The organism is Moorena sp. SIO3E8, from assembly GCF_010692445.1.
Classification (GTDB): domain Bacteria; phylum Cyanobacteriota; class Cyanobacteriia; order Cyanobacteriales; family Coleofasciculaceae; genus Moorena; species Moorena bouillonii.
The window spans coordinates 57672-98510 of record NZ_JAAHHM010000026.1; the positions used below are offsets into that span (position 1 = coordinate 57672).

39 protein-coding genes and 1 tRNA gene (1 of these 40 cut by a window edge) are annotated in these 40839 nt (G+C 42.3%); 21 read left to right on the forward strand and 19 right to left on the reverse strand.

What is annotated here, in order from left to right:
• Positions 1 to 711, reverse strand: partial view of an Rpn family recombination-promoting nuclease/putative transposase gene (locus F6K46_RS14185; RefSeq protein ID WP_293056782.1) — the 5' portion only. It extends 144 nt beyond the left edge of the window; 711 of the gene's 855 nt are visible here — the first part of the coding sequence; its start codon is at positions 709 to 711; its stop codon lies off the left edge, out of view.
• 268 nt (positions 712 to 979) lie between these two features.
• Positions 980 to 1387 carry a hypothetical protein gene (locus F6K46_RS14190; RefSeq protein ID WP_293056785.1) on the reverse strand — a complete coding sequence of 136 codons (408 nt, stop codon included), beginning with the start codon at positions 1385 to 1387 and terminating at the stop codon, positions 980 to 982.
• Positions 1388 to 1602: 215 nt separating this feature from the next.
• Here F6K46_RS14190 and F6K46_RS14195 point away from each other — a divergent pair, with 215 nt between their 5' ends.
• On the forward strand, positions 1603 to 1752 hold the full coding sequence (locus F6K46_RS14195) for a hypothetical protein (protein WP_293056788.1): 150 nt from the start codon (positions 1603 to 1605) through the stop codon (positions 1750 to 1752).
• 24 nt (positions 1753 to 1776) lie between these two features.
• On the opposite strand, the gene F6K46_RS14200 is transcribed toward F6K46_RS14195, so the two are convergent.
• The 6 genes from F6K46_RS14200 to F6K46_RS14225 form a co-directional block, all read right to left on the reverse strand.
• Positions 1777 to 2697, reverse strand: a complete 921-nt coding sequence (locus tag F6K46_RS14200) for a Uma2 family endonuclease (protein WP_293056798.1) — start codon at positions 2695 to 2697, stop codon at positions 1777 to 1779.
• A 39-nt stretch (positions 2698 to 2736) separates the two neighbouring features.
• Complete coding sequence (locus tag F6K46_RS14205) at positions 2737 to 2892, reverse strand: hypothetical protein (protein WP_293056811.1); 156 nt, start codon at positions 2890 to 2892, stop codon at positions 2737 to 2739.
• A 165-nt stretch (positions 2893 to 3057) separates the two neighbouring features.
• Positions 3058 to 5685: a chloride channel protein gene (locus tag F6K46_RS14210; protein WP_293056826.1), complete on the reverse strand. Its 2628-nt coding sequence runs from the start codon at positions 5683 to 5685 to the stop codon at positions 3058 to 3060.
• Positions 5686 to 5797: 112 nt separating this feature from the next.
• Positions 5798 to 7132 (reverse strand): TldD/PmbA family protein, encoded by a 1335-nt coding sequence (locus F6K46_RS14215; RefSeq protein WP_293056839.1) that lies wholly within the window; start codon positions 7130 to 7132, stop codon positions 5798 to 5800.
• A complete protein-coding gene (locus F6K46_RS14220; RefSeq protein WP_293056842.1) occupies positions 7129 to 7326 on the reverse strand; it encodes a hypothetical protein in 198 nt (65 codons plus the stop codon). Before F6K46_RS14220 ends, F6K46_RS14215 begins: the two co-directional genes overlap by 4 nt.
• Positions 7311 to 8174 carry a Tab2/Atab2 family RNA-binding protein gene (locus tag F6K46_RS14225; protein WP_293056855.1) on the reverse strand — a complete coding sequence of 288 codons (864 nt, stop codon included), beginning with the start codon at positions 8172 to 8174 and terminating at the stop codon, positions 7311 to 7313. The genes F6K46_RS14220 and F6K46_RS14225 overlap by 16 nt, the downstream gene beginning before the upstream one ends.
• Before the next feature lie 342 nt (positions 8175 to 8516).
• Here F6K46_RS14225 and F6K46_RS14230 point away from each other — a divergent pair, with 342 nt between their 5' ends.
• Positions 8517 to 8906, forward strand: a complete 390-nt coding sequence (locus tag F6K46_RS14230; RefSeq protein ID WP_293056867.1) for a nuclear transport factor 2 family protein — start codon at positions 8517 to 8519, stop codon at positions 8904 to 8906.
• Between the two features lie 686 nt (positions 8907 to 9592).
• Here the strand turns inward: F6K46_RS14230 and F6K46_RS14235 are convergent.
• Positions 9593 to 10150: a (2Fe-2S) ferredoxin domain-containing protein gene (locus F6K46_RS14235; RefSeq protein ID WP_293056878.1), complete on the reverse strand. Its 558-nt coding sequence runs from the start codon at positions 10148 to 10150 to the stop codon at positions 9593 to 9595.
• A gap of 314 nt (positions 10151 to 10464) precedes the next feature.
• Between F6K46_RS14235 and F6K46_RS14240 the strand changes: the two genes are divergently transcribed.
• Positions 10465 to 11019, forward strand: coding sequence for a Dps family protein (locus tag F6K46_RS14240; protein WP_293056880.1), 555 nt, complete (start codon positions 10465 to 10467; stop codon positions 11017 to 11019).
• Between the two features lie 123 nt (positions 11020 to 11142).
• Here F6K46_RS14240 and F6K46_RS14245 read toward each other — a convergent pair.
• Together F6K46_RS14245 and F6K46_RS14250 are read right to left on the reverse strand one after the other, a co-directional pair.
• Positions 11143 to 11227, reverse strand: a tRNA-Ser gene (locus tag F6K46_RS14245).
• 81 nt (positions 11228 to 11308) lie between these two features.
• A complete protein-coding gene (locus F6K46_RS14250) occupies positions 11309 to 12226 on the reverse strand; it encodes a TIGR04168 family protein (protein WP_293056882.1) in 918 nt (305 codons plus the stop codon).
• A 489-nt stretch (positions 12227 to 12715) separates the two neighbouring features.
• Here F6K46_RS14250 and F6K46_RS14255 point away from each other — a divergent pair, with 489 nt between their 5' ends.
• Positions 12716 to 14608 carry a serine/threonine-protein kinase gene (locus F6K46_RS14255; RefSeq protein ID WP_293056884.1) on the forward strand — a complete coding sequence of 631 codons (1893 nt, stop codon included), beginning with the start codon at positions 12716 to 12718 and terminating at the stop codon, positions 14606 to 14608.
• Positions 14609 to 14713: 105 nt separating this feature from the next.
• Here F6K46_RS14255 and F6K46_RS40140 read toward each other — a convergent pair whose 3' ends face one another.
• Both F6K46_RS40140 and trxA read right to left on the reverse strand, forming a co-directional pair.
• Complete coding sequence (locus F6K46_RS40140; protein WP_364305466.1) at positions 14714 to 15040, reverse strand: hypothetical protein; 327 nt, start codon at positions 15038 to 15040, stop codon at positions 14714 to 14716.
• Positions 15041 to 15141: 101 nt separating this feature from the next.
• Complete coding sequence (trxA, locus tag F6K46_RS14265; RefSeq protein ID WP_293056886.1) at positions 15142 to 15462, reverse strand: thioredoxin; 321 nt, start codon at positions 15460 to 15462, stop codon at positions 15142 to 15144.
• Positions 15463 to 15671: 209 nt separating this feature from the next.
• Here trxA and F6K46_RS14270 point away from each other — a divergent pair, with 209 nt between their 5' ends.
• Together F6K46_RS14270 and F6K46_RS14275 are read left to right on the forward strand one after the other, a co-directional pair.
• On the forward strand, positions 15672 to 16037 hold the full coding sequence (locus F6K46_RS14270) for a recombinase family protein (RefSeq protein WP_293056894.1): 366 nt from the start codon (positions 15672 to 15674) through the stop codon (positions 16035 to 16037).
• Between the two features lie 425 nt (positions 16038 to 16462).
• Positions 16463 to 17857 carry a CBS domain-containing protein gene (locus F6K46_RS14275; protein WP_293056917.1) on the forward strand — a complete coding sequence of 465 codons (1395 nt, stop codon included), beginning with the start codon at positions 16463 to 16465 and terminating at the stop codon, positions 17855 to 17857.
• Positions 17858 to 17940: 83 nt separating this feature from the next.
• Here the strand turns inward: F6K46_RS14275 and F6K46_RS14280 are convergent, their stop codons facing one another.
• The 3 genes from F6K46_RS14280 to F6K46_RS14290 are packed head-to-tail and all read right to left on the reverse strand — an operon-like array spanning position 17941 to position 19222.
• Complete coding sequence (locus tag F6K46_RS14280) at positions 17941 to 18405, reverse strand: nitrate reductase associated protein (RefSeq protein ID WP_293056935.1); 465 nt, start codon at positions 18403 to 18405, stop codon at positions 17941 to 17943.
• A gap of 20 nt (positions 18406 to 18425) precedes the next feature.
• Positions 18426 to 18893 carry a phosphate-starvation-inducible PsiE family protein gene (locus tag F6K46_RS14285; RefSeq protein WP_075895661.1) on the reverse strand — a complete coding sequence of 156 codons (468 nt, stop codon included), beginning with the start codon at positions 18891 to 18893 and terminating at the stop codon, positions 18426 to 18428.
• A 56-nt stretch (positions 18894 to 18949) separates the two neighbouring features.
• Positions 18950 to 19222, reverse strand: a complete 273-nt coding sequence (locus F6K46_RS14290) for a hypothetical protein (protein ID WP_293056953.1) — start codon at positions 19220 to 19222, stop codon at positions 18950 to 18952.
• Between the two features lie 1095 nt (positions 19223 to 20317).
• On the opposite strand from F6K46_RS14290, the gene F6K46_RS14295 reads away from it, so the two are divergent.
• From F6K46_RS14295 to F6K46_RS14365, 15 genes are all read left to right on the forward strand, one after another.
• Entirely contained in the window at positions 20318 to 20677 is a 360-nt protein-coding gene (locus F6K46_RS14295; protein ID WP_293056963.1) for a hypothetical protein, read from the forward strand.
• A 294-nt stretch (positions 20678 to 20971) separates the two neighbouring features.
• Positions 20972 to 21277, forward strand: a complete 306-nt coding sequence (locus tag F6K46_RS14300; protein ID WP_293056970.1) for a HetP family heterocyst commitment protein — start codon at positions 20972 to 20974, stop codon at positions 21275 to 21277.
• A 441-nt stretch (positions 21278 to 21718) separates the two neighbouring features.
• Positions 21719 to 24946 carry a peptide cleavage/export ABC transporter gene (locus tag F6K46_RS14305; RefSeq protein WP_293056984.1) on the forward strand — a complete coding sequence of 1076 codons (3228 nt, stop codon included), beginning with the start codon at positions 21719 to 21721 and terminating at the stop codon, positions 24944 to 24946.
• An 804-nt stretch (positions 24947 to 25750) separates the two neighbouring features.
• Positions 25751 to 27352, forward strand: a complete 1602-nt coding sequence (locus F6K46_RS14310) for an HlyD family efflux transporter periplasmic adaptor subunit (RefSeq protein WP_293056987.1) — start codon at positions 25751 to 25753, stop codon at positions 27350 to 27352.
• 172 nt (positions 27353 to 27524) lie between these two features.
• Positions 27525 to 27959, forward strand: a complete 435-nt coding sequence (locus F6K46_RS14315) for a HetP family heterocyst commitment protein (RefSeq protein WP_070390639.1) — start codon at positions 27525 to 27527, stop codon at positions 27957 to 27959.
• A 383-nt stretch (positions 27960 to 28342) separates the two neighbouring features.
• Complete coding sequence (locus F6K46_RS14320; RefSeq protein WP_293057004.1) at positions 28343 to 28543, forward strand: hypothetical protein; 201 nt, start codon at positions 28343 to 28345, stop codon at positions 28541 to 28543.
• Positions 28544 to 29226: 683 nt separating this feature from the next.
• Positions 29227 to 29544, forward strand: a complete 318-nt coding sequence (locus F6K46_RS14325; RefSeq protein WP_293057007.1) for a hypothetical protein — start codon at positions 29227 to 29229, stop codon at positions 29542 to 29544.
• A 197-nt stretch (positions 29545 to 29741) separates the two neighbouring features.
• A complete protein-coding gene (locus F6K46_RS14330) occupies positions 29742 to 30059 on the forward strand; it encodes a hypothetical protein (RefSeq protein ID WP_293057019.1) in 318 nt (105 codons plus the stop codon).
• A 197-nt stretch (positions 30060 to 30256) separates the two neighbouring features.
• Positions 30257 to 30574 (forward strand): hypothetical protein, encoded by a 318-nt coding sequence (locus tag F6K46_RS14335; RefSeq protein ID WP_075895643.1) that lies wholly within the window; start codon positions 30257 to 30259, stop codon positions 30572 to 30574.
• Between the two features lie 289 nt (positions 30575 to 30863).
• Positions 30864 to 31136, forward strand: coding sequence for a hypothetical protein (locus F6K46_RS14340; protein ID WP_293057041.1), 273 nt, complete (start codon positions 30864 to 30866; stop codon positions 31134 to 31136).
• 410 nt (positions 31137 to 31546) lie between these two features.
• The gene (locus F6K46_RS14345; RefSeq protein WP_075895639.1) at positions 31547 to 31819 is read left to right on the forward strand and encodes a hypothetical protein; all 273 of its coding nucleotides are present in this window, start codon (positions 31547 to 31549) and stop codon (positions 31817 to 31819) included.
• A gap of 268 nt (positions 31820 to 32087) precedes the next feature.
• Positions 32088 to 32375: a hypothetical protein gene (locus tag F6K46_RS14350; protein ID WP_075895637.1), complete on the forward strand. Its 288-nt coding sequence runs from the start codon at positions 32088 to 32090 to the stop codon at positions 32373 to 32375.
• A 302-nt stretch (positions 32376 to 32677) separates the two neighbouring features.
• Complete coding sequence (locus F6K46_RS14355) at positions 32678 to 32920, forward strand: hypothetical protein (RefSeq protein WP_143727404.1); 243 nt, start codon at positions 32678 to 32680, stop codon at positions 32918 to 32920.
• A 250-nt stretch (positions 32921 to 33170) separates the two neighbouring features.
• Positions 33171 to 33929: a peptidylprolyl isomerase gene (locus tag F6K46_RS14360; protein WP_293057053.1), complete on the forward strand. Its 759-nt coding sequence runs from the start codon at positions 33171 to 33173 to the stop codon at positions 33927 to 33929.
• Between the two features lie 204 nt (positions 33930 to 34133).
• Positions 34134 to 34325 carry a hypothetical protein gene (locus F6K46_RS14365; RefSeq protein ID WP_149030716.1) on the forward strand — a complete coding sequence of 64 codons (192 nt, stop codon included), beginning with the start codon at positions 34134 to 34136 and terminating at the stop codon, positions 34323 to 34325.
• Between the two features lie 298 nt (positions 34326 to 34623).
• Here the strand turns inward: F6K46_RS14365 and F6K46_RS14370 are convergent, their stop codons facing one another.
• The 3 genes from F6K46_RS14370 to F6K46_RS14380 form a co-directional block, all read right to left on the reverse strand.
• A complete protein-coding gene (locus F6K46_RS14370; RefSeq protein ID WP_293057059.1) occupies positions 34624 to 36462 on the reverse strand; it encodes a lectin-like protein in 1839 nt (612 codons plus the stop codon).
• A 433-nt stretch (positions 36463 to 36895) separates the two neighbouring features.
• The gene (locus F6K46_RS14375) at positions 36896 to 38122 is read right to left on the reverse strand and encodes a calcium-binding protein (protein WP_293057061.1); all 1227 of its coding nucleotides are present in this window, start codon (positions 38120 to 38122) and stop codon (positions 36896 to 36898) included.
• A 650-nt stretch (positions 38123 to 38772) separates the two neighbouring features.
• A complete protein-coding gene (locus F6K46_RS14380; RefSeq protein ID WP_293057063.1) occupies positions 38773 to 40056 on the reverse strand; it encodes a calcium-binding protein in 1284 nt (427 codons plus the stop codon).
• Between the last annotated feature and the right edge of the window lie 783 nt (positions 40057 to 40839).

Here is a 40839-nt window from a genome sequence, read left to right on the forward strand (position 1 = left end):
TTGGGTAACACTATACATATCCCGATAGACCTTGAGGCTATCCTGATACAGGGCTTGCTCTTCAGAAGAAAAGTTGGCAATCTCGGCCACTTCAAACAGCTGGGCAAACACATCCTCTTGCAAGGGTTCAGGGGGAGCATTACATTGGGCAAGATGCCTGAATAAAAATAACCACTTGTCAAAATGGGTTTCTAGTTGATCAACTGATTTAGTAAATTTCGGTAGTTCCACATAGATGAATTTCAATTTATCGTAGAACACTTCACACCGCTGGTTTTTTAGCTCTACCACATGCAACAGTTCTGAATCGTGCTTATGGTCATTAAAAATAAAATCCAGAATACTGACGCTATAGACTGCGGTTAGCTGATCATTCCAATCTCTCTGTTGCACCTTTTCTTGCATAGGGAAAGTGGCATAGTAAACACTGCGGTCTTTGAAGAAATTTTGTTTTGCCTTTTGCATTTCCACAATAAAGCGTTCACCGGTTGTGCTCTGACAATAAATATCAAAAATCGCTCTTCTCTCCACTAAAGTGTTACCTAAAAACTCGGGATTCTTAATGGTGACATCCTGAATTTGATGGTGGGGAGGTAACAGCGTATTCAAGAAATCGATCAACAGTGCCTTGTTGGGCTCAGTTCCAAAGACGCGCTTAAAGCCGAAATCCGTGAGCAGGTCAATGTATTTATCTGGCAAGGGGAAAAGCATATTTTAGAATGAAGAATGGAGAATGAAGAATGAAGAATGGAGAATGAAGAATGAAGAATTGGGAATGAAGAATGAAGAATGAAGAATGAAGAATGAAGAATTGAGAATTTGTTAGCAGGTATACAAAATTGATTACACATTTCACAAAACTCCAAACCTGACAATGTAAGGATTACCGAGATTGAGAGTAAGTAATTAATTCTGTGTAGGTGTGAAATTCTAAATTCTAAATTCTAAATTCTAAATTCTAAATTCTTCATTCTAAATTCTAAATTCTGACCTCCTTCGAGCACAATCGCTCCAATAAGGGTTTCGGAATTGTTTCAAAATCTTCAAGCAAGAAATCCATGATGGCCAGATGGCGCAAGTGACCAGCAGTGGGAGGGTAACAGCGACGACTGGTGCTAAACCAGCCGTTAACGGTTTGAACGGAACAGGAGCAGATCAAGGCTATATCTTCCCTCGTCAAGTCCCACTTCTGGTAGAACTGTTGCGGTGTCATGCCCAATTGGCAGTAACTGTACAGTCGGATTAGGATTTGCTCGCGCTCGGTGATGGGATAGGGATAGGAATTTTCCTCCTGAGACTCCCTCTGTTCAAGCTGTGCAAGCTGCTCAAGACGCTCTATCGCTTCGTGGTAATCGATGGGAAGATAAACAAATCGTTTTTTTCGCATTATTATAGAATTACCTCAATTGTAATTGGGTAGAAAGCCGCGCTTGGCGCTTGCTCGGCAGAAAGCGCGGCTTTTTTTTCATGATTATAGTATAACCATTGGGTACTTTTATTGTCAACCTAAAACAAAAAAAAGTCAAGGCAATTTGTAAATTTTGTAATAATTAGTTACAATTAAAGGGTTAGCATGGTTACTGGTTTAATTGATAGCTGAAATTGGAACATAGAATTATAAAATGTCAGTTTTTAGTGGTCAGTGGTCAGCGGTCAGCGGTCAGCAATCAGCGAACAGCCATCAGCCGTCAGCCTTTAGCTGATAGCACCTCAAGTAGCGTGCGCGTAGCGCTAATCGCTGTTCGCTTATAGCTTTCAGAAAAACTGAGACAGGGGTTAAATGTCATCGGGATTAATACCCATCTGTCGTAACCGTTCTGCTAATTGTTCAGCTCGTTGTTGAGCTAGTTCCTTCTGTTGGCGTTCAATTTCAGCTCGTTGACTTTCCTGTTGAGCTTGTTGTTGAGCCAGTTCTTTCTGTTGGCGTTCAAGTTCAGCTCGTTGACTTTCCTGTTGAGCTTGTTGTTGAGCTAGTTCCTTCTGTTGGCGTTCAATTTCAGCTCGTTGGTATTCAAGTTCAGCTTGTTCTGCGTTAGTGGGAATCCAATTTCCCTGTTGATCATACCAACGTAGCCACAACCGATTTAAGCCCCGATATCCCCCACGCCATAGACCTAAACCCAATTGCAACTCAGGCATCCAAAATTTAGAATTGTCTATGGTTTGGAGTTGATAGCTGCCGCCATCTAACTGAAAAATTCGCAATTCATTGCTGAGTCTATCAAAGGTAACATAGTAGGGAATTGCTAAAATTCGCTCGTACACTTCCCATTTGGTCGGTGCTTCTCCCGTTCGTTCACTGTAACCAAGGTCTTGATCTTTGGTACTGAAAGAAAGCAATTCTATGGCCACAATTGGTCTGACCTCTTCTTGCCAGATCACATAACTCATTCTCAGCTGTTGTCCCTGGTATAATCGGGAAATCCCTACTACGGCAAACCAATCCGGTCGTTTGTACCAAGCGGTATGGTTGGGGTCATAATATAAATTTAAATCACTGGCGACAAACACTCTTTCGCTCTCATAGTTGGGAGGGCGAAATGTTTCACTACACAGTTGTGGTTGCCAAAGATGAAATTCGTCAGGCAAACCGGGCTCCTCTGGCTCTTCACTGGGTAAATCATACATGGTGGGCAGGGTGTCTTTGGCCGGATGAGGGAGAATAACTTTTTTAAATGAGGGTTTGGCAAGTGACATGAGATTACCTCAATTTTTGTCGGAATGATGAGTTTGATTTTAACAACTGTCGGTAAGCATTAAGCCGTCAGCTGTCAGCCAGTAGGGAGTAGGGAGTAGGGAGTAGGGAGTAGGGAGTAGGGAGTAGGGAGTAGGTAACTTCGGATCAGGAAGCAGTATAAAAGAAATCCGAATAGTTTTTGATGTTATGATCAATCAGCAAGATTGTTCATTCTATATTTAGAATTGCTATAAAACTCAATCCCAATTTGTGATAATATCAGAAACTACTCGCAGCTATTTCCTGCTGAAAGCTGACAGCTGACAGCTGAATGCTTACCCCGACTCCCGACTCCCGACTCCCGACTCCCGATTCCCTAATTAATGAAGCGCTTCCCTAACCAAAATCACAGTACTATCAACACCCCGTGCGATCGCTTCTGGAATATTGCCATGGATCGCCTGCTCCAATAATCCCTCTCGACTAGCTCCGATCACCACTACATCATACTTGTGAGCCTTGGCTAAACGAATCAAAGCATCAGAAACAGAATAGGAACGGATTGGAATTGATACCACATTACTAATACCTTTGAGTTGTTGACGGAGGAAATAGGTAGCTTTTTCCAAGCTAGTCATTACAGGTTCCCCAGCTTGAGGGTTAAAAACCTGAGTTACTACGATTTGCTCTGCTTTAGCAAGGGTTGCTAGTATCGGGATTAATTGTAGGGCACGTCTAGAATTCGGTCCACCAGCAATGGGGATTAACCAACGCTTCCAGGTCTTAGCTAGTGAACCGTACTTAGAAGATTTAACATCTTCTATTACTTCCTTGCCTTGGGGTAATTTCAGCAATACTAAATCACAGGGAGCTTGTCGAATCAAGGTATCGATAATATTACCAAAAATCTGATTAGGACTATTAGATGGTGCTCCTTTCCATCCCATCAAAATTAGATTAATATGTCGTTGTTTAATGGTTTCTAGAATGGCTTGAGCGGTATCGTGGGATATCCGGATTTGGGTGTGAACTGGCATTTCCCACCGTCGCCCTAGCCTTTCCGCTTGCCTTAGCAATCTGCGACTTTTAGTAGTATCAACTGCTGTCTGAGCAGGACTACTGCTGCGAGAGATGGGTATTACCTGCAAACACTCAAGTTCATAGTCGCGATCGCGGCCAATAGCAGTAGCTATTTCTAACAATACTGGTGCTGATTGCGGATTAGCTAAGGGAACCAACATCCGTCCACTACCGGTAGCTGGAGCGCGAGTATAATAGACACCATAGGAGGGATCAGGACTTGGTCCTAGTTGCTCTTTTTCCCCACTAAGTTGGTTAGCTTCGGCACGAATAATATCACTAAAGGTAATGATTCCGACTAACTTTCTGCTTTCTATAACAGGTAACCGATTGAGTTGATAACGATTAAGAATGTAGAGAACGTGGCTTAAGGTATCATTGTGTCTAACTGTTATCGGTTGTGGAGTCATCATCTCTTTTATAGGGGTGTTTCCAGGCAGTTGGTCTCGATTTTTGGCAATATCTTCTTGAGTAATAATCCCGACCAATTTCCCCTGAGCAACTACTGGAAAGCCGCGATGACTAGAATTACTAAAGGTCTGAATGGCTTGATCTAAGGTCATCTGACTCCCTAGGGTTTCTACCCGGCGCTGCATAATGTCAGATGCTTTCAAACCAACTAAAGTTCTTTTGTCCACCTTTACTTGAGGCAAGCTGTAGCCTTTCCTCTCCAACAAACGTTGATAGAGAGACCCTTTGGCTAATTGATCGGCAACTAGGTAGGAAACCACACAGGTGATCATTAACGGTAGGACTAGATTAAAGTCCGTTGTCATCTCAAACACGATCACAATGGCGGTGATGGGTACCTTGGAAACAGCACTAAAAAATGCTCCCATCCCTGCCAAGGCGTAGGTAATCGGAACACCTAATCCGAGCAGATGATACTCACCGATGCCGACTAAATAGCCTAATGCGGAACCCAATACTAGGGAGGGATGAAACAACCCCCCTGGTGCTCCAGAACCATAGGCAATTATGGTCAGTAAGAAGTAGACCAGAAAAGCAAGACAGGTAAATTTCCAGCCGACATTACCACTGAGCAACAACTCCCGCAAACCACTGTTGTTATGGAACTGCTTCGGTAGCAGTGCTACAATACACCCACTAAGCATCCCAGCTATACCAATCCGCAATGGCAAGCTCAGCTTAAGGCGGTCGTAAAAATTCAGACTGGCCAGAATTCCCTGATTAAACAAAGCTGCTAGCAATCCAGCTAACACCCCCAACAACAAATAGAAGGGAATCTCAAGAGCGGAAAAGGTGCTGGAAAAGTTGCTTAGTTCCCGATTAAGATCTAGGGTCCCTCCACCCAATAGCCGGGAAACCACGGCACCAATAAAAGATGCTAGAATAGCAGTACCGAGGGTTATATTAGATAAATCTGGTAACAGTTCCTCAAAGATAAAGGCTACACTAGCCAGGGGAGCATTAAACCCAGCGGCTAATCCAGCCCCAGCCCCAGCGGCGATCATTTGACGTCGGTGATCAGGAGAGGTGGGTACCCAGCGAGTCAATTGAGCTGCCAAAGCTGCCCCAATATGAACGGTTGGGCCTTGCCGTCCCATAGTCATTCCCGCCGCCAGAGATAGGATAGTGCTGACCAACTTGACCGCAGCAACTAGTAAATTCATCGCGATGGGAAACCGGGCAAGGGCACCTTTGATCTGAGGTACGCCACTACCAGTTGCCTCTGATGCTAGAAACTCAATCAGGAATCCGCACAGTAATCCTAAGCAGAGTCCAAAAGCGGGTAGGGCAAAGCTAGGGGGTAGGATCAGAGATGCTTGAAGCCGCCAACTCCCTAACCAGCCAATACTTTGTTTGAGTAATACTGCTGAGAGTCCTGAGACCAATCCAATCAGACAGGCTTCGGCAAGGGCAAGACTTCTTTTGGGGATCAGCCATTGGGTAATGGGATTGATCATTGATTGATCATTAGTTAATTTTCATTAGTGATTATTCGTGGCTGCTTTGTAAATACCAGGATAATTTCTATAGTTACAAAAAAATAAGCACCAAGCACCGAGCACTAACCCACTAATGACTAGAGGTTACCGATAGTCCTTCCACAATTAGAGAGGGTGTATAGATGCTATCCTGCCAGTCAGCATCATCACCCAGTACTACTAACTGTTTAAGGGTGTTGTAGACATTCCCAGCTACCATGGTGTCTTTGACTCGACCAATAATATTTCCTTGTTGCACCCGATAACCTAACTCAACATTGACGGAAAAGTCACCAGAGATGCCAGCACTACCGCCAAGAATCTGGTCTATGACTAATCCTTCGTCTAATTGCCCAATTAAGTCATTGAGTGACCCTTGGCCTGGTTTAATCAGTAAGTTGACTAGATCAGGGGTTGGGTAGCTGCCTAGGCTAGGGCGAAATCCATTGCCAGTGGTGCCAGTTCCCAGTAAGCGACCGGTAGTGCGATCGCAATAAAACTGTTGCAATTGCCCTTCACTGATGAATACGAGGGATTGGGTAGGGGTGCCTTCATCATCAAAGGGGCAACTGTAGGGAAATTCAGGATTGGGTTCTTGAAACAGGGTCAGGTTTTTTGAGGTAACCACCTGACCTAGACTATCACTCCAGGGGGTGGCTTTTTCAAGTACCCGTTTTCCATTTAAGGCTGCTTCCACAGTGCCCCATAGCAAATCCGCTGCTTTAGAGGTCAACAAAATTGGCACACGACCACTGGGAGTAGAGACATTTTCCGTTGCCCAGTTGAGCCGTTGTAAAATTTGCTCTAGGACTTTGTTAGTGTTTAGGCTTTCCTTGGTTGAAGATGGGCTTAATCGAATTTCTGTACTATCACCGACACTTAAAAAGTCTTCACCCCTGACCCATTCAACCCCAAGGAAATAACTGAGGGTTGTGTCAGTGTAAGAGCAATGTAATCCTTCAGAGTTAATTAGGCTAGTGGTTTCTGACTCCCATTCCGACTCAGCGCTACACAATACTTCTGGGTAGGCATCGCGAATTAATGCGATCGCATCGGAGCCCATTGCTACTAATTCTTCTATCGGTATAGTTTCTGGTGAGTCGGAATAGTTAGCGCTCGGACCATCAGCCAGTTCTATAGATTCTGGTTCATTGAGTGCAGTCATGGCCATTGCCCGGTCTACTAAATCTTGGGCTGCCACTGCTCCATAGCCCACTGCTAGTCCCGGACGTCCGTCTCGCCATAACCGTAGCGCTGTCCCTTCCGATTGACTACTTTCGATTTGTTTGAGCCGATTAGCTTCAAAAAACACAGGACGAGAAAGCGACCGCGACTGATAAACCTCTGCACTAGTCGCTCCTGATTTAGCTGCTAAGTCTAACAGTTGTTCAGCTTGCAGCTCTTGCGGTATAGTTTCAGCACTCATATTGCAAAGGGAGTAGGGAGTAGGGAGTAGGGAGTAGGGAGTAGGGAGTCGGGAGTCGGGAGTCGGGAGTCGGGAGTCGGGAGTAGGGAAGAAAAATTCTCACAATTTATTTTTACCTTCTGCCTGTTGCCTGTTGCCTGTTGCCTGTTGCCTGTTGCCTTTTGCCTTTTGCCTTGTCTTATAACTCCCGGCATAGCCAAAATCCAGCAAACCGTTCTGAGGTTGGACTCGATTGTACGGCCAGAAAATGGACAAGATTAGCGTTCTGCTTTGCTTCTTCAAAGCTTTTTGCCTCTGCCAGAATTTGGGATTTGGTCAGGTTAGCGAGAATCCAGCTTTCATTGGCACCAGTTTCCAGTAACAACTTTGGCTTATCATCAGTAGTGTCAAGTCTCACAAAGGATAGCTCTAAACCTGACATCCATGCCGCTAGGGGTTTAGCTCGTTGGGAAAATATAATCAGACCGGGAATGGGGGTTTCTGGGGCAATGTCCATGATCGAGACCGGGAAGGCTTCACCAAAGTCAATATCCCACTCGTTCATTTCCTCAAAGGCAGCGGCTTGTAGACTTACAACTGCCCACTTCTGTCCCTGCAAGGCATCGGGTAGTGGTTTAGGGATGGGGGATTGATAACGGACAAATGAGGAAGCAGCGGCGGCGGGGTCATAGCCTGGTTGATTGGGATAAAAGTCCTGTATCCTTTGTTTTAGCCATCGCTCCAAAGCATAGGTGCGACGGCTGGGTTGAGCTGGAATATTCAGCTCATTACAGGCTTTGGTAATCATATTGTTCATCTGACGCCGAAAGAAGCGAATCTTGGTTGGTGGCTGTTGAGCTTTTGCGATCGCATCTGACAAAGCCTGCCCCAACCAAATTGAATTCACCTGCTGGTTGGGACACCAACTAGCGTATTGAAACAGTGTCTCAGGTGAGAGGTTGATGTCCAAAGGACTCTCGCAAATTAAGACTTCCCAAAGTTTCTTCTGATTTTCGTCCAAAATTGGGCGGGAGTAAAAATCGAGTTCCCAAATTGTTTCCATGCCACCATTAAGATAATCTCACCCATATTTATGATACGGCTCCAAGAGCGCAATCCGTAAGCATTCAGCATTCAGCTTTCAGCAATCTGCTACCAGTTATCAGTTATCAGCTATCAGCTTATGGGTTACATCACAGGCTAGAAGCCTGTGCCACACTACTTGAGGTGCTTTTGAATAAAATCAGCTGACCACTGACTACTGACCACTGACCGCTGACTGCTGACTGCTGACTGCTGACCACTGACTGCTGACCACTGACTGCTGAATGCTTAAGATGTGATTAATTCTATTTAACTATATATAATTAAATATATTCACAATTGTGAAAGTCAACAAAAAACTATGAGTAGCGATCGCACAGACGTATTAGCCGCCAACACAGCGTTTTATCGAGCTTTTGAGAAAAAGGACATTGAAGCCATGAGTAAGGTCTGGTCTCAAGGCACTGGTAGTCTTTGTATTCACCCTGGACGTGATGTAATCAAAGGTTGGCGGCAGATTCGCTCATCTTGGGAACTGATATTCAAGAATACCCAATACCTGGAAATTGAACCAGAGATTATTGCTACTGAAGTCAGGGACACTCTTGCCTACGTTGTTGTGCTAGAAAAAGTGTTGCAAGTTAGCAAGGGTAGAAGGATTGAGGCAGAATCCATAGCAACCAATATGTTTGAGCTTATGGCTGGCTCTTGGTATTTGGTGCATCATCACGGCAGTCCACTAATGGGCTAACTTCAGATAAAACCTGGTTTGAAGGCCCAGTTTGGGACATTCCCCCTAAAAACGTAAATTTCTAATTTCCCGACTTTTGGGAAGGGTTCTGTTGGCTATCCGGATTGTTTTTATCATCCATCATCGATAACTCAACGTTTGCTTATTAATAATATTTAGGAATAAATTTCCAGCAAAACCGAATCCCCTATAGGGTTCAGGAAGAGGTAATTGGGGAAGAGTTTATTCTCTTTAACCCCGAATTACCGAGTTTCTGGTGTTTACCACTAGAGATATAGAGTATCGTCTTTAAAGAGTAGATTATCACATAAACAAAAAAAATTATCAATTAATTTTGGATACAGTTGAAAACTACCCATAGCAAGTTATGCTCCTGTTGGCGAATCACCTCAATGCTAGGGAAATCGATAGGGTGATGGAGTGATGGGGTGATTGGGGTGATGGGGTGATGGGGTGATGGGGTGATGGGGTGATGGGAAGAAAGTGCTAGGTACTAAGGTCACTTGGTATTAATCAGAGGGGAGAAGAGAGGGAAAGCAAAGTTTATGTCCGTGTCGAGTATAAAGGGAAGATTTCGTCACCTAGGTGGACTTCGCTTGTGTAACCCCAGGCTTTAGCGTGAGGGCATGCTGAGGAGAATCAAACCATCCTGTCGATCTCCCCATGATTAATACTAGAGCAATGTTTTAGACAAAGTGTCGTTCGATCAGGGTGGGAATTTGCTGGGGAGCCACTTGGCTGTAGCGAGCTTTGTCTGGCATCATCACTAGGTTAGGGCCATGTTTGCACTGTTTGAGGCAGCCAGTTTCTTTAATCTTGACTTGGTCTTCTAAACCATGGTCCTTTAAACTCGATGCGATCGCATTACACACCGCTTGACCCCCCCGTTTCCGACAACTGGATTTCTGACAAACTAAAATACTCGCTTTCCGGCTGGGAGTTTTGGGAACCAAAACAGTTGTTGGCTGCTGGTGGGGGGGAGCAGCAAGGCTCACCTCATAGGCTTTAAGTATAAGTTTTCGAGTTTTGCGCTTTAGTTTGCTGGTGCCACTCACCTCAATCCACGCCCCAGGGATAATCGCTGGATCCAAGCTCTTTCTGAGAGGTTTAGATAACTTAATCCAATATTCGACATCTGAAACAGTAATTCTTAAGTACTTGATTTTATAGCCATCCTTAATGACAAAGTCTAATAACTGTCCTATTACACTAAACTCTGAGACTGGCTCTTTCAACTTAGACATAGTTATTTACCTCTAGGAAAACTGTTTTTCTTTAATCAACCTTAAAAATTGCCATCCTTATGCACTCAATCTTTATAATGTGCTGGATTTAAGCAGATTTTACCAAGACAAATCCCGTTCACGGAGTCGTGACTAATCAAAAATCTCTCTCAACTAATCTATCACAAATAATCGTCAATAGAGCTTCTGGAAAAGTTAAAAATTGTGTTATTAGCGACATTTGGGAGTCTAGATTAAATAAGATTAGATGTGTTAGCCTACTTAATAGCCTGGCAATAAGGCACACTTAATGAAAACAAGAGGTGAACACTATTATGTCTACAACTCAGGGTCTACTACGCTCCTTTGGTGAAATTGCTGACAATCCAATTTTGCTGGAAAAAAACGTTACCACCCCTGTTTGTGAAGGATTAAACATAGCTTTAGCCAGTTTCCAAGGGTTGTACTTGCAATATCAAAAACACCACTTTGTTGTGGAAGGAGCAGAGTTTTACTCCTTGCATAAATTCTTTGAAGAAAGCTACGAGGATGCTCAAGATCATGTCCATGACTTAGGAGAGCGTTTGAATGGACTAGGAGGAATTCCAGCTACTAGTTTTGCCAAATTAGCTGAATTGTGCTGCTTCACTCCTGAATCTGATGGAGTTTACAACTCTCGCCAGATGGTAGAACATGACTTAGCAGCTGAGCAGTCAATCATTCAGTTAGTACGCAGTCAAGCTGCTCAAACAGAAAGCCTGGGCGATCGAGCCACCCGCTATCTTTATGAGAAAATCTTGCTCAAGACTGAAGAACGGGCTTATCATTTGAGTCATTTCCTGGCTCCGGACAGCCTAGTAATGGGATTTATGGGCAATGGAGCAAACTAAACCAACTTCAACCTAATTTCCCACTCCTTACTGCATCAAGAAAAACAGCATCAAGAAAGTTAAGACATGAGGGTTGACGGTCAACCCTCATGTCTTAACTTTGAACCAATATGAAATATAAAACGGAGAGGGGGAGATTCGAACTCCCGGAGCCTTTCGGCTCGCTCGATTTCAAGTCGAGTGCAATCGACCACTCTGCCACCTCTCCAGGCAAATCTATATTAACAATCCGTGGCCAGGATGGCGACCATCTCTACAAAGTTATAAAATTTTGTTTTATAACTTTGTTTTATACCAGCAACGCTTCAGAAGCCTGGTAAAGTAATTCTTCAGATACCACCGAGTAATCCTTACCCACCCAGACCAGGGATACTTGATCCACTATACCGCCTTTGAGAGACACTATCGAAAAATTCCGCAATCGGTCTGTATCGGTTTCGAGAATTCGAGGCACACTGGCTGCATTTAAGTATACAGTCCCTTCCGGACTAGTAACAATCCTGGTTCGTAGTCGGTCTTTGGTGTGCTTGAGGATGTGGTGCATATGACCAAAGGTGACTAAGGGAATGTTTTTACCCAAGGAATAGGTTTTTGCGATCGCATCTTCCAAATCCGGGTCCCCATGATCACCACCAGTAGGATACCAGTCTTTACCACAGGGAGCTTCTGCTTGCTCACCTAGTCCCGTCGGACCATTATGACCGATCAAGATTACCGTTTCGTAAGCCGCACTACGCACTGCTGCTAGAATGCGCTCAACGGATTCAGAAAAGCTATTAATGCCATACTGTTCCCTGTAAAACTTCTTATTGCGCCAAGTCTGCCCACCCCAACTGTAAGGGCGAGCACCAACTACAGAGAGATTCAAATCTGGGAAGTCAAGGTAACCATAACCCACATGGGTTGACCCCAATAGATCCAACTGTTGCTGTACCCTATCTTCTACTTCATGGTCATAAGGACACTTTTTCCTTCCCCATTCCGAAGCAGTATACCAAGCATCATGGTTTCCCATAATCACCGCCTTGGGTAGGTCAATCGCAGCAATCATCTGGACTATATCCACCGCCTCATTGCCGAAATCCCCGACAAATAAGACCAGATCCACACCCAACTGCTCAAGAGCTATAGCATCTTCCGGTTCCCACAGTTGATGAATGTCTCCAACAACGGCAATTTGGATTGATTGTTTTTGATGAATCGTCATGCTTGTGTAACTATCGCCCCTTCTCCAGGATAAAGGCAAAAGGGCAAACAGCAATATAACATCGAAAAAAGAATACTACATATCACCCCATTATCCCATTAATCCATTATCCCATCAGCCCTTTGCACAGAGGTTGTTTCTGAGCATCCGGATCGAGCAGCTGATAGCTGAAGAATACATTAAGTGTGACTTTTCTTGAGGAGTCTCTAACGGATCTGAGGCATTCGTGATGGCTGATCTGAAACTATTGGCAAATTCTACCGTCTCTACTCTGTGTCCCCCCCTAGGGCTGTTTAATCTGCTCAATAGTATCTAGTCTGACGGGCAGATACCGGAGATAGCTCAGATCACGGAGATCAGAAATACTTTATTCTTCCATTCTTCCATTCTTCGGCACCTTCGGCACCTTCGGCCTATTGCTCTCCTTGCTCTGAAGCACCATCAACACTTTCACAGGAAACATCAACGTAAGCGGTTAGTAAGAAGCGTATGTCTAGATTAGCGTTTAGCCCAGGAGCAGGACCAGAACAGTTAATCAATGGACGTTATCAAGTTATTGACATCCTTAACCGTGTGAGCTGGGGTCAAACTTGTATTGCGTTAGACACTTACCGACCCGGAAATCCCGAATGTATTGTTAGACAATTCCGTCCTGTTACTGATGACCCTGACTCCTGGCAAGCTGCAAAAGATATATTTCATCGTGAAACTAAAATTTTGGAGATTATCTGTCAGCATGACCAAGTTGCCAAAATTTTAGATTGCCTAGAAATTGACCATAGCTTCTACATAGTTCAAGATTTCATCCCTGGACGACCCCTGAGTGAGGAACTCAATCAACCCTGGAGTGAAAGCAGAGTAATCAATCTGCTACAAGAGGTTTTAGAGATTTTGGCATTTGTGCATCGCCAAGGGGTGATTCATGGTGATATCAAGCCAGACAATCTGATCAGACGATCAGACGATAGCAAATTAGTTTTAACTGACTTTAGCGGTATTAAGCAGGTACGGACACCATTAGTTGGTGTTCAATTTAGTGCCATAGCGGCTTTGGGGGCATTCGGGTATATACCAACAGAGCAAATTCTCGGTAAACCTCGTCCCTGTAGTGACCTATATGCTGTAGGGATGATTGCCATTGAGGCACTCACAGGACTCAAACCCTTACACCTAGAAGAAGACCCATTAACCGGAGAAGCCCTTTGGCAGGACTACGCCACAGTCACTAAAGATTTCGCTGGCATTATTCAGCAGATGGTGCGCTATTACTTCAAAGACCGTTACCAGTCTGCTGATCAGGTTTTGGAGGCACTCCATTCCTTAACTAGTTCTAAACCATCTATAAACTTACCAATGTCTTCAGCACCACCAACATCCCCAAACCCCTACAAACAAAAAACTGACGATAATCTGGGTGAGCCAATTGAACCAGAGACTCTTGAAACAGAGGAAACAGAGGAAACAGAGGAAACAGAGGAAACAGAGGAAACAGAAGACATTTATTATCCCTCTGTGCCTACTATTCCTACCAGAAGGTCTAGTGGACTTAATCTCACCGCCATGGGAGTTTCCGCATCTGTAGCCTTGTTAGTAGTAGCTGGAGGCTTCTTGTTCTCATCGGGTGGCAACCAGGCAGAAACTAAGCTAGCACAGGCTGAGGAAAAGTACCAGCAAGGGGATTTAGACGCAGCGCTGAAGCTGGTAAAATCGATACCGGAAGATAGTGAAAACTATCAAGATGCTCAAAATGCGATCGCTCAGTGGAAAAAAGATTGGCAAGATGCCAAAGCCCTATTTCCCCAGATAAAAACTGCCTTTGAGCAACAGAAATGGGTAGAGGTAATTGAGCAAGCTAGTCAGATTCCTAATATTGTCTTCTGGCAACAGCAAATAGAACCTATGGTCAGCCAATCTCAAGCTAATCTTGAGAAGGAAGCTTACCAGTTACTACAGCAGGCTTACAACCAGGCTATCGAGAGAGACTTTACTGGTGCACTCAACACATTTAAACAAATCCCAAAGGGAACAAAAGCCTACGCTACAATTCAACAAAAAATTCCGGAGTACACTCAAAAGCGAAACATAAAAGCAAACTTCCTTCTTCAGCAGGCTTACAATCGAGCTGCTCAGAAAGACTTTACCAATGCATTGGTATATTTGAAAAAAATTCCTCAAAATACCGATGCCTATCCTAAGGCTCAGGAAAAAATTGTTGACTATACCGCTAAGCAAGAAATTCGGGCTAAGTATCTCTCAAAGATGGCTTATAACCAAGCTGTTTTAAAGAACTACACTAAGGCTTTGGATTATTTGAAACAAATTCCTAAAGGTACCTCCGTCTATGCCAGTGCTCAAGCCACAATTCAGCAGTATGCTCGATAAGCTATTGTGCCGTTAAACTGTCTATTATTGAAATCAAATAAAAAAGATATATCCCAGTGCCCTTTTGCCGTAAGCTATCAGCTATTAGCTGATAGCTTACTTGTTTTACCCTACAGGAGTTAATTGATATTTACTACTAGCAACTAACCTGGGATTGCGATTCATTGCTACTTCTATAAAAGCAGGACTTTCTTTGTGCACTACTTCGGGAAATTTGCCCGAATTAGCCATAACTTTTCTACCTGGTGCGTAAGCTTCGATCACATTACCGCTCACAGAACACATTACCATTAAATAGTCACAAACTGGGCATTCAGTTTTGGTGACCTGATCTCCAGCACAAGCATAATGTGATGCTTGAGAACCGATTAAGTAGTGACGTTGAGCCATATTCCCACAGTTGGGACATCGGACTGATTGAGTTGTCTCCATTGCCGATTCTCCTCATTTACATGTCATGGCTTGAAGGAAATAAGTCAGACTTAAACTCAGAATTCAGAAAGTTTTTTAAATTTTTATGTTTTTAATTAAACCTAAAGTTGCTGTTCAAGTGCGGCAGTAAATTTTTCATAGTCAGCAACTCCTACAATAGTTTCTACCACTTCACCGCCCTTAAAAATCAGCACCGCAGGAATGCTGCGGATACTGTATTTTTTTGCAGTAGCTTTGTCGGCATCAATATCGATTTTTACTACCTTAACGCGATCTTTGTACTCTTCATAAAGTTTATCCATTAAAGGACCAATTTTACGACATGGACCACACCAAGGGGCTGTAAAATCAACGACAACTGGAACTTCAGAGGTTAAAAGTGCATCAAATTCACTGTCTTTGATGTAAGCAACTGTACTCATGATATATTCTTGAAATTTTTTAAAACTACCACAAATTTATAGTCAACGGTAAAGGGTAAAAAGTCAATAACAGTCAAGATGGTTACCCCTTTTATCTTCCTTTAATAAAGAAGGGCGCTTAATAGATTTGAATAGCTGTAATAACCAGGATGGCTAAGGCTATAGTTTGGTTTACCATGGTTATATGAAGTTGCTTGATGCATTAAATTATGGCTGCTGAGGAATTAGAAAGGGATAGCCTGATCGAAAGGCTAAACCGAGGTAGACAAGCGAAGGCAACTATGGGTGGCTATGCAGGTTATGGTTCACCGGCCTTCGGTCAACGCGCCCTAAATGGTGAGTTAGTGGATGATCCCCAAGAACAGCATGTAATTGAGTTAATTCGCCGTCACCATAAATCGGGCAAGTCATTACAACAAATCGCTAACTGGCTCAATCAGCATGGCTATACAACCAAGCGTGGTCAGCAGTGGAAACGGATCTCGGTTAAGCGGGTTTTAGACCGGCTATACGGTAGAACCCCTAGGGTGTCTAGTTTGCCTCAAAACCCCAGTCAAGGGAACTTAAATCAGTAAGTAAATCAGTAAGCTCCAAGCTGGTAAAGTAGTTAGAACACCTGAAACAGAACGTTAGATAAGCCAGGGTACCTGATCGGACAATCCCATCGGACAATCCCATCGGACAATGCCATCGGACAATTGCCAAGCTAGGTCAGCAATGCCTAATTATTTGCCCCTAAGCCCAAATGGTGAAAGTCCCAGTATCCCTGGCAACCTATAAAAGCCAAAAGCTATGTCATATAAGGGTTAAAGATTATTTTGCTGTAACATCTATTTATTATATACCTTTATACAAGTTATGTGCATATTATTTCTGGATTTGCGGGATTTGTCCGTAACATCCCTCTAAAAAAACCCAGGCTCAGTAAATACACCAGCGCCATAGTGTGTAGCGGTTGGCGGCGGTCGTAGGTCACGGAAGTTCACGTATCAAATTAATTATGCAACTCAACGATCGACTTATCTGCGCCCCAACCCTAGAAGAGGCAATAGATCATCAGCCTTTGATCGTTGCTCCTGACACCCTCCTAATCGACGTAATTGCTTTGATGAGTCAGGAGGGAGGCAAAAGTTGTTCATTGCCCAATTTATACTCACCATCAGACCAGCTCAGCATTCGTGAGCCACGGTCTAGCTGCGTTTTGGTAATGCACTCAGACAAGTTGCTGGGAATATTTACTGAGCGCGATATTGTCCGGCTAACAGCTAATGGCATTAACTTTCAAGAGGTAACAGTAGCTGAGGTCATGGCACAGCCGGTGATTACGTTTCCTCAAACTGCTTGTCGGGATATCTTTGCTGCCTTATTTATATTTCGTCGGTTTCGGATTCGCCACTTACCAATTGTGGATGATCACGGTCAGCTTGTGGGTGTTGTCTCACCAGAGCGAATTCGCCAGGTCTTGCGACCAGCCAATCTGCTCAAGTTACGACGGGTATCAGAAGTGATGACCCCCCAGGTGGTTAATGCGCTTCCAACTGTCTCAGTATTGAGTTTAGCCCGACTCATGAATAAGCACCGAGTTAGTTGTGTGGTCATTACCTCCGACCATGGAGAGGATATCTGTATGCCAGTGGGGATTGTCACAGAGCGGGATATTGTCCAATTTCAGTCTCTCAAGCTGAATTTGTCTAAAGTCCAGGCTCAGGATGTGATGAGTACACCTCTATTTCTGCTGAGTCCTGAGGATTCTCTATGGACAGCTCATCAGGAAATGCAAAAGCGTCGTGTGCGGCGATTGGTGGTGTCTTGGAATTGGGGTAAAGAAATTGGTATTGTCACCCAAACAACCCTGCTGCGAGTGTTTGACCCAATGGAAATGTATGGCATTGTGGAGACATTGCAGCAAACCGTTGAGCAATTAGACCCAGCCAAAGAATCCGTGAACAAATCCCACAAAGCCATTCCCCCTGGTGAGGAGTTTGGGAAGATGGCAGAAAATGCGATCGCTTTATCAGGAGATAGGTTTAATCATAAATCAGAGTCACCCAACACAGACCAAAACACAGACCAAAACAGAAAACTAACAGTAATTTTGTCAAAACCGATAGAGGGTCAAGGATTAAATCATTCCCAACAGTGTGAGGATTTCAACTATCCCAAAAGTAACTTGAGCACCAGTCAAGATTATCAACTGTGTATCTTGCTCAACACTATTCAAGCTATTCTAGAAAACCTAGCTAACCACTCTAACCTATCATCAGAATTACGTCAAAGCCAGCTTAATTCAGCCTTAGATCATCTTGATCAAATGCGAGAGCTAATACAGAAAGCCCAAAACCAGTCTTGTCAGGATCAGGTCGTGGTAGATCAGGTAGGTACTTCTAGCAGTTAAGCTAATCCAGATTTAAGGGACATATTTGACTTGGTCTGAGTTTGTTGAACGGTGTTCGCCGTAGGCGTCCCTTGTTGGGTAGGTTAACGGTTAACAAAAACTAATTGGAATTCTTTGAGTGCTGGTAAAAAGTTTTTGTTTTCATGACTAGGGCGCGTCAGTTTAATCAGGGCAAAACGTTGGATAGGAGTTAGTTCTGCCCACTGTTGAGTAGTTACTACGACTCCCAATTCCATAGCTTTTTCCGCCACGGTAGATGGAATTACCTGAGAATTCATCCAGGGAGCTTGGGGATCAACAGGTAAATTAGAAGCGGGTTTTCCTGTATAGTTTATAACTAGGTGTTGAACATAGTCTGCATACTTTTGGATTGACTCGGTCGTAGTGCAGGGTATCTCTACCAGTTGCTGACGCTCGTGTTGATTAAACTGATGCCAGTGGCTCAGTTTAAGTTTGATGCCGCAAGTATCTAATTTCATCCGCACTTGCATAGGAATGCACCGTAAAGAATCCACAAAATCGGCTTCAAATTGGAAAAAATTAGTCATAGTATTCTCAAGCTTATGCATTAATGATGTTTTCTTGTGCTAGTACTCCGTATAATCCAGTAACTCATTGATAGAGATATAATGGCAATTGCTAATCCAATTACCTGGCTTCCAGAAGTTGTTTTCAGGTCAAGAATAATGATTTTACGGGCAACGGCAATTAAAGACGTAACAACAACTAACTCAAGTTGAATAACATGTTTTCGCAGATAAGCGGTTATATTCTCTAAAATTTCTAGTGCAATGAGAATATTTAGAAACAGTCCAAATATTTTGAAAAGTGTTTTGCTCAAAACTATTGCTTCTGGATTGGTTATTTCTTTAACTAGTGAAATAACTAGGCTTCTAAGTGCAACCAAGATTACCACCACCATCACCAAAGAAAGAACTTTGGAAACAAAACCCTCGAACAGATTTAGCCCGTATAAAAAATTCTCATCTTTGCCTGCATCTCTAAGTTTTTGGAAGAGTTGTCTTAACCGCCTCATAGGAATAGGTTAGTAAAAAGACAGATGATGGTTGATTTTAACACTTCCACGGCGCATTAACCTAACAGATTAGTCAATCTCGTGGTTGCCTTTCCCTGAGGCCACCTCCGATGTTCAACTATCGCAATCTCTATGACTTCATAAAGCCAAGACAATCGGCAAGAGGAAGGGCGTTGCTGATTCATGCAATGATTGAGGGTAATTGGTAATTGGTAATTGGTAATTGGTAATTGGTAATTGGTAATTGGTAATTGGTAATTGGTAATTGGTAATTGGTAATTGGTAATTGGTAATTGGTAATTGGTAATTGGTAATTGGTAATTGGTCACTGATCCCACTACACTTGACGAAGTTCCTTAGTTCACTAGCCCCAGACGGAGAATAGACCGGAAGAGGGGTCAGAGGGCAGAAATTGACCATGATCTTTGTCACAAAAATTTACAAATTGACATTGGGGGTGGATCAAGTTTTAGTAAACATATAGTAAAGATTTCATTAAAGTTTCCTATAAGTTGATTAGGGTGACATATATCCCCTAGATTTCCTTGTCAGTTTACTCAAGATTACGTGAAAATTGTGTGAAATTTGCATAAATTTGGTAATTTCGTGAAAAAAGTATGAATAAAATGTGAATGTAGAAAAGAAATGTGAGTTTCGCTTGACAACTACCCCTTGAATTTACTAGATTGCCTTTTGTAGATGAACAAAGTTTCACGTTCAAGATCATCAGCGTGAAATATAACTTCATAAACCAAACAGCCAAACCAATCCAACTTTGGATTAGTCTTTTTTGAAAGAATCAAAGAGGGTAACTATGCTCAAGCTAGTGATTTTATTGTTTCCGCTGACTGAGCCAGTTTTTTGAATAGAACTTGTAACTAGTTCACGCTAGACGCCATCGGCTTTATGGCGAATCGGGCTGAGTCGATAAACTGGCTCTCGATCAGCTCAGTAGATAGCCACATAGAAACTCTAGATAAAAACTCTAGAATATTTGTAAATTCAGGTGCTCATCTGTTTCGGTGTCTAAGTGTTTGGGGATTTACTTCAGACAACAGAAAAGTTTTCTGTCTAAAGACAGAGGAATTTAAAAAGGGTTTGTATTTGTTGTTGTAACGGGCCTGAAATAGGATCAATCTTTCACGCTCATCTGCGCTTAGTCTATTTAGGCAAGGCTCTGGTATTGTGAAAAATTAGGTGTAACATTAGGTTTCACAACAGCATCAACTTTGAAAAAATCATCCGACATACTCATGAACATACCATTAGGAAAGCGGAAGCCATCGCCGCGTTCTCTAATCCAGCTTTTTACTAAGAGCTTTTCAGGGGTGCTTAGGAAATTGAACCTAAAAGCAGTAGGTTTCAAACCCACTGACGACCCTAGCCATTGCTGGCAGTGCTGTGGGTTAACTATCTCGAACAGATTGCTTAGGGGTCTTAGATCTGACACCTCCGACACTGGTGTTGGCACTGAAGGCATTGAACAGGATAGCAGCTATTTCCGGAATGATGTGCTATCGTCAAACTTATCAGTCTCGGTGGGAGCAAAAAAAACGGAAATTATCTTACTGCAAGGGATGTTCAATCTCCTGAAAGTCTTCTGTGACATAACTCCAATCACCGATATGCCCGCATTACAAGGGAATCATACGAGGCTGATTGGCAAAATTCTACCCCACTGGCAAGTATTTAGGTTGGTAATCGATATCAAAGTCAATTCTGTTCTAGTCCAGCAGTTTTTAAATCCATTGTGGCCAATGACCACGGTGGGATCTGTTGAGTAAGTGAGCCTCAACAGATCCCACCGATTAATCCTTGGATTGAGAGTTTGTTATTGTTCCCCATGGTAGTTTGTAGCAGCAAAGCTTGTTTATCACTTAATGTTTATCCCTATAAGTGTTTAGACAAAGTTTAGACAAATAACTATGAGCTGAAACCCCATAGTCAGCTATTGGTCGCAATTGCAATAAATCCTTAACCTGTTCCAAGGCTTAATCATTACCGTGGTTAATTGGCAACTTCCCCTTGCCAGTTGGGTATAGACCATTACAAGATGTCGTTAATTCTGGGTGACTACCATGGCAAAAAAATTACTATCAATAACTAGTAGACCATCAACTAGTAGAACATCTCAACCAACGTCAACCTCTACGAGCTCTGAACCAGTCATGACTAATGATCAGCTTAACCAGGTCGTAGAAGCTATCATCGCAGGCAAGTATTCTTGGGCTTGTGTGTTAGTTCTGCGTTTTTCTGGCTACAACCCCCTCCATTACATCCCTTACCGAACCTACAATCGGTTAATCAAAGAAAACAGTCAAGGTGGTAACCATCCAGTTGGCAAAACCCCTGTATCACAATCACAGGTTGTTAGTAAGGTCTAGTCAGCTAAGCGGGAAATTTGGGAGATTCATCAAGTCTGAACAAAACCCACCTGCCTAGGTCAGTTTGATGGATTATTGATGGGCTATTGATGCAGAGGCTACTTGTCAACGTCTTCCCTTTTAATATGTTGAACTGCACTTGCATCAACCGACCTATCTGCTTACATCTAGCTGACTTCTATTATTGGCTTGATGGTTCGACTCAGACTTGACCTCCTATCCCCAACCCTTATGGGTTTACTTTACACCAGATGCCCTAGCGGTAATTTAAAGTTTCGATGAAGTTTACTTAAATTTTTTGTGAAATTTTTGTGAATTATTGGTAACTAGTCGGTTAGTGACTTGACAAAAACTAAGCTATTAGCTAACTAAATGTAGTTAATTATAAATGGTTAATTGTAAATGGTTAATTGTTAAAAATCAATTTTCAATATTTAACATATGAAGAATATAATCAGGGATTCGGAAGAGCATGGGTTACCATCGTCTTCTATCAACCCAGACCCTGCTAGCAATTTATCAGTAGTGCTTCAAAGCTTGACCCTAGACTCAGTCGATCCAAAGCTCAACTACGAATTTAGTCAATCGTTTGACCTTGATAACTTCCAGCTAGGGGATAAAATCCTCGCCTATAATACACCAGAGCTATCCAAAGATTCTGTTGAGATTGAACAAGATCACCAATATCTTTACCTAGTTTGTCAGGGGCGGGTACGACTACTAGGCTTTGATGCTGAAAAACAGCGGGAGGTTTCCATACAGGTACTCGAAGAAGGGGAAACCTTTGGTGCCTATGATCTCTTAGGTAGTCTATCCTATCCTTACAGAGCGATCGCAGCGAGTTCAGGACAAGTTGCTCGTATTTCCCTAAATCAACTCTTGCCTTGGTTGGAACGGTTGCCGAAGTGGTCGGAAATCCTGGGGCAACAAGCCCAGCACCGGCAATGCCTAATTTTCTTCAAGACTTTGACCAAATTGCGTACGCTTAACGGTGTTAGCCTAAATCAACTGTTGCCCTACATCATAGAAACACGCATTGAGGCTGGGGAGTCTCTGGTGTCCTCTTCCCAAGCTGGGCATTGCTGGCTACGTAGTGGTCAAATGGCAACGCCAGAAGGAACAGAGGCAAATTCCTCTGCTCCATTTCCTAGCATCGGAGACAGTTGGGGATATCCGATGCCAGTACCAACAGATTGGATTGCCCAAACTGATGTATTGCTTTACCAGCTGCCTCAAGAGCATTGGCAAGCGGCTTGCGCGATCGCACCAGTTTTGGCTAACTCCACCGACTCACCAGATCAGGAGAACAGGCAAAGTGCTAAAAATGGTGACGGTAAATCTCCATCGGCTCAAGGCCTAGTTAACAAAACCCATACTCCGTCACCACATCCAAACCAAACTAGAGCACGACCGACTCGGCGAGTTTTAGAACCTCCTAAGCAACAAACGCCAAAAGAACCCAGTCAGTCAGAAAGCTTTGATTTTCCTAAACCAGCAAAGCAGGGTTGGAAATTCCTAAGGTTTTGGCAGCGCTATCCTTTTATTGAGCAGCAAGCTTCCTCGGATTGTGGTGCTGCCTGCTTAGCCATGATTGGGCAGTATTGGGGTAAACGGTTTGCTCTCAACTCCCTGCGGGAACTGGCGGGAGTGGGCCGTTCTGGTTCATCCCTCAAAGGTTTATCTAAAGCAGCAGAAAGTTTAGGCTTTCAAGCTAGTCCAGTCAGGGCTTCTTTAGGTCGCTTAGCGGATCGGAGTAATCCTTGGATTGCTCACTGGGAAGGAGATCACTATATTGTTGTCTACCAAGTAAAGGGTAATAAGGTACTCGTTGCTGATCCAGCAGTGGGGAAGCGATCGCTTGCTCGCAAAGACTTTCTCCAAGGTTGGACTGGGTATGCCATGCTATTGGATCCAACTCCCCAACTAGCAATTACTCCCAGCGACAAACGTTCTTTAGGGCCGTTTTGGGGGTTGCTATGGCCCCATCGCTCAGTCCTGCTGCAAATTATCTTGGCTACCCTGATCCTTCAGGTTTTTGGTCTGATTACTCCCTTATTTACCCAGATCATTCTTGACCGGGTGATTATTAACAGAAGCCTTGTCACTCTTAATGTCTTCTCCATTGGTCTAATCATCTTTGGCATTTGGACGATTGGGGTTAGTATAACCAGACGCTACTTGCTCGACTACTTTTCCAATCGGCTTAGTCTCACCTTCGTCAGTGGGTTCATAAACCATACCCTGACCTTACCTCTGAAGTTTTTTGAATCCCGCCAGGTGGGGGATATCCTGACCCGAATTCAGGAAACTGGAAAAATTCAGGGTTTTATAACTCAGCAAGCGATTGCTACTTGGCTAGATGTCATAATGGTGTTTGTCTATATTGGACTGATGCTCTACTACAATTGGCGTCTAACTGTGCTGGTGTTGGCAACGATTTTACCCATCGCCATCTTGACTGTGATTGCCAGTCCCTTTCTACGCCAGGTGTCCAGGGAAATCTTTAAAGAAGCAGCCCAACAAAATTCTATGTTAGTGGAAATGATGTCAGGGGTTGCTACTGTGAAAACGGCGGCTTCGGAACAAGAAGTGCGCTGGCGCTGGGAAGATCGCCTCACCAATCAGTTGAATGTACAATTTAAAGGTAGAAACCTGGCTAACGGGTTAGGGTCAATTAGTTCTCTAATTAATACTCTCAGCAGCACAGCTTTGCTTTGGTTTGGCGCTAGCTTAGTAATTAATGAGCAGCTTACTATCGGTCAGTATGTCGCGTTTAATATGCTCATTGGCCGAGTCACTGGTCCGATTTTGGCTCTAGTGAATCTTTGGGATGAGTTTCAAGAAATCTTGGTGTCTGTAGAACGGCTTAATGATGTCTTATCTGCTAAACCAGAGGAGAATCCTCAAGAACCGATGCTGGTTCTACCTGAGATTAAGGGTGATGTAATATTGGAAGATGTTACCTTCCGATACTCCGAGGATGAGGATCGCAATATCCTACAGAATATTTCCCTACAGATTAAGGCTGGAGAAACCATTGCTCTAGTGGGGCGCAGTGGCTCGGGCAAGAGTACCTTGGTGAAGCTACTGCAAGGTCTCTATCATCCGACTAATGGTCGTATTTTGATAGATGGACACGATATCCGCCATATTTCCCCGCAATCTTTGCGTTCTCAAATGGGTGTGGTACCCCAAGAATGTTTCTTGTTCTCGGGGACAATTGTCGAAAATATCACTCTCTACCGACCGGATTTCAGCCTGGATGAAGCCGTAGAGGTAGCCAAACTAGCAGAAGCTCATGCTTTTATTCAAGGTATGACTTTGGGATATAATACAAAAGTCGGAGAGCGAGGCTCTACCCTTTCTGGTGGACAGCGACAAAGGATTGCCATAGCCCGAGCCCTATTGGGCAACCCCAAGATTCTGATTCTGGATGAAGCGACTAGCTCCCTAGATACAGAATCCGAGCGCCGCTTTCAACAAAACTTAGCTCGCATTAGTCGCGATCGCACTACCTTCATCATCGCCCACCGCCTCTCTACAGTGCGCAATGCTGACTGCATCCTTGTCCTAGACCGAGGCATTCTGGTCGAGAAAGGCAACCATGAGGAACTCATGGATCGTCAAGGTCTTTACTATCATCTAGCACAGCAGCAGCTAGATCTTTAATAGATCATTAACTAGTGCTCATTAGTCATTAGTTATTAGTTATTAGTTATTTAGTCATTAGTCATTTGTAAATTCCAATAGACCCTGGTTAGTCACAAAGGACTAATGACTAAGAAAATTTGAAGCTACCTATCACTATATCAAACTATGTAAAAATTTGCCAATTTGGCAACACAGTGATGTGAAAAGGACTAATGACTAATGACTAATGATTAATGAAATTTGAAGCTAGCTATCACTATGTCAAGCTTTGTAAAAAGCTGCCAAAAATCTGCCAATTTAGCAACATACTCAGATGAAATTGATCTTTTATCAGAAAAGTGGAAAAGCCCTGTGTGAATAGAAGGGGAGAAAAACGTGTTCAGATATGGCTCCACACCCATTTCGTAACCACTGTTTAGAATCCCCTGAGAATCCTCCATGACGCACACTCACAGGATTGTTTAATTCCAATTCCTTTGTTTAATTCACTCCCATGCACCCCACCAAAGGTGAGACGGAGGTAACTTGGAGAGCCTAACCCTAGGGTCAGTCCTGCTCAAGTCCACATCTGACAGCGTGCTCAGCCAAGCGGTTTGACCGACCGACGGCTACTTAAAGGGGAAGGGTTTAAGTTCTGATCTCGGGGTGCATTTAAGCTATCTGAAAAAGGGGCAAGTAGAGTCAGGTAATGCCAAAGATTTCGGTCTGCCCAACAATACCAAACTCGCCCCGGGAAGCTCAGGGCAGCACGAGAATTGGTCGCTTTCTTTCCCAAAACATTGGTCATTTCCCTAAAATGTTAATTTAGCGTGATCTACCACCATGACACAAGCAAAACCAATAAACTCCCCACCTGAGGCGGCTACGAGTCGTCAGGGTAACGTCGTTTTAATGCCATCAGGTCGCCTGAGACCTGATTATGACCAAGAGGCAGCCTCACCCAGCACAGAGGTAGGAAGCAATACTGCCCATGCTCCTAGTACGTCCAAATGGTCAACCTCCATACAAACTACCCTCGACCAGCCTCCGGCGAATCTTCCCCGGCTTTTGATGTTGGGCGGGTTAAGCTTCTGTACGATATTTGTGGCTTGGGCAACGTTTGGACAGATTGATGAAGTCGGTAAAGCTCATGGAAGCTTAGTGCCAAAAGGGGACGTTTATAAAGTTGACCCGATTGAGCCAGGCAAGATTGCTAGTATTAATGTCAAAGAAGGGCAAGCGGTTAAAGCTGGGGAAGTCTTGGTGGAACTGGATACAGAGCTTGCCACTCAAGAAGTAGAGCGTTTACAGAAAGTCCTTAATGCAGACCGGATTAAGTTAGTTCAGATGCAAGGACTGCTTGAAAGAACCCGTCTGGAAGCAGAAACTCGTGAGCAGATTACCCAAGCAGAAGTTCAAGCACAACAAGCTGCGATCGCACGAGCACAAGCTAGTGCATCGGCAATTAGACAACAAATCATTCAACATCAGTTAGCTAAAGCCGCTAATCGCGAACGATTACAACGGATGAAGCTGGTGCAGGCGACAGCCCAAGAACTGCTCCAGCAACGGCGGGCTAATGTAGTGGCTCTTAAAGAACGACTCGATAACCTTAAGCCTCTGTTGGCAGAAGGAGCAATCTCCAAAGAACAGGTATTTCAAGCAGAACAAAGCTTTCGTGCTAGCCAAAGTGCTGTTACCGAAAGCAAACTGCAAGAGGGTTTGAGTACTCGCGAACAAATCTTTCAAGCTCAGCAAAGTATACGCGATCGCGAAGCGGCGACTAGCCAAAGCCGAGGTGAGCTAGAACAGACTTTAGCAGAAATCAAGCGACTAGAGGCAGAATTAGAGCATCGGCAAGCGACGGGACGCACCACTCGCTTAGAAACACAGCAGAAAATTCAACAGTTAGAACTAGAACTGACCCAAATCAAAGCTAGAATTGCTGAAAATGAAACCCTGGTCAATACTGCTAAAACCAGGCTCAAACAGAAGTTTCTTAAAGCGCCAGTGGATGGGATAATATCTTCCCTCAACATTTCTAATGCTGGTGAAGTCGTGCAACCGGGACATAGCATCGCCGAAATCGCTCCTCAAGGTGCCCCCTTAGTGCTATCGGCAAATTTGCCTACTCGGGAGGCAGGGTTTATTAAGGAAGGAATGCCGGTGCAAGTGAAATTTGATGCCTATCCCTATCAGGATTACGGCATCATCAAAGGCACGGTGATTTCCATCTCTTCCGATGCTAAAGCCGATCAACTAATGGGTTCAGTCTATAAGGTGAAAGTGTCCCTTGACCGTGACTATGTGATTGAAGATGATGAAATCATCCGGTTTAAGGCTGGTCAGACCGCCAATGCTGACATCATTATCCGCCGCCGTCGGATTATCGATTTCTTATTGGATCCGATGCGACAACTGCAAAAAAGCGGCATCGATCTATAGTGCTCTGTTCTCAAATCACTTTCATCACTGACTGATCGTTTGCCGTTGACGGTTAACAGTTGACCGTTAATGCTTAGTAGTCAACTTGCTAGTAATTCCTTGGAATCTGCAAGTTAACTGCACCCCAGCTTATAAACTATTGACCTTTAGACTTACAGGATCAGAAATAACCATGACCTATCGTATTCCTTCTGCCAATACCAAGCTCGACAAAGTGATGGATACCGATAAGTTTAGCGAGATCGAAGAAGCCATCCTTGATGGCAAGTATTCTTGGGCTTGTGTGTTGATGCTACGGTTGGCAGGCCATAACCCCCTAGACTACATGCCTTCTAGAACCTACAGCCGCTTGCTCAAACAAAACCGGGACATGATATTACAGAAGCAAGCTAGTATGATGAGCAATGGCACTAAAGCCTTGAATGCACGGCAGCGTTTGAGCCAGATCAAAGATCTAGCTTATGTAGAGACGCTTGGCAAGAAAACCTCACAGGTTCACGGTGGCGATCAAGAACAGCAGTTTATCACTGAACTCGAAGAAGAGGAATCCATGCTCAAGAAGTTAGCCGATTATTTACGGCGAGACTGTTTGGCTTCCCTGTGGTGAGCAGGTGTAATCATTTTCCTACCCATCCTCTTTGTCATCACCACCACTGCTTACCACCACAGCACATCATACTAAGCCTGTGGTAAAACTAATTCATTAATAACTGCCTTGTCCATTAGGTGCGCTCTTACTTGGCGAATTTAATTCGCCACGGGTCACACCTGTTGATGGACGAGGCGTTTTTTTGTCTGATTACAGGCGGTAATGAAACAGTTCTAGTACTCTTAGGACTTACGGAAATCTCTCAATTTAAATCTACCTGTAGGGTGGACAAAACCTTGCCCACCCTACCCATGGATTCTGTGCGTAAGTCCTGTCCTTAGTCTTTCCTGCCTCCCCAAGACCGTAATGGTGCGTTTGACCCGTAATTAAATTAGCCACGGGTGGCACCTCTGCATCGCTTTCGTCGAGCGATCGCTTATATCGAACTCAGGTTATACCAATTCTTAGCCCTCACAGGGCTACATATTATTAATTTCATCTCCCCATCTCCCCATGTCCCCACAGGTCCCACACGCCCGATACGCCCCGTCTCCTCACACTTCCTATACTCCCTGCTCCCTGTTCCCTTTGCTATTAACTAATGACTCGACATCCCACGGACTTTAGCACCTATTTTACTTGTGGGATGATTCAACCATAAATATTAAGCCAAAGTGGCCAGCATTTTTTTAATTATATTAGATATAATAACCGGTTCCTAAATAATAAAGTACTTCAATACAACCCCATCAAAATTACCAATCTCTTTGAACTAATTCAGAATCGGTTACTAGTCACTATTTAGTTGTGGGATGAGTCAATCATTATTATCAAGCCAAAGTGGCGTTATTTTTTTAAATTAAATTAGATATAATTACCAGTTTATAACTAATAAACTACTTCAATAAAACCCCATCAAAATTACCAATTTTTTTGAACTAATTCAGAATCGATTATTGCTCACTATTTAGTTGTGGGAGGAGTAAAGCATAAATATTAAGCCAAAGTGGCCAGCATTTTTTTAATTAGGTTAGATATAATGACCGGTTCCTAAATAATAAAGTACTTCGATACAACGCCATCAAAATTACCAATCTCTTTGAACTAATACAGAATTCGTTACTACTGAATAAATACTTATAGTAAATCCAGTAATTTTTAAAAAATCAAAGGTTGAAGCCAAATTGGCGAGACATGCCTAGGGGAATCTGGATATAGTTATATCAACAGCTCAAACAAAGCTGCTCGAAACAAAAAAAATCAACAACAAAGAAGGAGAAAATCAATGCTTATTTCTGACCTAAATCATCTAGAGTCCGTTGAAGCTAGCAAAGTTCAAGGTGGACTTTCATTAAGCAACAATTTCCAAAGCGTTTTCAAAACTAAAAGCACCATCGTAGAAAATGAACTTTTCAATACTGAAGTTAACGTTAAAGTAGATATCGGTAATACTGCTACTGCTTCCGGTAATACTGCTTCTGAAGCTCAAAGCGATGCAGGTAATAATGTTGCTAGTAAGCAAGAAAGCTTCTTCTTGACTCTTGAGCAAGGTGGCGTAACTGCTACTAAGTCTCAAGGTATTGGATTCTCTGCTATCCAGTAGTCATTAGTCAGGATATTTTCCTGATTAATTAACTTTCAAACCTGGGTGTCTTCATATCCTAATAGAATGCAGTACCTTCAGTTCTATATGAACATGATTACACTCAGGTTTAGGTTTGATTGCTTCAGTGTGATTGCTTCAGGATAGTCAATCCTCGGCGTTACCAACAAAATTAACAACCAAGAAGGAGAAAATTAATGCTTATTTCTGACCTAAATCATCTAGAGTCCGTTGAAGCTAGCAAAGTTCAAGGTGGACTTTCTTTAAGCAACAACTTCACCAGCATTTTCAGCACTAACAGCAGCATCGTAGAAAACGAACTTTTCAATACTACAGTTAATGTTAAAGTAGATATCGGTAATACTGCTACTGCTTCCGGTAATACTGCTTCTGAAGCTCAAAGCGATGCAGGTAATAATGTTGCTAGTAAGCAAGAAAGCTTCTTCTTGACTCTTGAGCAAGGTGGCGTAACTGCTACTAAGTCTCAAGGTATTGGATTCTCTGCTATCCAGTAGTCATTAGTCAGGATATTTTCCTGATTAATTAACTTTCAAACCTGGGTGTCTTCATATCCTAATAGAATGCAGTACCTTCAGTTCTATATGAACATGATTACACTCAGGTTTAGGTTTGATTGCTTCAGTGTGATTGCTTCAGGATAGTCAATCCTCGGCGTTACCAACAAAATTAACAACCAAGAAGGAGAAAATTAATGCTTATTTCTGACCTAAATCATCTAGAGTCCGTTGAAGCTAGCAAAGTTCAAGGTGGACTTTCTTTAAGCAACAACTTCACCAGCATTTTCAGCACTACCAGCAGCATCGAAGAAAATGAACTTTTCAATACTACAGTTAACGTTAAAGTAGATATCGGTAATACTGCTACTGCTTCCGGTAATACTGCTTCTGAAGCTCAAAGCGATACAGGTAAGAATGTTGCTAGTAAGCAAGAGAGCTTCTTCTTGACTCTTGAGCAAGGTGGCGTAACTGCTACTAAGTCTCAAGGTATTGGATTCTCTGCTATCCAGTAGTAATTAGTCAGGATACTTTCCTGATTACATAACTTTTAAACCTGGGTGTCTTCATATCCTAATAGAATACAGTACCTTCAGTTCTATATGAACATGATTACACTCAGGTTTACCTTTGATTGCTTAAGTTGTATAGCTTCAGGATAGTCAATAGCCAATAGTCATCTCAAACAAGGACTCAAGAGGTTAATTGCCAAATTGGCGAGACAAACATTTTGAAAATTGCTAGTTTAATTGGAGTGTAACCTAAACAGATTTATTAACACAAAAGAAATTCTAAAATTAAATAATGATTATTTCTGATCTAAATCATTTAGAAACTATTGCTGAAGACCCCAAGGTTGTGGGTGGCTCTCACTACTCCCCACCTTACTACAACGATTTTGGATATAGCGGATCTATTAACGTCTATACCAACATTATAGGAAAGGTAGCTACGGTTAACGTCAACGCAGAGGCGTATGGGTACAAGACTTTTAGCAACATCAATGCCTATACGAGAGCTACTGATAATGGTTCCCACTCTAGTCTCAATGCAACGTCTGCTACTTCTTCTCATTAGTTCTTATGATAAGCATTATTAAGAAAACTGCTTAGAGTAGTAGTTGAAACTTAAAGCTATCAATGCTCAAGTCTTTAAATATTGGCTTCTCCACAATAAGCCGTTAGTACTTAGTCACGAAAAGTTCCTGATTAAGTGATTGATAAATCAGGGTGTATTCATATCCCAATAGACTACATTAATTAAATTTAATTATCTATCAGGACGATTACACTCAGGTTTACCTTGAATCGAATCACTTCATTTTACTGGCTAACAAATAGTCAATCGCTATCTAGTTATCTAAAACCATAAATAACTAGATATATTTAAAAATCGGCGATAAAGTTATTTGAACTATGCCAGTTTAATTGGAGTACAAAATGACCAATAGGTCTAACACAGTAAACTACAAAGGAGAAAATTAACCAATGATTATTTCTGATCTAAATCATCTAGAGAATGCTGCTGAACAACCCAACGTTGTAGGTGCCTCCGGTTCCAAATTTTTTGGAGTTAATGGCTTCGTTAACGTAGGTGCCAACGTTTTCGGTAACACAGCAAGAGTTGATGGTCTTGCAGAAGCCTTTGGTCCAGGTACCTTCACCAACGTCCAGGGCGCTACCAGAACTGCTCCTGGTGCTTCTCAATCTACCCTACATGCAGTATCTGCTACTTCTTCACCCTTCTTCTTTTTCCACTAAAAAGAGTGATGGCTGAAATAGCCTAGAGTAGTAATTTTTGATTATTAAATGCTACGGAAAGATGCAAAAATTAGTAACATCTATCCGTAGCATTAATCACAATGGTAGCATTAAATTGTTGTTGATTGGTAGCGTAATTATTTTAAGCCATACTCACTTAAAATAATGCTTGCAATCTATATTTTAGTCGCTTTTATGTGTTATCAATTACAATTAAATGCTCCCGGGGAAAACTAACGATTATCTGATTTAAGCAGGAGAATCATTCATGAACATTTCTGAATTAGAATATTTCGAGCTGGAGGCAACAGACCACCCTATTTTAGGTGGTTTTGCTTTTACTTCTGCTGAAGCCTTCGCTGGTCCTGGCTTCGCTACCATTAATGGTGATGCCCATGCGTTTGGTCAGCATACCAATACTTCAGTAACAGGCTTTACCGATGTAGACCCGTTCTTTTCTCAAGGTAATGTAAGAGCTCATGCTACATCTAGGGATCCTTTTTTCTCGGGTAATTCTAGAAGCGACGCCTTTGCCATTTATGGTTTCATTGGGTAAATTAACAAATATATAGCCGCTTTCCAGCTCATAATCAATATTGCTTATTCTTTTAATGGAAAAGGCAATAGGCAAACTAGCAATAGTAACAAGGGCTTTAAGTTGTGCATCCCTTTTATGATACTGTTGTTCTAGATTATTGTTCCCTGAGTTTCAGGTTATTTGATCTCGAAAAATTCAATAAGTTTAGGATTTTTTTTTCTAAACCAAAATGTTTTTTACTTGTTCCATTAGTAGCAAAAAAAAATACGATTATGTTTCATAGTTTTCAGTTATGGACTTTACCTGGCTCATATAAAACGATGAAGTCTAGTGTTTCTGGAATTCAATCTGTATCGGAAGTAAATTCTGAGGGCTCAAGTACTATTAGTAATGCCATCAGCATCGATCCTGATTCCCAAATCAGTACGAGTACAGTGGAAGCATCTGTTATTAAGCCCGCAAACACTATGGGTATTGTTGGAGCTAGCGCTGGTACTGATGATTTCTCAGTACCTGAGATTAAGGAAACTTTTTTTAGTATGAGCGTTTCTACATACTTATAAAGCTATAAGCTTCATAAAATTTAATCTAGTTTCTGTGTGCTGGCTCACAAGTAGGATTGAGGGGTGAGGTATTTGGATTCAGGGATAAGTTTTAACTCTCGGTTTTACTGGCAAATACTCCTCCCTCAATTCGGCAACTTGGCAGAGCTTAGCAATTGCTTTTTGTATGATGATAATAGTCAGACGGTTGACTCAGCTAAATCTGACTAAGACTGTAAGTAGTTCCAGTTATAGTTAATAATCGGGTGTAATGGTTGATCTTTCCAAAGCATCGGTGACTCCAGAGGAAATTATGTACTCCTTGAAAAAGGAGATGCATCTCAAGGGCATCTGTCAAAAAGTTTTGTATCAACGAGTTATCAGTAAAGCGGCTGAAGAAAGAGGGATAACAGTAACACCAGAAGACGTGCAAGCTCAGGCGGATGAGATCCGTTATGCCAATCGTTTGGAAAAAGCAGCAGAAACATTGGCCTGGCTGGCAGATCAGATGGTGACAGCAGAGGATTGGGAAGCGGGAATTAGCGATCGCTTGCTTGCCCAAAAGCTTGCTGAGTCCTTATTTTATAAGCATGTCGAAAAAAGCTTTGCTCAAAATCGACTAGACTTTGAGCAAGTTTTGGTTTATCAAATTCTGGTGGATTCTGAGGAAATTGCTCAGGAGCTTTTCTATCAGATTGAGGAAGGAGAAATCAGTTTTTATGAAGCTGCTCATTTCTATGATATAGACCCAGAAAGGCAGCGACGGTGTGGCTATGAAGGAAAGTTGCCTCGCTGGAGTTTTAAGCCTGAGATAGCTGCCGTTATCTTTAGTGTTCAGCCAGGAGAAGTGACTCATCCCCTGCACACCGAACAAGGATATCATCTTTTTTTAGTTGAAGAATTTATTCGAGCTGAATTAACCGAAGAAAAGTCTAAAGAAATTTTACAGGGTATGTTTCAAGAGTGGCTCAATACTGAAGTTAACTATATGATCCATAGTGAACTTAGTACCATCAATACTGGGGAATAATCCCAATTATATTAATGGTTTTAGGGACTGAGGCCGTGGGCCACGCTTACTGGCAGAGCCAGACGCTGGGCGAACGCGCCCCGCGTGGCCTACGGCCAAACGCGAACGGCTCAGGGAGCAGGGGTAAGTAAATTCAATTTACCTCATCACTAAAATTACTAACTAAAATTACTAACTAAAATTACTAACTAGAGTGATGTAACCATGAGACGTTCCCAGGCAATCAGAAAATGGATAGTTTCACCAGATGGTACGGTTGTAGTCCAAGCCGAAAGTACAGCAAGTGCCTCTGGGGATAAAGTAACCATTATTCAAGAGGTTACTGTCAAAAGAGACTCTAGTGGCAGAATTTATAGCAGAAGTTCATCCTCTTGCCATGCTTCTTCTAGTAGGTAGTTGAAATAGTAGGTAGTTGACCTACTTTGCTGTTGACAGTTGACCCTTGCTTAACCGACCGTGGATTGGGCTACTACCCTCTTCACCCAAAGCCAGATCTGAGCTTTTGATGGAAAGCATAAAGCCCACCACTATCATAAATAACTATCTTCCAAAAGTATCGCCATTTTGGCTGATTGTTTTTGGACGAGAAAACAGGCAATCACTTCTTTTCATTTATTTATCAGCAATGACGTACGCTCAGCACTGAGTACTGAGTACTGAGTACTGAGCACTCAGCTTCTTCTAGAATTGGGGGTTAGCTAAATCTAAAGTCAGAGTAGCTGAGATCTACTACACTCACATCTTTAAACAGAACAGTTCCACCATAATCAGAACGGAAAAGAGCACCATCTTGAGTATCAATAATCCCACGTTGGGATATTTCATTATTGAACCACCTGGAGGCATTAATATTACCCCAGCCTTGGAATTCAAATTTATCGACACCCACTTCAAAGTCTTTGATGACATCGAATTCACCGGGTAACAAACTCTCATTCCGTTTGAACACAAATTTATCTGCGCCACGGCCACCGACTAAGGTATCACTACCGCGACCACCAGTAATAATGTCATCTCCACCAATTATGGTATCTTTAGTACTGGGCTGATTGATCTCAATCACGCCTCGCAGATTATTATGCCAAGGATCGCGATCGCTTAAATCATTCCAGGCGCGATCGCCCCAACCCATGACGGCATAGTCTTCACCTTCTGGTTGACTTCCATAGATTGTGGAGTTGTTGGGTTCTCCTGGAGACCAATTGCGATAAGTTGCTGACTCACCACTGACCCACTTCCAATTACCTTCTCTTGAGCTGTCAGTTAAGCCAATCCAAAACAGTTCCTTAGAACCAAATTTGTTAAACAGCCATGTTTGCTCAGCAGCATCATTAATCGTTACCAGGTTACCACCTAAACGCTTTGCCTCAGCTTGAGCTTCGTCCCAGGTGCCAGCAACAGAAGTTAGGAGATATTGATGCCCACGGTAAACACTAACATTGTTGTTTTGGTGATCAGCATCCCCAGCTATGAAATCGTTACCCGAGCCACCCTGGATGGTATCATCATCAATGCCTCCATACATTGTGTCATTACCAGTGCCCCCATACATCATGTCTTGACCAGAGCCACCATACATCATGTCCTTGCCCGAGCCACCCTTAAGAGTGTCATTACCAAAGCTGCCATGGAGTTTGTCGCTACCAGAGTTCCCATATAGCTTATCGTCACCTTGACCAGCTTCTAAAATGTCATTCCCATCAAATCCATAGAGGGAATCATTACCTAGGCTGCCATAAATTTTGTCATTGCTGTTAGTGCCACGGAGTTCATCATTCCAGATCGTGCCGTAGCGAACATCATTACCTAAGTTGTCAATTAAAGTATCTCCTAATAATTTAACAGCACTTTGATTAATTTCCACTAAGGTTAGATTAGTATTGCGACTAAAGGTGCGCTCATAAGTGCCTGTAAGTGAAGCCTTGACGAAATCTATACCATTGTTGCCATCAATATCAAAACGTTCTTTGGGAGAGTTCACTTTGACGTTAGAACTAGAGTCAAAAGATATAGATTCAAAATATATATTTCCAATTTTATCGGAAGAATTTAAATCACCAGAGATGGCAAAGGAATCGATAATCTTGGGCTGATTCATCTGATCCGTATTCAACAGGAAAAAAAATGTCCCTGACTTAGCCTCAGAATATTCCCGATTGGAATTTTCAATTTCTTTGGCGTTCAGTTCTAAAGCTGCTGAAAAATTGAAAGAGAATTTTTGATTAGCTCTCACTGAAAAATTACCAACCACTTCAGTGCGGCTATTGGCACTGCCCTGAAAAGCTCCCTCTGTACCAACTACAGTACTTTGACTGAAAAGTTGAGAGAAAGCTGGGTCATTGATAAAGGTACTTTTAGCATCAGCAATAGCAGTAGCTATACCACCCTTGACCAAGGTCTCCACCTGGGCATTAGTCAAGGTACCAGCAGGAGCTTGACTATAGTTGGTAAACTGAGCGTTTCCTGTAGCGTCAGCAAAGTTCGGTTTGGAGTTAGAGGTTATAGGGGTTAAAAATAGAGTGTCTGATATCATTGGTAATTAATTTTTTTGTACAACTCTCTTCGATAAATAGTCTAACGATAATAAATATATTTAAAAGGCCATTTTGGCTGTAAACAATGTTTATTTAAATCAAACAAAATACCTCCAAAAAAATACCTACTATTAATATCTGTTAATAGTACATTTTAATGCTTTAAATTTTGGGGAATTTGCAATTAATTCTGTGCAATTATTTATCACTAAAATTTAGTATTGGTAATAGTGTTTTGATTACCGATTAACAATTAACGGTTACGGGGACTATAAAAATGGTATTGATATGAAAAAAGAGGCGCACGCTACGGGAACGCCTCTTTTCTTTAGACCTCTTGCCACAATACGGATTAGGGGAAGGATTTGGAGCTAAATATCGTCGTTTTTCCAATAAGTCTCTTCCGAAATGCTTCGCCCCTAAGACTCGATGTTAGGCGAAGTGGAAGTCAGAATGCTTAAGCTGGTTTAGATTCACATTTTCAAACAAAACTTCTCCACCTTTTGCGTAAGATAAGAGAGCGCCATTACTAGTATTAGTAAGGTAACCCTGATTTATCCCATTGTTGTACCAAGTTTTGGAGTCAATTTGACCAAAACCTTGAAATTTCACCTTATCTAAACCAACTTGGAAGTCTTTGATGATATCGAAGTCATCTCCAAGCAAGCTATCGCTCCGATTGAACACAAATGTGTCAGCGCCATTACCACCAACCATGGTGTCACTGCCACCGCCACCTACCAAAGTGTCGTCACCAAAACTGCCATGAAGTTTATCATCACCAAACCCTCCATTCAGGTTATCGTTGCCTTTACCCCCTTCTAGAATGTCATCGCCAGTAAGTCCTTGAATCGAATCATCGCCTAAGCTAGCATAAATTTTGTCATTACCGAAAGTGCCACGAAGCTTATCATCCCAAATACTTCCATAGCGCACATCCTTACCCAGGCTGTTGATTAAGGTATCCCCTAATAAGTTAACAGCATTGTTATTAACTTCTACGATCGTGATATTGGTATCACGGTCAAAAGTTTGCTGATAAGTCCCTTGGGCTGAACCCTTGACGAAGTCTACGCCGTTGTTGCCATCAATATCAGTAGTTTTAAAAGGACGGTTAAGTTTGACGTTGCCGCTAGAACCAAAATCCAAGTCGCCGATTTTACGGGAAGAGATTAAATCACCAGCAATGCCAAAAAAACCTTTAATTTTAGCTTGACTGGGACTCTCAGTCTCTAACACCAGAAAACCTATCTTTGACTTGGCCTCAGAATATTCCCGATTAGGATTTTCAATTTCTTTAGCTGTTAGTCGTAAATCTGCTGAGAAATTGAAAGAGAATTGTTGATTAGCTCCAACAGAAAAACTAGCAACTACTTTAGTGTTACTTTGCGAACGACTCTCAAAAGCACCATCAAAACCAGCCGCAGTAGCTTGACTAAATAGTGTAGAGAAGGTTGGGTTATTGACAAAAGTGGCGTCAGCATTAGCAAGGGCAAAACCCACACCATTCTTGACTAAAGTCCCCGCCTGAATTTGAGTCAAAAACCCCGACGCTGCTTGACTATAGTTGGTGAACTTGGCGCTTCCTGTAGCGTCAGCAAAGTTTGCTTTGGAGTTAGGGGTTTTAACAATTGGCAAAAATAAAGTATTTGATCCCATGAAAATCTCCATTTTTATATTGGCTTATTCCGGGAATCATTATATATAGCATTAATTAATAATGAGCGCCATTTTGGCGGCTGATTTTGATGACAATAAGCCGCCAAAATGTTAAGCATTAAGCTATTTATCAGCAGTCAGCTAATGCTCTGGTAGTGATAATATAGCGTTTTTATTTGAGTTGTGAACATACCTCTTGCGCCAAGAGGCAAAACCCAAGAGGCAAAACCCAAGAGGCAAAAGGGATCCGAAGTTTTATTGGATAATAAAAAAAGACCTTCTAGGTTTATATCTCATTTAGAAATTTTATAGTAAACATTTAGCTATCAGTAATCATCTCATGATAAAATAAGCGATCAAGCGTGCGCGTAGCGCAATCGCTTGATCGCCTCTTTGGGTTTGGCTTCAATGAATTAGAGCAAAACTTAGGAAAAACTGGGAACTAAACCTTATAAGTACTAGTAGGGTGCCTTATTAACACACTTTACAAGTAATCCCAATTTTTAAAAGTAAGATTAAAGATTTAGATGGGAAGATAGGTAGATAGGGAGATGGGGAGATAAAATTTATCTCTAGCCCTATCAGCCTTAAGAATTGCTATAAATTTACGGCGTTAGTCCTGTAGAGTATTCGCCATCTGGAATTAAGTTTTAAGCATCGAAGACGAAGTCAGAGTGACTAAGTTCGTGGGCATTAACCCCTTCAAACAAGACTTTTCCACCATAATTTGAATGGAATAGGGCACCATTGTGGGTATCGGTAAGCCGACCTTCAGCAATTACCCCACTGAACCAATAAGAAGAATCAATATAACCCCAGCCCCTAAATTCAATCTGATCGACACCAACCTCAAAGTCTTTGATCACATCATATTCACCGGATAACAAACTCTGATTTAACTCAAAAACGAATTGGTCAGCGCCACTACCACCAGTCATCATATCGCTATCACGACCACCAATCAGGATATCATCATTACTACCACCGACTAAGGTATCATTGTGGTAACCACCGACTAAGGTATCCTCGCCAAAACTGCCATGGAGTTTATCATAACCATTATCCCCATAGAGTTTATCGTCGCCTTTACCGCCTTCGAGGATATCATTACCACCATAGCCATAGACAGTATCATCCCCTAGGCTGCTATAGATTTTGTCCCCATAATTAGTTCCATGAAGTTTATCATTCCAAATACTTCCATAGCGGACATCATTGCCCAGGTTATAGATGAAGCTATCTCCCAACAACTGAATTGTACTGGTATTTACTTCTACTACAGTTAAATTGGTATCACGGTTAAACCAACGCTCATATTCTCCTGTGGTTGAGCCGTTGAGGTAGTCGATGCCATTGTTACCATTGATATCTGTAGTTTTATGGGGGTAGTAAAAGTCAACATTATAACTTCCAGCAACGTTAAGCTTGCCAACTTGACTAGAAGAAATTAAATTCCCCTTGAAGCCAAAATAATCTAACAGTCTCGTATAACCATTGGTTGTGTCTAATACAAAAAAGTAACTGCCTGACTTTGCGGAAGCATATTCAGTATTGGAATTTTCAATTTCTTTTGAGTTAAGTTGTAAAGCCGTTGAGAAATCAAAGGAGAACTTCTCATAAGCACCAACGGAAAAGTTACCAACTACCTTAGCCTGACTGTGGGCAAATACTTCATAAGCGCCCTGTTGACCAACTCCAGCACTTTGAGTAAAGAGTTCAGAAAAAGTTGGGTCATTGATAAAGGTGGCGTCAGCATTAGCAATGGCCTGACTTAAACCATCGTTGACAAAAGTTTGTGCTTGGGCATCAGTCAAAGTCCCTGAAGCACTGTGACTGTATCCTGTAAACTGAGCGCCTCCGGTCGCATTAGCAAAGTTAGGTTTAGCATTATAGGTTTGAGATTTCAGGGATAAGAATAGAGTATCTGATGTCATAAACGTCTAGGTTTTTCTGTTCACTTAATTAACTTAATTATCAATAGTGGGAAGGGATAATGGGCAATATAGCGTTTGTATCTGGGTTGTCAACACACTTCTTGCAGGAATTGGTTTGCATACAAGAGGAACCCACCTCTAACCCCTACCAGGAGGGTAAGTAAGGCAAGAGGGTAAAGAGATCCGGAGTTTTATTGTTCAATAAAAAAAACTTATAGGTTGACATTTTAGACAAAAAAAGCTATATTAACCAACGGCTCACTTCAGCAATTTATTGATAGTAAAACCATAAAAAAAATAAAAATACTAGATATGCCAATTTGTCATTTTTTATTATTGGTTTTTGTAAAATTCACGTTTATTAATAGGTAACTATAGGGTTGATGAAGTAAATGTAAACCTAGGGATTATTTTTTTTTCAAATAAAAATAACGATCAATAAAAATAGGTAAGTTAACTGTTAATTAACTTATCGCAAGTCTGGAGGATGAGCGATAATTAACAATATCTGCGTTCTTTGCTCCCCTTACTTCGTTCTTTGCTCCCCTTACTTCTCCTCACAAGGGTAGGTTTTTTACATTTGGGTCCTGCCCCACCCCCAACCCCCGACCGGTCGGGGGCGGATCACAAGGAGAGGAAAAGGAAAACAACGAATAAGGGTTTGTCAAGAAATAAGTTCATGGTTTTTGAGCAGATTGAGACCGAGGATGAATCATGTAATTCCACTGGGGACAAATGGGACGATGGGTCAAGTTGAGTGCTGCCATTTGTTGATCTGAAACT

Excerpts from the sequence above, each read along its gene's own strand:
- F6K46_RS14380 (WP_293057063.1), bottom strand. The coding sequence starts at position 40,056 with ATGACATCAGATACTCTATTCTTATCCCTGAAATCTCAAACCTATAAT.
- F6K46_RS14330 (WP_293057019.1), top strand. The coding sequence starts at position 29,742 with ATGCTTATTTCTGACCTAAATCATCTAGAGTCCGTTGAAGCTAGCAAA.
- F6K46_RS14210 (WP_293056826.1), bottom strand. The coding sequence starts at position 5,685 with ATGATCAATCCCATTACCCAATGGCTGATCCCCAAAAGAAGTCTTGCC.
- F6K46_RS14335 (WP_075895643.1), top strand. The coding sequence starts at position 30,257 with ATGCTTATTTCTGACCTAAATCATCTAGAGTCCGTTGAAGCTAGCAAA.
- F6K46_RS14220 (WP_293056842.1), bottom strand. The coding sequence starts at position 7,326 with ATGCCGGGAGTTATAAGACAAGGCAAAAGGCAAAAGGCAACAGGCAAC.
- F6K46_RS14345 (WP_075895639.1), top strand. The coding sequence starts at position 31,547 with ATGATTATTTCTGATCTAAATCATCTAGAGAATGCTGCTGAACAACCC.
- F6K46_RS14255 (WP_293056884.1), top strand. The coding sequence starts at position 12,716 with ATGTCTAGATTAGCGTTTAGCCCAGGAGCAGGACCAGAACAGTTAATC.
- F6K46_RS14215 (WP_293056839.1), bottom strand. The coding sequence starts at position 7,132 with ATGAGTGCTGAAACTATACCGCAAGAGCTGCAAGCTGAACAACTGTTA.
- F6K46_RS40140 (WP_364305466.1), bottom strand. The coding sequence starts at position 15,040 with ATGGAGACAACTCAATCAGTCCGATGTCCCAACTGTGGGAATATGGCT.
- F6K46_RS14200 (WP_293056798.1), bottom strand. The coding sequence starts at position 2,697 with ATGTCACTTGCCAAACCCTCATTTAAAAAAGTTATTCTCCCTCATCCG.
- F6K46_RS14365 (WP_149030716.1), top strand. The coding sequence starts at position 34,134 with ATGAGACGTTCCCAGGCAATCAGAAAATGGATAGTTTCACCAGATGGT.
- F6K46_RS14225 (WP_293056855.1), bottom strand. The coding sequence starts at position 8,174 with ATGGAAACAATTTGGGAACTCGATTTTTACTCCCGCCCAATTTTGGAC.
- F6K46_RS14325 (WP_293057007.1), top strand. The coding sequence starts at position 29,227 with ATGCTTATTTCTGACCTAAATCATCTAGAGTCCGTTGAAGCTAGCAAA.
- F6K46_RS14250 (WP_293056882.1), bottom strand. The coding sequence starts at position 12,226 with ATGACGATTCATCAAAAACAATCAATCCAAATTGCCGTTGTTGGAGAC.
- F6K46_RS14360 (WP_293057053.1), top strand. The coding sequence starts at position 33,171 with ATGGTTGATCTTTCCAAAGCATCGGTGACTCCAGAGGAAATTATGTAC.
- F6K46_RS14270 (WP_293056894.1), top strand. The coding sequence starts at position 15,672 with ATGGCTGCTGAGGAATTAGAAAGGGATAGCCTGATCGAAAGGCTAAAC.
- F6K46_RS14285 (WP_075895661.1), bottom strand. The coding sequence starts at position 18,893 with ATGAGGCGGTTAAGACAACTCTTCCAAAAACTTAGAGATGCAGGCAAA.
- F6K46_RS14310 (WP_293056987.1), top strand. The coding sequence starts at position 25,751 with ATGACACAAGCAAAACCAATAAACTCCCCACCTGAGGCGGCTACGAGT.
- F6K46_RS14240 (WP_293056880.1), top strand. The coding sequence starts at position 10,465 with ATGTCTACAACTCAGGGTCTACTACGCTCCTTTGGTGAAATTGCTGAC.
- F6K46_RS14375 (WP_293057061.1), bottom strand. The coding sequence starts at position 38,122 with ATGGGATCAAATACTTTATTTTTGCCAATTGTTAAAACCCCTAACTCC.
- F6K46_RS14235 (WP_293056878.1), bottom strand. The coding sequence starts at position 10,150 with ATGTCTAAGTTGAAAGAGCCAGTCTCAGAGTTTAGTGTAATAGGACAG.
- F6K46_RS14230 (WP_293056867.1), top strand. The coding sequence starts at position 8,517 with ATGAGTAGCGATCGCACAGACGTATTAGCCGCCAACACAGCGTTTTAT.
- F6K46_RS14300 (WP_293056970.1), top strand. The coding sequence starts at position 20,972 with ATGGCAAAAAAATTACTATCAATAACTAGTAGACCATCAACTAGTAGA.
- F6K46_RS14190 (WP_293056785.1), bottom strand. The coding sequence starts at position 1,387 with ATGCGAAAAAAACGATTTGTTTATCTTCCCATCGATTACCACGAAGCG.
- trxA (WP_293056886.1), bottom strand. The coding sequence starts at position 15,462 with ATGAGTACAGTTGCTTACATCAAAGACAGTGAATTTGATGCACTTTTA.
- F6K46_RS14370 (WP_293057059.1), bottom strand. The coding sequence starts at position 36,462 with ATGATATCAGACACTCTATTTTTAACCCCTATAACCTCTAACTCCAAA.
- F6K46_RS14305 (WP_293056984.1), top strand. The coding sequence starts at position 21,719 with ATGAAGAATATAATCAGGGATTCGGAAGAGCATGGGTTACCATCGTCT.
- F6K46_RS14340 (WP_293057041.1), top strand. The coding sequence starts at position 30,864 with ATGATTATTTCTGATCTAAATCATTTAGAAACTATTGCTGAAGACCCC.
- F6K46_RS14350 (WP_075895637.1), top strand. The coding sequence starts at position 32,088 with ATGAACATTTCTGAATTAGAATATTTCGAGCTGGAGGCAACAGACCAC.
- F6K46_RS14315 (WP_070390639.1), top strand. The coding sequence starts at position 27,525 with ATGACCTATCGTATTCCTTCTGCCAATACCAAGCTCGACAAAGTGATG.
- F6K46_RS14280 (WP_293056935.1), bottom strand. The coding sequence starts at position 18,405 with ATGACTAATTTTTTCCAATTTGAAGCCGATTTTGTGGATTCTTTACGG.
- F6K46_RS14355 (WP_143727404.1), top strand. The coding sequence starts at position 32,678 with ATGAAGTCTAGTGTTTCTGGAATTCAATCTGTATCGGAAGTAAATTCT.
- F6K46_RS14275 (WP_293056917.1), top strand. The coding sequence starts at position 16,463 with ATGCAACTCAACGATCGACTTATCTGCGCCCCAACCCTAGAAGAGGCA.